51 protein-coding genes (1 of these 51 only partly in view) are annotated in these 57,153 nt (G+C 72.0%); 16 read left to right on the forward strand and 35 right to left on the reverse strand.

Features of this window, described 5'->3' with window-relative positions; translation table 11 throughout:
* Positions 1–360: 360 nt before the first annotated feature.
* The 3 genes from ACWEN6_RS37270 to ACWEN6_RS37280 form a co-directional block, all read right to left on the reverse strand.
* Positions 361–1,257 carry an alpha/beta fold hydrolase gene (locus tag ACWEN6_RS37270; RefSeq protein WP_452576695.1) on the reverse strand — a complete coding sequence of 299 codons (897 nt, stop codon included), beginning with the start codon at positions 1,255–1,257 and terminating at the stop codon, positions 361–363.
* Between the two features lie 150 nt (positions 1,258–1,407).
* Positions 1,408–2,373 carry an RNA polymerase sigma factor gene (locus tag ACWEN6_RS37275; RefSeq protein WP_452576696.1) on the reverse strand — a complete coding sequence of 322 codons (966 nt, stop codon included), beginning with the start codon at positions 2,371–2,373 and terminating at the stop codon, positions 1,408–1,410.
* 196 nt (positions 2,374–2,569) lie between these two features.
* Complete coding sequence (locus tag ACWEN6_RS37280; RefSeq protein ID WP_452576697.1) at positions 2,570–3,484, reverse strand: SDR family oxidoreductase; 915 nt, start codon at positions 3,482–3,484, stop codon at positions 2,570–2,572.
* A 247-nt stretch (positions 3,485–3,731) separates the two neighbouring features.
* Between ACWEN6_RS37280 and ACWEN6_RS37285 the strand changes: the two genes are divergently transcribed.
* Both ACWEN6_RS37285 and ACWEN6_RS37290 read left to right on the forward strand, forming a co-directional pair.
* On the forward strand, positions 3,732–4,154 hold the full coding sequence (locus ACWEN6_RS37285; protein WP_452576698.1) for a hypothetical protein: 423 nt from the start codon (positions 3,732–3,734) through the stop codon (positions 4,152–4,154).
* A complete protein-coding gene (locus tag ACWEN6_RS37290; RefSeq protein ID WP_452576699.1) occupies positions 4,151–5,125 on the forward strand; it encodes an LLM class flavin-dependent oxidoreductase in 975 nt (324 codons plus the stop codon). Before ACWEN6_RS37285 ends, ACWEN6_RS37290 begins: the two co-directional genes overlap by 4 nt.
* On the opposite strand, the gene ACWEN6_RS37295 is transcribed toward ACWEN6_RS37290, so the two are convergent.
* The 4 genes from ACWEN6_RS37295 to ACWEN6_RS37310 form a co-directional block, all read right to left on the reverse strand.
* Positions 5,076–5,564 (reverse strand): hypothetical protein, encoded by a 489-nt coding sequence (locus ACWEN6_RS37295; RefSeq protein WP_452576700.1) that lies wholly within the window; start codon positions 5,562–5,564, stop codon positions 5,076–5,078. The two genes, ACWEN6_RS37290 and ACWEN6_RS37295, sit on opposite strands and share 50 nt — an antisense overlap.
* Before the next feature lie 108 nt (positions 5,565–5,672).
* Positions 5,673–6,923, reverse strand: coding sequence for a hypothetical protein (locus ACWEN6_RS37300; RefSeq protein WP_452576701.1), 1,251 nt, complete (start codon positions 6,921–6,923; stop codon positions 5,673–5,675).
* Between the two features lie 38 nt (positions 6,924–6,961).
* Positions 6,962–7,510, reverse strand: coding sequence for an RNA polymerase sigma factor (locus tag ACWEN6_RS37305; RefSeq protein ID WP_452576702.1), 549 nt, complete (start codon positions 7,508–7,510; stop codon positions 6,962–6,964).
* A 78-nt stretch (positions 7,511–7,588) separates the two neighbouring features.
* Positions 7,589–8,074 carry a MarR family winged helix-turn-helix transcriptional regulator gene (locus ACWEN6_RS37310; RefSeq protein WP_452576703.1) on the reverse strand — a complete coding sequence of 162 codons (486 nt, stop codon included), beginning with the start codon at positions 8,072–8,074 and terminating at the stop codon, positions 7,589–7,591.
* A gap of 113 nt (positions 8,075–8,187) precedes the next feature.
* Between ACWEN6_RS37310 and ACWEN6_RS37315 the strand changes: the two genes are divergently transcribed.
* The 3 genes from ACWEN6_RS37315 (at position 8,188) to ACWEN6_RS37325 (ending at position 12,734) form a co-directional block, all read left to right on the forward strand.
* Positions 8,188–10,287 carry an MMPL family transporter gene (locus ACWEN6_RS37315; RefSeq protein ID WP_452576704.1) on the forward strand — a complete coding sequence of 700 codons (2,100 nt, stop codon included), beginning with the start codon at positions 8,188–8,190 and terminating at the stop codon, positions 10,285–10,287.
* 594 nt (positions 10,288–10,881) lie between these two features.
* Complete coding sequence (locus ACWEN6_RS37320) at positions 10,882–11,589, forward strand: GAF and ANTAR domain-containing protein (protein WP_354853020.1); 708 nt, start codon at positions 10,882–10,884, stop codon at positions 11,587–11,589.
* Between the two features lie 59 nt (positions 11,590–11,648).
* The gene (locus ACWEN6_RS37325; protein ID WP_452576705.1) at positions 11,649–12,734 is read left to right on the forward strand and encodes a quinone-dependent dihydroorotate dehydrogenase; all 1,086 of its coding nucleotides are present in this window, start codon (positions 11,649–11,651) and stop codon (positions 12,732–12,734) included.
* 24 nt (positions 12,735–12,758) lie between these two features.
* On the opposite strand, the gene ACWEN6_RS37330 is transcribed toward ACWEN6_RS37325, so the two are convergent.
* The 4 genes from ACWEN6_RS37330 to ACWEN6_RS37345 form a co-directional block, all read right to left on the reverse strand.
* Positions 12,759–14,408 carry a beta-N-acetylhexosaminidase gene (locus ACWEN6_RS37330; RefSeq protein WP_452576706.1) on the reverse strand — a complete coding sequence of 550 codons (1,650 nt, stop codon included), beginning with the start codon at positions 14,406–14,408 and terminating at the stop codon, positions 12,759–12,761.
* 74 nt (positions 14,409–14,482) lie between these two features.
* A complete protein-coding gene (locus tag ACWEN6_RS37335; protein ID WP_452576707.1) occupies positions 14,483–15,355 on the reverse strand; it encodes an N-acetylmuramoyl-L-alanine amidase in 873 nt (290 codons plus the stop codon).
* A 107-nt stretch (positions 15,356–15,462) separates the two neighbouring features.
* Positions 15,463–15,711 carry a hypothetical protein gene (locus tag ACWEN6_RS37340; protein ID WP_354853027.1) on the reverse strand — a complete coding sequence of 83 codons (249 nt, stop codon included), beginning with the start codon at positions 15,709–15,711 and terminating at the stop codon, positions 15,463–15,465.
* Positions 15,712–15,845: 134 nt separating this feature from the next.
* Positions 15,846–16,934, reverse strand: a complete 1,089-nt coding sequence (locus tag ACWEN6_RS37345) for a LacI family DNA-binding transcriptional regulator (protein ID WP_354929259.1) — start codon at positions 16,932–16,934, stop codon at positions 15,846–15,848.
* Between the two features lie 235 nt (positions 16,935–17,169).
* On the opposite strand from ACWEN6_RS37345, the gene ACWEN6_RS37350 reads away from it, so the two are divergent.
* Complete coding sequence (locus ACWEN6_RS37350) at positions 17,170–17,796, forward strand: TetR/AcrR family transcriptional regulator (protein ID WP_354853030.1); 627 nt, start codon at positions 17,170–17,172, stop codon at positions 17,794–17,796.
* A gap of 391 nt (positions 17,797–18,187) precedes the next feature.
* On the opposite strand, the gene bldC is transcribed toward ACWEN6_RS37350, so the two are convergent.
* Complete coding sequence (gene bldC / locus ACWEN6_RS37355) at positions 18,188–18,391, reverse strand: developmental transcriptional regulator BldC (RefSeq protein WP_013133571.1); 204 nt, start codon at positions 18,389–18,391, stop codon at positions 18,188–18,190.
* Between the two features lie 320 nt (positions 18,392–18,711).
* Complete coding sequence (locus tag ACWEN6_RS37360) at positions 18,712–19,590, reverse strand: hypothetical protein (protein ID WP_452576708.1); 879 nt, start codon at positions 19,588–19,590, stop codon at positions 18,712–18,714.
* Between the two features lie 194 nt (positions 19,591–19,784).
* On the opposite strand from ACWEN6_RS37360, the gene ACWEN6_RS37365 reads away from it, so the two are divergent.
* Positions 19,785–20,891, forward strand: a complete 1,107-nt coding sequence (locus ACWEN6_RS37365; protein WP_354929265.1) for a Glu/Leu/Phe/Val family dehydrogenase — start codon at positions 19,785–19,787, stop codon at positions 20,889–20,891.
* Between the two features lie 150 nt (positions 20,892–21,041).
* On the forward strand, positions 21,042–21,266 hold the full coding sequence (locus tag ACWEN6_RS37370; RefSeq protein WP_354853039.1) for a DUF3073 domain-containing protein: 225 nt from the start codon (positions 21,042–21,044) through the stop codon (positions 21,264–21,266).
* 233 nt (positions 21,267–21,499) lie between these two features.
* Here ACWEN6_RS37370 and purM read toward each other — a convergent pair whose 3' ends face one another.
* Both purM and purF read right to left on the reverse strand, forming a co-directional pair.
* Positions 21,500–22,528, reverse strand: coding sequence for a phosphoribosylformylglycinamidine cyclo-ligase (gene purM, locus ACWEN6_RS37375; RefSeq protein WP_452576709.1), 1,029 nt, complete (start codon positions 22,526–22,528; stop codon positions 21,500–21,502).
* 79 nt (positions 22,529–22,607) lie between these two features.
* The gene (gene purF, locus ACWEN6_RS37380; RefSeq protein ID WP_452576710.1) at positions 22,608–24,044 is read right to left on the reverse strand and encodes an amidophosphoribosyltransferase; all 1,437 of its coding nucleotides are present in this window, start codon (positions 24,042–24,044) and stop codon (positions 22,608–22,610) included.
* A 198-nt stretch (positions 24,045–24,242) separates the two neighbouring features.
* Here purF and ACWEN6_RS37385 point away from each other — a divergent pair, with 198 nt between their 5' ends.
* Entirely contained in the window at positions 24,243–24,818 is a 576-nt protein-coding gene (locus tag ACWEN6_RS37385; protein ID WP_452576711.1) for a DUF4190 domain-containing protein, read from the forward strand.
* 60 nt (positions 24,819–24,878) lie between these two features.
* Here the strand turns inward: ACWEN6_RS37385 and ACWEN6_RS37390 are convergent, their stop codons facing one another.
* The 4 genes from ACWEN6_RS37390 to ACWEN6_RS37405 all read right to left on the reverse strand — a co-directional run bounded on the left by ACWEN6_RS37390 (position 24,879) and on the right by ACWEN6_RS37405 (position 29,612).
* Positions 24,879–25,319 carry a sterol carrier family protein gene (locus tag ACWEN6_RS37390; protein ID WP_354853047.1) on the reverse strand — a complete coding sequence of 147 codons (441 nt, stop codon included), beginning with the start codon at positions 25,317–25,319 and terminating at the stop codon, positions 24,879–24,881.
* Positions 25,320–25,407: 88 nt separating this feature from the next.
* Entirely contained in the window at positions 25,408–26,712 is a 1,305-nt protein-coding gene (locus ACWEN6_RS37395) for an endo-1,4-beta-xylanase (protein ID WP_452576712.1), read from the reverse strand.
* Positions 26,713–26,858: 146 nt separating this feature from the next.
* A complete protein-coding gene (locus tag ACWEN6_RS37400) occupies positions 26,859–27,935 on the reverse strand; it encodes a L,D-transpeptidase (RefSeq protein ID WP_452576713.1) in 1,077 nt (358 codons plus the stop codon).
* A 219-nt stretch (positions 27,936–28,154) separates the two neighbouring features.
* Positions 28,155–29,612, reverse strand: coding sequence for an MFS transporter (locus ACWEN6_RS37405; protein WP_452576714.1), 1,458 nt, complete (start codon positions 29,610–29,612; stop codon positions 28,155–28,157).
* A 77-nt stretch (positions 29,613–29,689) separates the two neighbouring features.
* Between ACWEN6_RS37405 and ACWEN6_RS37410 the strand changes: the two genes are divergently transcribed.
* Entirely contained in the window at positions 29,690–30,355 is a 666-nt protein-coding gene (locus tag ACWEN6_RS37410; RefSeq protein ID WP_354929283.1) for a TetR family transcriptional regulator, read from the forward strand.
* A gap of 57 nt (positions 30,356–30,412) precedes the next feature.
* Here the strand turns inward: ACWEN6_RS37410 and ACWEN6_RS37415 are convergent, their stop codons facing one another.
* From ACWEN6_RS37415 to purS, 8 genes are all read right to left on the reverse strand, one after another.
* Positions 30,413–31,897: an MFS transporter gene (locus tag ACWEN6_RS37415; protein WP_452576715.1), complete on the reverse strand. Its 1,485-nt coding sequence runs from the start codon at positions 31,895–31,897 to the stop codon at positions 30,413–30,415.
* 272 nt (positions 31,898–32,169) lie between these two features.
* Positions 32,170–32,841 (reverse strand): Crp/Fnr family transcriptional regulator, encoded by a 672-nt coding sequence (locus ACWEN6_RS37420; RefSeq protein ID WP_452576716.1) that lies wholly within the window; start codon positions 32,839–32,841, stop codon positions 32,170–32,172.
* Positions 32,842–32,963: 122 nt separating this feature from the next.
* The gene (locus ACWEN6_RS37425) at positions 32,964–35,753 is read right to left on the reverse strand and encodes an adenylate/guanylate cyclase domain-containing protein (protein ID WP_452576717.1); all 2,790 of its coding nucleotides are present in this window, start codon (positions 35,751–35,753) and stop codon (positions 32,964–32,966) included.
* A gap of 255 nt (positions 35,754–36,008) precedes the next feature.
* Positions 36,009–38,264, reverse strand: a complete 2,256-nt coding sequence (gene purL / locus ACWEN6_RS37430) for a phosphoribosylformylglycinamidine synthase subunit PurL (RefSeq protein ID WP_452576718.1) — start codon at positions 38,262–38,264, stop codon at positions 36,009–36,011.
* A 43-nt stretch (positions 38,265–38,307) separates the two neighbouring features.
* Entirely contained in the window at positions 38,308–38,991 is a 684-nt protein-coding gene (gene purQ, locus ACWEN6_RS37435) for a phosphoribosylformylglycinamidine synthase subunit PurQ (RefSeq protein ID WP_452576719.1), read from the reverse strand.
* A gap of 155 nt (positions 38,992–39,146) precedes the next feature.
* On the reverse strand, positions 39,147–39,491 hold the full coding sequence (locus ACWEN6_RS37440) for a hypothetical protein (protein ID WP_452576720.1): 345 nt from the start codon (positions 39,489–39,491) through the stop codon (positions 39,147–39,149).
* 159 nt (positions 39,492–39,650) lie between these two features.
* Positions 39,651–40,091, reverse strand: coding sequence for an ATP-binding protein (locus tag ACWEN6_RS37445; RefSeq protein WP_452576721.1), 441 nt, complete (start codon positions 40,089–40,091; stop codon positions 39,651–39,653).
* Positions 40,092–40,260: 169 nt separating this feature from the next.
* Positions 40,261–40,509 (reverse strand): phosphoribosylformylglycinamidine synthase subunit PurS, encoded by a 249-nt coding sequence (gene purS / locus ACWEN6_RS37450; protein WP_354853070.1) that lies wholly within the window; start codon positions 40,507–40,509, stop codon positions 40,261–40,263.
* A 339-nt stretch (positions 40,510–40,848) separates the two neighbouring features.
* Here purS and pdhA point away from each other — a divergent pair, with 339 nt between their 5' ends.
* The 4 genes from pdhA (at position 40,849) to ACWEN6_RS37470 (ending at position 44,907) form a co-directional block, all read left to right on the forward strand.
* Positions 40,849–41,949: a pyruvate dehydrogenase (acetyl-transferring) E1 component subunit alpha gene (gene pdhA / locus ACWEN6_RS37455; RefSeq protein WP_452576722.1), complete on the forward strand. Its 1,101-nt coding sequence runs from the start codon at positions 40,849–40,851 to the stop codon at positions 41,947–41,949.
* Complete coding sequence (locus tag ACWEN6_RS37460) at positions 41,946–42,920, forward strand: alpha-ketoacid dehydrogenase subunit beta (RefSeq protein WP_452576723.1); 975 nt, start codon at positions 41,946–41,948, stop codon at positions 42,918–42,920. Before pdhA ends, ACWEN6_RS37460 begins: the two co-directional genes overlap by 4 nt.
* 8 nt (positions 42,921–42,928) lie before the next feature.
* Positions 42,929–44,446 carry a dihydrolipoamide acetyltransferase family protein gene (locus ACWEN6_RS37465; protein ID WP_452576724.1) on the forward strand — a complete coding sequence of 506 codons (1,518 nt, stop codon included), beginning with the start codon at positions 42,929–42,931 and terminating at the stop codon, positions 44,444–44,446.
* A 167-nt stretch (positions 44,447–44,613) separates the two neighbouring features.
* Complete coding sequence (locus ACWEN6_RS37470; RefSeq protein WP_354929316.1) at positions 44,614–44,907, forward strand: Dabb family protein; 294 nt, start codon at positions 44,614–44,616, stop codon at positions 44,905–44,907.
* 88 nt (positions 44,908–44,995) lie between these two features.
* Here ACWEN6_RS37470 and ACWEN6_RS37475 read toward each other — a convergent pair whose 3' ends face one another.
* The 6 genes from ACWEN6_RS37475 to ACWEN6_RS37500 all read right to left on the reverse strand — a co-directional run bounded on the left by ACWEN6_RS37475 (position 44,996) and on the right by ACWEN6_RS37500 (position 51,023).
* Positions 44,996–45,220, reverse strand: a complete 225-nt coding sequence (locus tag ACWEN6_RS37475; protein WP_452576725.1) for a hypothetical protein — start codon at positions 45,218–45,220, stop codon at positions 44,996–44,998.
* A gap of 175 nt (positions 45,221–45,395) precedes the next feature.
* On the reverse strand, positions 45,396–47,219 hold the full coding sequence (locus ACWEN6_RS37480; RefSeq protein ID WP_452576726.1) for an acyl-CoA dehydrogenase: 1,824 nt from the start codon (positions 47,217–47,219) through the stop codon (positions 45,396–45,398).
* Between the two features lie 66 nt (positions 47,220–47,285).
* A complete protein-coding gene (locus tag ACWEN6_RS37485) occupies positions 47,286–48,713 on the reverse strand; it encodes a hypothetical protein (protein WP_452576727.1) in 1,428 nt (475 codons plus the stop codon).
* Positions 48,714–48,916: 203 nt separating this feature from the next.
* The gene (locus ACWEN6_RS37490) at positions 48,917–49,597 is read right to left on the reverse strand and encodes a hypothetical protein (protein WP_452576728.1); all 681 of its coding nucleotides are present in this window, start codon (positions 49,595–49,597) and stop codon (positions 48,917–48,919) included.
* A gap of 247 nt (positions 49,598–49,844) precedes the next feature.
* Positions 49,845–50,324, reverse strand: a complete 480-nt coding sequence (locus tag ACWEN6_RS37495) for an RNA polymerase sigma factor (RefSeq protein WP_452576729.1) — start codon at positions 50,322–50,324, stop codon at positions 49,845–49,847.
* Between the two features lie 246 nt (positions 50,325–50,570).
* Complete coding sequence (locus tag ACWEN6_RS37500; protein ID WP_452576730.1) at positions 50,571–51,023, reverse strand: hypothetical protein; 453 nt, start codon at positions 51,021–51,023, stop codon at positions 50,571–50,573.
* 114 nt (positions 51,024–51,137) lie between these two features.
* Between ACWEN6_RS37500 and ACWEN6_RS37505 the strand changes: the two genes are divergently transcribed.
* Complete coding sequence (locus tag ACWEN6_RS37505) at positions 51,138–51,587, forward strand: GNAT family N-acetyltransferase (RefSeq protein WP_354929327.1); 450 nt, start codon at positions 51,138–51,140, stop codon at positions 51,585–51,587.
* A 23-nt stretch (positions 51,588–51,610) separates the two neighbouring features.
* Here the strand turns inward: ACWEN6_RS37505 and ACWEN6_RS37510 are convergent, their stop codons facing one another.
* A complete protein-coding gene (locus ACWEN6_RS37510; RefSeq protein ID WP_452576731.1) occupies positions 51,611–53,626 on the reverse strand; it encodes a molybdopterin-containing oxidoreductase family protein in 2,016 nt (671 codons plus the stop codon).
* 341 nt (positions 53,627–53,967) lie between these two features.
* Between ACWEN6_RS37510 and ACWEN6_RS37515 the strand changes: the two genes are divergently transcribed.
* Entirely contained in the window at positions 53,968–56,550 is a 2,583-nt protein-coding gene (locus tag ACWEN6_RS37515) for a flippase-like domain-containing protein (RefSeq protein ID WP_452576732.1), read from the forward strand.
* Between the two features lie 57 nt (positions 56,551–56,607).
* On the opposite strand, the gene mgrA is transcribed toward ACWEN6_RS37515, so the two are convergent.
* Positions 56,608–57,153, reverse strand: the 3' portion of a protein-coding gene (gene mgrA / locus ACWEN6_RS37520) for an L-glyceraldehyde 3-phosphate reductase (protein ID WP_452576733.1). 462 nt of this gene lie beyond the right edge of the window; 546 of the gene's 1,008 nt are visible here — the last part of the coding sequence; the start codon falls outside the window, past its right edge — the gene reads right to left on this strand; the stop codon is at positions 56,608–56,610.

Raw genomic sequence — 57,153 nt, forward strand, 5'->3', positions numbered from 1 at the left:
AGTTCCGCAAGGGAAGCTTCGACGACTTCCGCATCCGCGTCGGCGAGGGCTACCGCGGCCACTACGACTGGGGCCAGTACCGCAACTTCTTCTAAGCCACTTCCTCCCGACCACCCACCGCGGCTCTTCCGAGACCGGCGGCCGCCGTCCCGCGGCAGGCCAGAGCCGGTGAGCGCGGCCGGACACTCCGGATCGGGTGATCCCACCGTGGACCCCCGGCGCCCCACGCGCCGGGGGTCCACCCGCATGCCGGAGCGCCGCCGTCCTGAACGCCACGCCGCTGCCACATGCGCGGCGTCCAGGACGGGCCGGTCTCGCGGGCGCCCGCCGCCTGGCGATCGGCCCGCCGCCGGTGGACGGTCAGCGTTCGGCCTGTGCCGATTCCCGGACGAAGCCGGCGACCGCGCGGATGAACGCCTCGGGTTCTTCCAGGTGTCCCATATGGCCGCTGTCGGGCAGGACGGTGAGGCGCGAGCCGGGGATGCCGTCGTGCAGCATCCTGGCCCAGCGGGTGCCGCAGATGAAGTCGTGGGCTCCGGCGACGACCAGCGTGGGGATCGCGATCGAGCCGAGCGCGTCCCGCACGTCGAACGGCGCCGGCTCCTCCCCGCGCATCGGGTCGATCCATGCGCGCAGACCGTCCCGCATCGGCGCGAGCGCCTCCGCGTGGGCCCAGTAGTCGGCGAAGTAGAGCGGCAGGATCCGGCGGAGCGAGGTCGTGTAGTCCTCGTCGGTGGCGGCGGCCAGCGCCTCCTGGAAGGCGCCGGGAACGCCGGACGCCTCCGGCCGGCCGGGGTGGAGTTCGGGGAACCGGCCGACCTCCGCCATCGCGGCGCCCCAGAACTCCTCCCCGGTGACCGGCGACGTGCCGAACAGGATCAGGCCGGCGACCCGGTCGGGGTGGTCCAGCGCGTACCGCTGCGCGACGAACCCACCGTGCGAGTGCCCGAGCACGAAGACCCGCGGCGCGCCGAGGTACTCGATCACCCCGTGCAGGAACCGCGCGTAGACCTCCAGCCGATAGTCGCGCGGATCGGCGAGGCGGCCGGAGTCCCCGGTTCCGACCGGTTCCAGGTAGACCATGGTCAGATGCCGTTCCAGGGCCGGCACGCGCAGGTACTCCCAGGCGATGCCCGGCCCGCCCGAGTGCGCCACGCACACGGGCCCGGAGCCGGCGACGTGGAACACCTGCCGCACCCCGTCGACGACGATCTCATGCGTTCCCCGCGCGAGCGCGCCGGTGGCGGTGGAAACCATCCTTCTTCTCCCCACGATCATGGCCCGGCGGAACCGGGCCTCAGCGAGATCACGGACCCGGCCTCCCGGCCGGCCCGTGCCAACACCGACCGGATGCGCCGGCCGGGGGAGAAGTTCGGTCTCCCGCCGGCTTTTTTCACAGAGCCTGGTTCAGGCGGCCGAAGGGCCGGAGCCAGGGGTGGGGTCGGCGGGGCGGGGGTGGAACAGGCGCAGGCGCCGGACCCGGCCGCCGCGCAGGACGTGCAGCCACACCACGCCGGGCGGGCAGTGGGCGGGGTCGTCCGGCGGGCTGATCAGGTCGGCCTCCCAGATCGTCAGGTCCCGGCCGGCCACCACGTTGGCGATGCGCTGGCGAACGCCGTGCGCGAGGTCGGTCTCCATGCCGCGCAGCGCGAACGCGCGATCGTCCCTCGCGCGTTCGCCGTTGGGGCCGATGAACTCGACGTCGGGCCGCCAGTGCTCCCTGATGACCCCGGCGAAGCCGCCCCGCTGCGCCGCCGCCAGCATCTCCTCGGCCTCCCGCCGGCGCGCCCTGGTGAAAGCGGCGGAGTCGTCGTGCGCCAGGTCGGCCGTGCGCCGCAGCGCCTCGGCCAGTTTGGCCCTGGCCTGGCTGAGCCGGCTGCGGACGGTGCCGACGGGCACGCCGCACAGCGCGGCGATCTGCTCGTAGGACGACACGTCGCTGAAGTGGCGCAACAGTGCCACCAGGCGCACCGGTTCGGACAGCTCGTCCAGCGCGTGCCAGATCCAGTCGCGCAGCGCGCGGTCCTGCAGAAGATCCTCCGGCGTCGGCTCGGCCGACGGCAGGCCCAGGGTCTCCATGTCGTCCACCGGCACGGCGCGGGTCTCCCGCAGGCGCATGCGACAGCCGTTGCGGACGATCGCCCGCAGCCACGGGCCGACGGCCGCCGGGTCGCGCAACTCGCCGATGCGGCGCATCGCCACCAGCGCGGCGTCCTGGACGACGTCCTCGGCGTCCGGACCGTAGCCGAGCACGCTCAGCGCGACCGCCTTCATGCCGGCCTGGTGCCGGGAGACCAGCAGGCCGAGCGCCGCCGCGTCCCCCGACCGTGCGGCGAGCACGAGTTCGACATCTGACTCCGCCTCGGGCAGCACACCGCTCTCCTTTCCGTGGCCCCGGACGCCCCGCCCACCGGATGCGGCGCCCCACCGGAAAGTTCGATGTCCGCCGGATTCTCCCCCGATCTCGACCCCGCCATCGAACCGGCGTGCGGTGTCCCCCGGCCCACGCGGCGACCAGAAAGACACCCTACCTGCGCAAAGCGCTGAGGGGTCTGACGGCCGCCAGGGGTCAGCGGTAGCCGGTGGGGTCGGCTGCTCGGCCCTGGTCCTGGACCTCCACGAGGTAGCGCCAGGCGTCGGGACGGCTGCCGTCCAGGTCGGTGAAGCCGTAGACCTGGGCCAGCCCGCCGCTGGACAGCGAGGCGCCGTTCCAGCGCGCGACGCCGGGGTCGGCGGCCAGCGCCACGACCGCCCGGCCGGTGTAGGCGGGCGTCTCGGAGATGGCGAAGTGCGGCTCGACCGACAGCGCGTCCCGCCAGTTCGCCTCGGTGACGCCGAAGTTGTCCAGCATGATCTCGGAACGCATCCACCCCGGGCTGAGCGCCACGGCGGTCGAGCCGTAGGGGGCCAGCTCTTTGGCCTGCGCGAACGCCATGCGGATCACCGAGGTCTTGGCGAGGTCGTAGAAGAAGGAGACGCGGTAGTTCTCGGCGTTGTACTCGGCGGTGCCGTCGGTGATCTCGACGACCAGGCCGCCGGGGTTCCTGATCATCAGGGGCAGGGCGTGGTGGCTGGTGACGATGTGGGTGTCGATCGCCAGCCGCAGGATGTGCAGGCCGGTGTCCAGCGAGTGCTCCCACAGCCTCTGATCCCAGCTGAACAGCTTTTCGCCGCCCCAGATGTTGTTGACCAGCACATCGAGCCGGCCCCGCTCGCGGTCGATGCGCTCGACCAAAGCCTTCACCTGGTCGGACTCCAGGTGGTCGACCTGAACCGGGATCGCCTCGCCGCCGGCGGCCGCGACCAGCTCGGCGGTCTCTTCGATGGTCTCGGACCGGTCGATCTCGGACCGCCGGCCGCGCGTGCTGCGGCCGGTCGCGTACACCGTGGCGCCGGCGGCGCCGAGTTCGACCGCGATGGCCCGCCCCGCTCCGCGCGTCGCCCCCGCGACCAGGGCCACCTTCCCGCTCAAGCTCTTACTCATGCCCTCGATCGTGGCAGTCCCCACCGACATTTCCCGGCGGCCCCCCGGCGCGTCCTGGGCGGCGCCGCCGGCCGCCCGGTCATTCCCCGGACGGAATTGCCGGGCCCCGGCCCGCTCTCCGACGATTCCCGGGTACCGCGAACGCCCTGGGCCTCCCGGGTACCGCCGAACGGCCCGCGGGCTTCCCGGGTGCCGCGAGTTCCCGGGCTTCCCGGGTGCCGTGAACAGCATTGGACAAGGAGCAGAAGTGATCGACATCGATGTGCGCGACCTGGCCGGACGATACGTCGCCATGTGGAACGAGCCGGATCCGGAGGCGCGCCGCAAGGCCGTGCGAGAGCTGTGGGCCGAAGGCGGCGCCCACCTCCTCCAGCCGCCCCAGGAGATGCGCGAGGCCGCCGCCGGCCTGGGCTTCGCCTCCAGCGCCCTGGAGGCCCACGGGCACGACGCGATCGAATGGCGGGTGGCGCGGGCCTACGAGGAGTTCGTCGCGCCGGGGGAGTACACCTTCCGCGCGAGGGACGCGGCCGTCCGCCTGCGGGACGTCGTCACCTTCTCCTGGGAGATGGTGACGGTCGGCGGTGGCGAGGCGGTGGGCGGTGGCCTTGAGTTCCTCCGGCTCGACGAGGAGGGCCGCATCGCCGCCGACTACCAGTTCCCGGGCGCATGACCGGGCTCGCCGGCACGCGCATCGGCGTACTGCTGCCCACCAATGCGAGCCAGTGGGCCGACGCCCGGCGGCTGGTGGAGGTCGGCGTCCACGCCGAACGGCTCGGCTTCGACTCGGTGTGGGTCAACGACACCCTCCTCGGCGCGCGGATCGAGCCGCTGGCCATGCTGGCCGCCCTTGCCCCGATGACGGAGCGGGTGACGCTCGGCACGGCGGCGCTGCTGCCCGCCTTCCGCCGTCCGGTCACCGCCGCGCAGGAGCTGGCCTCGGTCGACCACCTGTCGGCCGGCCGGCTGGTCGTGGCCGTCGGCGCGGGCTTCCCCGGCCGCTCCGAGCCGGAGTACGCCGTGTCGGAGGTGCCCTGGCAGCGCCGCTTCGCCCGCCTGGACGACACGGTGGCCCTCTGGCGGGCCCTGTGGTCGGGCGGGCGGAGCTTCCACGGCCGGGTGCTGCGCCTGGCGGAGCTGCCGGAGTCCACGCCGCCGTACCGGCCGGGCGGGCCGCCGATCTGGCTGGCCGGCGCGAGCCCGTCGGCGCTGGAGCGCACCGGCGGGCTCTACGACGGCTGGCTGCCCTACCCGCCCGACGTCGGCGGCTACCGGACGGGCCTGGCGGCGGTCCGGCGGGCCGCCGAGGCGGCGGGCCGCGACCCCGGCGCCCTCACCCCGGCGCTGTTCGTCACCGTGCTGGTCACCGACGATCCCGAGCGGGGTGAGCGGGAGCTCTCCGCCTACTGCCAGGCGACCTACGGCCGGCCGTACGAGCTGGTGCGGACCATCCAGCTCATGGTCGCCGGACCGGTCGAGCGGGTGGCCGCGACGCTGGCGCGTTACGCGGAGGCGGGCGCGCGGCACGTGGTGTGCCGCGTCGCCGCCTCCTCGGTGGACGAGCAGCTCCGCCAGATGGAGTCGCTCGCCGCGCTCACTTCGACAGGTACAGCGTCTTCCACGTCCCCGCGTACAGGCAGTTGAGCGAGGGCTTGGCGGCCTTGGGCTCCGAGCAGACCTTCAGCTCGACCTGGTAGACGTTCCGGTAGCGCAGGGAGAAGGGCTTGGGGGAGCCGTAGGAGCAGTCGCGGACGCTCTGCTCCTTGAAGGGCAGGTTCCCCGTGCTGTTGCGGTAGGTGATACGGAAGACCGCCCAGCCGCACGCCGCCTTGCGGGTGAGGTCGGAGACCTTGCCGGAGATCTTCACGGTCGCGGCGACCGGGATGTCCGCGTGGTCCTCACCCGTGGCGGTGAGGGAGCCGAGGGCCTTGGCGGCGTGCGACGGAGCGTAGTAGGAGCCCCAGGTCCTGGTGTGGGCGGCGACCGCGTCCGACGAGCCGGCCTCGGCGTCGGCGGCGAGGGGAGCGAGCGCGACGAAAGCGGAGGCGATGGCCAGGCCGGTCAGGGTGCGGGTGATCCTCATCGGAGGCGGTCCTTTCTGTTCGTGATGACCGCAGTGTGCTCGGGTTCGCTTGCACCTCCCTTGATCCCGCGCTGCAATCGGATAGCACCCCTGGACGTGCCGGTGTTCTCAGCGGCGCGGACGCTCGCCGAGGCGGTCCACCCAGGCCATGTCCTCGTAGGCGACGCGCAGGAGCGGCGTGCCGCTCCCCTTCTCGGTGACCTCGTACTGCAGAACCCGCGACGTCGTGGCGTCGAGGACCAGCCGGTAGCCGATCGCGTCCTTCTCGCCGTCGTCCCCCGGCCCGCTCGCCGAGAGCGCGACACCGGCGCGCCCCAGGGCGTCGGTGACCTGGCCCTCGGACACCAGGCCCTGCTCCCCGGCGAGCACGCGGAACAGGGCCGACCGCGTCCCCGGGGTGATCGGCGCCGTCAGCAGGTCCAGGCCGGTCTGCCACAGGTAGAGGGAGTACGTGGTGTCCTCGGGCCGGTCGGCGGCGTTCCGCCGGTACAGCTCGCGCAGCCGGCCGGCGAGCGCGTCGGCGTCGGCCGGCAGCCGTGACACGTTGCGGATGGTCAGCTGCGGGTTGCCGATGGACAGCACCAGATCCAGGTCGTCGTCCTGGCTCCGCGGCCTGTCCTGCGTGAGCCTGGGCGATCCCATCCGCTTCCACTTCTCCTCGTCGGCCGGGGAGGCGAAGACGACCCTGCCCTGCTTGTCACGCATGGTGCGGTTGTGGTCGCCTTTCTCGCGGGCCCGCCAGGACTCCTGCGTCTCCTCGGTGAGGGCGGCGAACGGCACGGCCGCGGACGACGCGGCGGTCCGCTTCAGTTCGGTGACCCTGCGTTCGAAGTCCTCGGTGTAGGCCTTCAGCCGTCCGGGGTCCCCGGCCAGTTCGCGCCGCTTGGCCTGCAGCTCGGCCGCCAGCGCCTTCATCGCGGTCTCGTACCGGCCGGGGATCTCCCGGACCTTCTGGGCGACGCGCTCGCGGGTGTACCAGTAGCGGCCCGACGCGGCCGGCGCGCGCTCCGCGGTCGCGGCGGCGGCCAGCAGGACCGAGCGGGCGCCCAGGAGGGGCGAGGCGGTGGCGCCGGCCGTCGCGGACGCGGACGGCGGGCCCGGGCGGGCGGGCGGCGCGGCCAAGCGCGGGACGACGATCGTCGCGGCGGCGAGCCCGGCGGCGGTGGCGCCGGCGACCAGCAGGAGCGGGCGGCCGGGCGCCGGGACGCGGCGGAACGGCCGCCGGGCGGGCGGGGCGCCGGCCGTGCGGGGGGCGCCGAGCGCGCGGGCCAGGTCGGCGGCGCGGCGGCGGTGGTAGGTCTCCTCGGTCAGTTCGTCGATCACGGCGGGCTTGAGCCGGGCGAACATGCGGTCGGTCACGTCGTGCTCCTTGTGCGGGCGTGCTGAGGGGTGCGGCATCAGGCCTCTTCCAGGAACCGACCATGGGCGGCGCGCGGGTGCGGACGCGCGGGCGGCTCGGCGCGCAGTGCCTTGCGCAGGCGCTTGCGCGCGCGGTGGAGCCGGACGTTGTAGGTGCGGGTCGAGCAGCCCATGACGGCCGCGGCCTGGTCGGGCGGCAGCCCGTGCCAGGTGGCGAGCGCCAGCGCCTCCACGTCCTGCTCGGGCAGCGAGGCCAGCACGGCGAGCGCGGCCTCCCTGTCCACGACGTGCTCGGCGACGTCCCAGCTCTGGTGCTCCTGCGCGGTCGTGAGGGCCGCGACGCGCTCGACCAGCGCCCGGCGCCGGTGGCCGGAGTCGCGCTGCTTGGCGAGCAGGTTGCGTGCGACGCCGAGCAGCCAGGGCAGCGGCGGCTCGGGCAGCTCCTCCAACCGTCTCCACGCGATCAGGAAAGTCTCGCTGGAGACGTCCTCCGCGACGGCGTGCTCGGCGCGCAGCAGGGCGTAGCCCAGGACGCTCCGGTAGTGCCGGTCGTAGAGGTCGGTGAATCGTTCTTCGGGATCGTCCACGACCAGTAGTCCCTCCAGACGGCCCCCGATTACCGTCCCTGCGCGAGAACCTGTGCGACGCGGCCGCGTGGAGGGACCTCAGTCGACGGCGGACGCGCCGCGGGCGGCGACGGAGGCCCGGATGCTGCAGGTGAGGAAGCGGTGGATCACCTGGCGCTCCGCGTCGCTGAACTCCTCCAGCGAGGCCGACAGGTGCCGGGCGAGTGGAGTGAAGAAGTCCTTGGCCAGGGCGACGGCCTGGGCCTGCAGGGTCAGCTCGACCTTGCGGCGGTCGGTCTCGCTGCGTGTGCGCTGGACGTGGCCGGCCTGCTCCAGCCGGTTCAGCAGCGCGGTGGTCGCGGGGGCGCTGAGGTTGAGCGCGGCGCCGAGGGCGCCGGGGGTGAGGGGCCGTCCGTCGCGGGCCGCGTCCATGATGACCACGACGGCGTTCAGGTCGGTGCGGTGCAGGCCGTGGTCCACGGCGAACCGTTCGACGAACCGGTCCAGCTCCACGTTGAGCCGCCGCATCATGGTGATCAGCTCAAGAGGGCTCGCGGCGTCGCCGCCGGGCTGGTCTGCCCTCACGATGGCCTCCTTGTCGTCGCGTGCGCGGGCGGTTGCCGGGGAGCTCCTCGCGACCTAATCTTTCCATCGTAGAAATATTCCACCACATAAACGACTGCGATGGGACGACCGCGATGAGACGACCAGAGCATATGGGCTGGACGGCGCTGTGGGGTGCCCGTGGCAAGTGGGCGACGCTGGCGGTGACCCTGCTGCTGTCGGGGCTGGCGCTCGCGTTCGGCGGCGCGGCCGAGGTCGACACCGACCCGGCCGCCGCCCTGCCCAAGGGGGCCGAGTCGGCGACCGTGGTCCGCCTGCGGCAGGAGCTGCCCAGCGGCCAGGTGCTGCCCGCCCTCGTCGTCTACAGCCGCGATGGCGCGCTGACCGGCCAGGACCGGGCCGCCGTCGGCTCCGACGCCCGCGAGCTGGCGGCGTTGGCCGTCGGCGGGCGGACGCCGCCGCCCGTCTACTCCGGCAAGGGCGACGTCGCTCTGCTCACCGTGCCGCTGGCCGGGGACCTGTCGAACGCCCGGCTGGCCGAGGTGGTCGGCAAGATCCGGGCCGTGGGCCGGGACGGGCTGCCCCCGGGGGCGCGCGTCGAGGTGACCGGAGGGGCGGGCTTCCAGGTCGACCTGGCCGCGGTCTTCCAGGGCGCCGACATCACCCTGCTCGCCGTCACGGCGGCGGTGGTCGCGCTGCTGCTCCTGCTGACCTACCGCAGCCCCTGGCTGTGGCTGGTGCCGCTGAGCGTGATCGGCGTGGCCGACCAGGTCGCGGCCAAGGTCGTCGCCGTCCTGACCCGCACCACCGGGCTGACCGTGGACGACTCCACCCTCGGCATCACCTCGGTGCTGGTGTTCGGCGCGGGCACCAACTACGCCCTGCTGCTCATCGCCCGCTACCGCGAGCAGCTCCGCCTGCACGGTGACCGGCACGCGGCCATGACCGGCGCCGTCCGCTCGGCCGCGCCCGCCATCCTGGCCAGCTCCGCCACCGTGACCCTCGCCCTCGGCACGCTCGCCTTCGCGCTCTCGCCGTTCAACAGGGGCATCGGCGCGGCGGGGGCGATCGGCATCGTCACCGCCGTGGCCTACGCCCTGCTGGTGCTGCCCGCCGCCATGGTGTGCTTCGGCCGCGGGCTGTTCTGGCCGTTCGCGCCGAAGGCCGGGCAGGACGACCCGGCGCGTACCGGGCCGTGGGCGCGCGTCGGCGGCGCGGTCGCACGGCGCCCGGCCCTGATGGCCGCCGTCAGCCTGGGCCTGCTCGCCGTGCTCGCCGCCGGGACGTTCGGCGTGCGCAGCGGCCTGGCGCAGACCGAGCGCTTCCGCGACCGGGTGGAGGCCATCGCCGGCCAGGAGACCCTGGCCCGCGGCTTCCCCGCGGGCAGCGCGCAGCCCGTGGTGATCATCTCCCGGACGGCCGCCGCCGAGCAGGTGCGGGCCGCGGCCGCCGGCATCCCGGGGAGCCCCCGGGTCACGATCGTGGAGAGAACGCCTCAGTACACGCGGGCTGAGGCGGTGCTCGCGGCCGAGCCGGGCACCGAGCGGAGCTTCGCGGCGATCAGGGCCATGCGCGCGGCCGTCCACGCCGTGCCCGGAGCGCAGGCGGTGGTCGGCGGCCCCGAGGCCTCCGATCTCGACGACCGCGACGCCGCCGCCCGTGACCAGCGGCTGGTCATCCCGCTGGTGCTGGCCGTGGTGCTGCTGGTGCTGCTGGCCCTGCTGCGGTCGGTGGTGGCGGCGGTGACCTTGGTGCTGACGGTCGTCGCCAGCTTCGCCGCGGCCTTCGGCGCGGGATGGTTCGCCTTCACCCACTTCTTCGGCTTCCCCGCCCTCGACCTCAGCGTGCCGCTGCTGAGCTTCCTGTTCCTCGTGGCGCTCGGCGTCGACTACAACATCTTCCTGACCACGCGGGCCAGGGAGGAGACGCCGGAGCTCGGCACCAGGGGCGGCATCGTCGCGGCGCTCGCGGTCACCGGCGGCGTGATCACCAGCGCCGGGATCCTGCTCGCCTCGGTGTTCGCCGTGCTGGGCGTGCTCCCGTTGATCACCCTCACCCAGATCGGGGTCATCGTCGGCTTCGGTGTCCTGCTGGACACGCTGCTGGTGCGCAGCGTGCTCGTCCCGGCCCTGGTGACCCTGCTGGGCGAGCGGTTCTGGTGGCCCGGCACGCCGGGGCGGACGGCGCCCGAGGCCGGCCGCGAGGGCCACGTCCACGAGGCGTCCGTCCGGTGACGGTCCACCGGCCGCCCCGGTGAGATCCGCGGCCCCTGACGGTTCATGGGCCGGCCGGCGAGCCCGGCCGCCCCAATACAGGGCACCACCTCCCCCCCGACGTGGACGAGGTGGTGCCCTGTCTTGCGTAGGCTGAACAGGAGCCCCGCGTCGCGGTACGCGGGCGGCGCGAGCCGCACGAGCCGCGACGGGCGCATCGGCCACGATGATTCTTTCCACCAGGTGTGCGAACCACTTGGCTCTAGTCATCGCGCCGCACTACGCTTTGCCGCAGATCATTCCGCCCTGTGTCCGCGGAGCTTCCTCATATGGAGGTGGCACCGCCATTGGCACCGGCGTTGACCATGTCAAGCGCGCTGAGGCTCCGCATGCCGTCGGCCGCGCTCGTCGATCATTCCCGTCCGTCAGACGGTGTGTTCGGCGTACCTGATTCCCGCTCCGGACCGCCACGCCGTCCGGGAATTTCGGGTTGTCGCTCTTCGGCGTCCGCGAAAGCTGGACTGTTGTGCCCGATTTCGGGCAGAAGCAATGCGAAAACGCATGCCTCTCCATGACCGCGCCGGCGCAGGGGCGAAGGTAACAAGAGGATGGGAAATGACACGTATAGATCCGGAGGCTCTGGTCGCAAGCCTCAGAGGGGTGCAGAAGGCCTCGGAGGCGACCGGGGTCGTGCACCACTTGGAACGCATCGTGCGCGTGGTGGACCGGCTGTTCGGCTACGCCGGCGCGGGTCTGATGTTCGCCGACGAGGGCAAGGCGTTGCGTTACCTGGTGACCACGGACGAGGCCGGCAAAAGCCTGGAGCATGCCCAGGCCGCCGTGGGCCACGGGCCGTGTGTGTCGGCGTTCTTCACCAACGCCGCGGTGACCACCTATGACGTCCAGAAGGACGAGCGATGGCCCGACCTCGCCGAGTTGTTGCATCCCAGCGTGCGCGCGGTCGCGGGCGTGCCCGTGCGGCTCGGGGACGGCCCGGTGGGCACGCTCAACGTGTACCAGGCCGAACCGCACGACTGGGAGGAGTCCGACACCCAGGCCTTGCTCGCCTACGCCCACGTCATAGAAGAGGTGCTGGCCGCCGCGGTCAAGGCCGAGGAGAAGAGCGCGCTGGCCGATCAGCTCCAATACGCGCTGGACTACCGCATCGTCATCGAACGGGCGATCGGCTACCTCATGGGCAAGCACGACCTGACGGCGGCCCAGGCGTTCACCGGCCTGCGCAAGCGTGCCCGTGACAGCCGCCGCCGCGTCGCCGACCTGGCCGCCGAGATCCTGGGCGAGCAGACGCCTCCGGGAGGCTGAGCGTCCGGCCGGCCCCGGCCGGACGCCGGCCGGGCCGAACCCGGATACCCTGGGCGGTGATGTATCGACTGCTCTTCGCGCTGGTGCTCCGCAGGCTCGACGCCGAGAAGGCGCACCACCTGACCATCCGCGCGCTCCGGGTCCTCTCGCTCGCCCCCGTCGTGAAGCGCCGGCTCCACCGAAGGCTGGCGCCGCGCGACGAGGCGCTGCGCGTTCAGGCGTTCGGCGTGCACTTCCCCAGCCCCTTCGGGCTCGCGGCCGGGTTCGACAAGGACGCCGCGTGCGTCGAGGGGCTGGCCGCCTTCGGCTTCGGCCACGTCGAGGTCGGCACGATCACCGCCCACGCCCAGCCGGGCAACCCGCGCCCGCGGCTGTTCCGGCTGGTCTCCGACCGGGCCGTCGTCAACCGCATGGGGTTCAACAACCGCGGCGCCGAGCACGCCGCGCGCCGGCTGGGCCGCCCGCGGAGCCTGCCGGTCGTGGTGGGGGTCAACATCGGCAAGACCAAGGTCATCCCCCCCGAGCTCGCCGTGCGCGACTACGTCGCGAGCGCCCGCAGGCTCGCCCCCCTCGCCGACTACCTGGTGGTGAACGTCAGCTCGCCCAACACCCCCGGCCTTCGCGACCTGCAGGCCGTCGAGGTGCTGCGCCCGCTGCTGACGCAGGTGCGGCGGGCCGCGGGGCGCACGCCGCTCCTGGTCAAGATCGCGCCCGACCTGGCCGACGACGACATCGACGCCGTCGCCGACCTCGCCGTCGAGCTGGGGCTCGCGGGCATCATCGCCACCAACACCACCATCGGCCGCGAAGGGCTGTCCGACGCCGAGGCGGCCGGCGCGGCGCAGGCGGGCGGCCTGTCCGGGCGTCCGCTCAAGGCGCGCTCGCTGGAGGTGCTGCGCAGGCTGTACGCCCGCGTCGGCGACCGGCTGGCGCTGGTGTCGGTGGGCGGCGTGGAGAGCGTCGACGACGTGTGGGAGCGGCTGCTGGCCGGCGCCACCCTCGTCCAGGGCTACACCGCGATGATCTACGAGGGGCCGTTGTGGGCCTGGCGGATCAACCGGGGGCTCGCCCGCCGGATGCGCCGCCACGGCTATTCCACCGTCGGTGAGCTGGTCGGCCGCGTCGGCCGCGAGCGGGCCGCCTGACACCCTGACGGTGAGGGGCGGCGGTCAGCCCAGGCTGGGGCGGGTGGAGTCGGCCTCGTGGGTCATCTCCGCAAGGCGCCGCATGACCTCCGCCACCGGCACCGCCCCGGGACGGTGCCGCCGGTCGCCCGTGCCGCCGCGCTGCCACGGCCTCGGACCATCCACGGGCCGGTACTCCACGCCGTAGGCGTCCAGCCGGGAAAGATGCGCGGGCAGCGCCGCCGCGAAGCCGGCGGCCTGGCCCGACCAGGTGATCTGGGCCAGCGCGCAGCCGCGCGGCCAGGCCCGGTAGTCCAGCGTGCGGCCGTCGGGGATGCGCTCGGTCCACAGCTGGAACTGCGCGCCCAGCACCCGGCCGGCCTCCTGCGGCGTCCACGACGGCGGCACCGGCTCGAACGCCGCGACGTCGGCCACGGTGACCGTGTCGCCGATGGCCACGGGCTCCTCCGGCGAGGCCGCCTCGGCGTAGTCGAAGTACAGCGGGAACACCGGGGTCGCCACGATGTCGTGACCGGCCGCCGCGGCGCGCCGCCCGACGCCCATGCCGCGCCAGGGCATGACGATCGTGTCCGCCCGCAGCTCGCCGCTGACGAACGCCTCGTCCCACACCACCGCGCGGCAGCCGAGGCCGGCCAGCACGTCGGCCAGCTCGCGCAGGAAACGGGCGTGCAGCTCGGCGGGGGTGTCCAGCCCCAGGGACTCGCGGTACGCCGTGATCTCGGCGGAGGACGCCCAGTCGTCCAGAACGCACTCGTCGCCGCCGATGTGGAAGTACGGCACCTCGCCGAGGGCTTGGACGATCTCGGCGAAGACCGCCGCCAGGAACTCCACGGTGCCGGGCAGCGGCGACAGGATCGCCGGGGAGATGCCCCAGCGGTCGAGCACCTCGTGGGAGGCGGCGGGGTCGGCGCCGAGGTGCGGGTAGGCCGCGAGAATGGCCGAGGCGTGGCCGGGCACGTCGATCTCGGGGACGACGGTGACGCCCCTGGCCCGCGCGTAGGCGCCGATCTCGGCCAGGTCGGCCAGGGTGTGGTACCCGCCGTGCGGGGTGCCGTCGAACCGCTGCTCGCCGTGGAAGTGCGCCGTGGTCGTGCGCGCGCGGTGCGAGCCGATCTCGTGCAGCAGCGGGTAGGCCCGGCTCTCGACGCGCCAGCCCTGGTCGTCCGCCAGGTGCAGGTGCAGGCGGTTCAGTTTGTGGACGGCCAGCAGGTCGATCATGCGGAGCACTTCGCGCTTGGGCAGGAAGTGCCGGGACACGTCCAGATGCGCGCCCCGCCAGGAGAACCGCGGCGCGTCCTCGATGTGCACGCAGGGCGCCGTCCACGCCGTGCCCGGCACGGCCGCCGACCGGAACGCCGCCGCGGGGAGCAGTTGGCGCAGCGTCTGCCCGGCGTACAGCGCGCCCGTGGCGTCCCCGGCGATGATGCGGACGGCCTCAGGCGTCACTGTGACGGCGTACGCCTCGGCGGTGAGGTGTTCGTCCCGCTCTACGGTGATAGCGGCCCCAGACGCCGTCTCAGCGCCTCCGGCCGCCCCGGCGAGGTCGAGCACGGCCAGCGCCCGCCGTACGGCGCCGGTGAGCTCCGCGGGGCCTGTCACCAGGTCGCCGGGCGTGAACGCGAACGAGCCGGGAGCGGGGCGCACCAGACGAGGGCCAGGAATCAGATCGACCACTCTCAGATCATGCCATTCCGCTCATGATCGCGCCGAGCTGGGCGGGCGCCGGTCGCCGCGGCGCCGGAAGGACCTCAGCCGAGGTAGCGCTCGAGGCCGTCGACCAGGGAGGCGGCGACGCGCTGACGGAAGCGCGGGTCCCTGAACTTGGCGGCGTCGCCCGCGTTGCGCATGTTGCCGGTCTCGATGAAGACCTTCGGCACGGTGGACAGGTTGAGCCCGCCGAGGTCGCTGCGGAAGTCGAGCGCGCTCTTGCCGATGTAGGTGGAGTACGGCATGCCGGTGCCCTCGTGGTAGGCCGCCCGGAGCGCGAGACCGAGCTTCCTGGACCGGGCCACGACCGGGTCGACCGGCCCGTTGATCTTCTTCGGCATGATGACGTGGAAGCCGTGGCCGGACGCGGGGGCGCCGTCGGCGTGCACCGAGATGGCGGCGCTCGCGTGGGCCTTGTTGCCGATGGCCGCGCGCTGGGTGATGCACGGCCCGACGCCGGAGTTGCCGTCGCGGGTCAGCCGGACGGTGGCGCCCTTGGCCTTCAGTAGTTTGACCATGCGGCTCGCGACGTCCCAGGTGAAGGCGGCCTCGGAGTAGCCGTCGTTGGTGGCGGTGCCCGTGGTGTCGCAGGGCTTCCACTGGGTGAGGACGTTGACCTTCTTGTTGATGACCTCGGGGTGGCGGTAGTTGCCGCCGTTGTGCCCGGGGTCGATGACGATGACCTTGCCCGCGAGGGGACGGGCGGGCGTCGCGGTGTCGGTCGCGGCCCGCGCCGAGGACGCGCCCGGCTCGGCCGACACGCTCTTCAACCGCGCGGTCGCGGGCGCCCCGGAGCTCTGCGCGCCGGAGCTTCGCGCGTCGGCCCCGGTGGCCGCGGCGCCGGTGGCGCCGCACGCCGTGACGCCCAGCCCGCACAGGGCCAGGAGCGATATGGCCATTGCTCGACCGGTCACGTTGATCCCCTTCGCCGACGACCGTCCGCCTCCAACTTACGCGCAACGCCGCGATGGACCGGCCTGTATGCGGCAACCGGCGCGATCGCCCGGGGATCGCCGGAGGATCACCAGGCAGGCTCGCCCAGATTCTGCCTCTGCAGCAGCGCGGCCAGCTCTCTCGCGTCCTCGGCGTCCAGGCCGAGGACGACGCGAGGCCGGCCCCACGGGTGGTCGATGGAATGGGCGACGTAACTGGCGACCGACTCGGTGGCGCCCTCCTGGTCCTTGCCGCGGGCGGCCCGCCAGTGGGCCCACGCACGTTCGAGTTCGGCCGCCGCCCGCTGGGCGCAGGAGACCAGTTCAGGATCACGCATGTCTACCCCCGCTCGGACGCCGGCCGCCCGCTGCCCCCGTGACAGCCGCGGGCCGATGGACCGGTCCGGCGCGCCGGGGCCGGCGCCATGCTACGAGTCAACACGGGGACGGTGCCGATCCCTCGGATGTTGACCTAGCCTTGGGGATCACTTGGAGCCGGGCCGGTGCTGTGCCGCACCACCAGGCGCGGCGTCACCTGGCGCAGCCGCGCGGTCTTGCCCGGGTCGGTGATGCGGTCGCTCAGCAGCGCGGCGGCCGACCTGCCCATCGCCCGTCTCGGCTGGTCGAGCGAGGTGAGCGAGATGTGGTGCACCGCGGCCAGGTGGGTGTTGTCGTACCCGACCACCGACAGGTCCTCCGGGACGCGCAGGCCGAGTTCGCTCGCCGCGACCAGCACCCCGAGGGCGACGATGTCGTTGGCCGCGAAGATCGCCGTGGGCCGGGGGGTACGTTCCAGAAGAGCGCGAGCCGCGCGACGGCCGCCCTCCTCGGTGAAGTCGCCGTGCTCCACCATGATGTGCGGCGCGAGCCCGTGCCTGCGCATCGCGACCAGGTAGCCCTCGCAGCGGAAGCGGGCCGAGGAGGAAGGGGTGCCCTCGATGTGCGCGATGCGCCGGTGGCCCAGCTCGACCAGGTGGTCGACGGCGAGCCGCGCGCCGAGCTGGTCGTCGTCCACGACGATGTCCACGCCGTCGAGGTCCACGTCGCGCTCGCCGACGACGACCGTCGGGGTGTAGGCGGCCGCCTCGGCCAGGGTCTCGCTGGACGGCGCGACGCCGAGCAGCACCAGGCCGTCCACGCGCAGCTCGAGGAACGCCTCGACGGCCTCCTCCTCGAAGGCCGGGTCCCAGCGGCCGCTGCCGATCAGCAGCCGGAGCCCGTCGCCGTGCAGGCTCTCCTGCAACCCGTCGAGGAACTCCGCGTAGAACGGGTTGTGCAGATCGGCGACGAGCGCGCCGACCAGGTGGGTGCGTCCTTCGACGAGGCTGCGCGCGACCGCGTTGGGCCGGTAGCCGAGCTCCCGCGCCGCTTGCAGCACCGCCTCGCGCCGGTGCTCGCTGACATGAGGCGAGCCCCGCAGCACCAGGGAGACCAGCGACTTCGAGACGCCCGCGCGTTCTGCAACGTTCCGGATCGTCGGCCGGGGACGGGGCCCTTGGGCGTCGCCCAGCCCTCCTTCGGCCGTGCCGAGATCGGGACGGTACCGATCGGTCGCCTGCATGGACGGTCCTGACATGGTTCTCCCCACGCTGAGTGGATGTGCACCTGTCAGACCAAACGATCGAGTCGCGTTGAGGGTACGGGTGTGTTGCGCGGCTCGGCAGATGGTCATTTGGGCCGCGTTATCCGGCACCGCCTTCGATAGTGTGCGCATTGTGGGTGCGACATCAAGGGCCCCAGGTGAGCGAGACAGCGCCGATCCTGGTGACGGACGCCCGGTCCGGCGACGACTGAGCGTGGACCGCCGCCGCGAGGAGCTCATGGCCGCCGCGCTGGAGCTGTTCAGCAAGCGTGATGCCGAAGATGTCTCGATCGACGACGTGGCCAGCGCCGCCGGAGCCTCCCGGGCGCTGGTCTACCACTACTTCGGAGGCAAGCAGGAGCTGTACGTCGCCGCGTTGCGCAGTGCGGCGCTGGAGCTGGAGGAGCGGCTGCGGCCCGTGCACGGCGGCACCGCCTTCGAGGAGCTGGCCGCGGGGCTCACCCGCTACTTCGATTTCGTGGAGGACCACGCGGCCGGGTTCGCGGCGTTGCTGCGCGGCGGGCCGGCCAACCGGGCGGGCGAGGTGGGCGAGATCGTCGAGGGGGTCCGCCAGCGCCTGTTCAAGATGATCACCAACCAGTTACGGGTGAGCGAGCCGAGCCCGGCGTTGCGCGCGACGCTGCGGGCGTGGATCGCCTCGGTCGAGACGGCGGGGCTCGACTGGCTGGAGAACCGCGACATCGAACGGCCCGAACTGGAGCGCCTGCTCGTCGAGCAGATGGTGGCGCTGCTGGAGGTCGCCGCCCGTCACGACGGCCGGACCGGCGTGTCGCTCGCGGACTTCCCGGGTGAGGACGGGGGCCGGGAGGCGGAAGAGTAGAGAAATGGGCCGGCGGTTGGCCGGCGGGCCCGGCGTCCGCGCAGGCCTGGGCGGGAAGCCCTGGCGGCATTGTCCGGGCGCGGGGTGCGGGGCCGTTCGAGGGCGGAGCGCGTGCGGGGAACGGTGATAGGGCTTCCGTGCGGTGGAGGCCCTAAATCCGTTTCCCACCGGGACGCACCCGCATGACCGGGTGAGGTGGCGCCGGGCGGGCGGCGCCGCTCACACCGGATCCATGGCCGCGATCGTGGTCGCCCGGACGCGCAGTCGGGGGCATCTCCTCCCCCGGTGGCCCGGGCCGCCTGACGCGATCATGGGTTCTGTGGACGCGCTCACTCACATGTATGACGCGAGCGCGCCGGTTCTCCCCCCTAGGACCTTGGCGGCTTCCGCCTCACTCCGACCGCTGCTGCGGGATGCCCGCGAGCAGCGCACGGACCTCGGTCTCCCGGTAGCGCCGGTGACCGCCAAGGGTGCGGATGGACGTCAACTTGCCCGCCTTCGCCCACCGAGTAACGGTCTTGGGGTCGACGCGGAACATGGTGGCGACCTCCGCCGGGGTGAGCAGTGGCTCGGCCTCGGGTGTACGAGCTGACATTTGTGCGGCCTCTCCTCCGTGGACCGGCGACAGCGATCCTGCGACTTGTGTTGGCGCTTGTCACGGATGTCCCTCAATGATCCATTAGTACGGATTTTTCTGGACCATATGTGGTATCACCCGATGTGACCATACAGCCACGTAGAGCGATTGGCGAGCCCTGTAAGCACAACGCCTTGTCCACGGGTTGATGTCACGCTCGGTGATTCTAGCGACACGTTTCGTGGTATCGCAGTGAAAACGGCAAACTACTCAGTTCGCAGAAGCGAGCTGGTGACTCCCGTTACCTACTTTTGCAGGTCACGTGCATGATTTGCGGTTCAGTTCGCCGATTCGAGGGCTTGTATTGACTTCCAGCGCACGATCACGCGCTGATACATGGCGAAGGCCAGTTCTTCTTGACCCGTGTCCAATCCGGTGAGCGCGGCCGCCAGCTCGGCGGCGGACTGGTCGGACTGCAGCGTGGCGTCGTCCATGAGGTGTACCAGGCCGCCGTAGTCGAGCTCCACCAGCGAGTGCGGGTGGAACTCCTCCAGCCAGCGCCCGACCTCCTCCACCTCGGTGAGCGTGCTCACCTCGCCCACGTGCCGCCGGATGACCACCAGCGCCCGCGCGACCCTGCGCCGGGCCTGGGCCATGGAGGTGACGTAGAGCAGGTTGCGCGCCGGGGCGGTCGTGGTCGGCGCCGCCGGCTCGGTGGCCGGCTCCTCCTGGCGGCCGAGGACGAGCCAGCGCTCGGCCGAGTCGAACGGCACGAACCACGGGGCGGGGATGTGCCAGGTGCTGGTGCGGATGTGCGTCCTCAGTGAGGAGGAGCCGCCCTGCTGCTTGTAGCGGTCGAAGTCGTCGGCCGTCTGCTCGGCGATGGCGCGGGGGACGAAGCGGTCGGCCAGCTTGACCGGGGTGGCGCCGCGGAAGCGGGCGAAGGCCAGCCAGGAGCGCAGCCTGCTCTGCCACGGGCAGACGTACAGCGTCTCCTCGATGCGGCGCAGGTAGGCGTTCAGGCTCTCGCCGCCGGGCGCCGGCAGCGCCGAGACGCCCAGCAGCCGCCGGACGGCCTCCGCGTGCTCGGCCTCCAGGGCGAACGCGCGGCGCGGCCGATCCTTGGAGTCGGCGTAGGCCGCCCAGAAGGCGCGCTCGCGTTCGGCGAACGCGGACAACGGCTCGTAGACGCGGAGATAGGCGGCGTAGGGCAGCACATCTCGAATGGTGCCACGTAGCGGCGAGCGGACGCGAGTGAGAACCCCGCCACGGCGGGAGTGGCGTGCGCTCCGCGGCTCTGACGTGTCGCGATGTGGACGATCATGGTGAGCCTCGAGGCGGGCTGGATAGGGTGGTTTCCTCAGATCCGCCGCGATGAGGCGGCGGACGGAAATGACCGGGAGTCACCAAAGTGACCGACGTCTTCGGGCTGTCCCACAAGGACCCGAGCCCAGCCAGCGGACAGGCGCCGCGACACGAGCAGGTCGTCTTCTGCTCCGACGACCGCAGCGGCCTGCACGCCATCATCGCCATCTACAGCACCGCGCTGGGCCCCGGGCTCGGGGGCACGCGGTTCTACCCCTACGAGAGCGAGCAGGCGGCCCTCGCCGACGTGCTCAACCTCTCGCGGGCGATGGCGTACAAGAACGCCCTGGCGGGGCTCGACCTCGGCGGGGCCAAGGCCGTGATCATCGGCGATCCGGCCCGGGACAAGAGCGAGCAGTTGCTGCGGGCCTACGGGCGCTTCATCCAGTCGCTCGGCGGGCGCTACTACACCGCCTGCGACGTGGGCACTTACAGCGAGGACATGGACATCGTCGCCAGGGAGTCCGGCTTCGTCACCGGGCGCACCGTCGCCCACGGCGGCGCGGGCGACTCCTCGATCCTGACGGCGTACGGCGTCTTCCAGGGCATGCGCGCCGCCGCCCAGTACGTCTACGGAGCCTCCACCCTGCGCGGCAGGCGTGTGGGCGTCGAGGGGGTCGGCAAGGTGGGCCACCGGCTGGTGGAGCACCTGCTGGAGGACGGCGCCGAGGTCGTGGTCTGCGACGTCAGCGAGCACGCCGTCGAGCGGGTCCTCGCCCGTCACCCCCAGGTCGAGGTGGTGGCCGACGCCGCCGCGATGAGGCTCGCCGACATCGACGTGTACTCCCCGTGCGCGCTCGGCGGGGCCCTGGACGACGACACCGTCGCCGGGCTGCGCGCCAAGATCGTGTGCGGCGGGGCCAACAACCAGCTCGCGCATCCCGGCGTGGAGAAGCAGCTCGCGGAGCGGGGAGTCCTTTACGCTCCGGACTACGTCGTGAACTCCGGCGGCGTGATCCAGGTGGCCGACGAGATCGAGGGGTTCAACATGGACCGCGCCCGGGTAAAGGCGACGCAGATCTTCGATACGACGTTGAAGATCTTTTCGATCGCTGAGGAGGAAGGGGTACCCCCGGCGGCCGCGGCCGATAGGCTGGCCGAGCGCAGAATGTCGGAAGTCGGTCGGCTTAGGGGTATTTGGCTGGGCCGCTGACCGCGGACGCCCATACGGCGTACCGAGCAGCGCGCAAAACAGGTACGGTTGTAGTCGAACGAGAGCTGGGGCCGGAAGTCAGGCGGCGTCAGCGCGTGGAGCGTTAGCGACGAGGGGTCGGGCACGACCCCGCATGAGGGGGTCGAGCCGATGGGGCGCGGCCGAGCCAAGGCCAAGCAGGTGAAGGTTGCACGCCAGCTCAAGTACAACAGCGGCGGCACCGATCTTGACCGTCTTCGCGAGGAGCTCGGAGTCAATCACGACTCCAACCGACACGATGATGACGTCGTCGATGATGAGCTGGCCGATCGGTACGCCGATTACGCCGGTGACGTCGACGACGATGACGAGGACGACAGGTCCCGTCGCCGTTAGGCGATTTTCGGGTTGACGCCGGCAGGGCACCCGGCGAGCAGTGGCTCGCCGAGTGCCTCATTCGCGCACCGAAATGAGCTCCTTGCCGCCGCAAGCGGCAAGGAGCTCTTCGTCGTGTTCGAGCCTTTCGCTTCTATGTGACCCCAGGCCCATGATCGCCTTGGCGACCTCACGTCACGCGATGCCGCCCGGCGGCCGCCGGCGGTGGCCCGGCGGCCGCGGAGCCCCGCGCCTCAGGCGGTGAAGCGGGCAGAGCCGGTGCCCTGGACGATCTCGCCGAGCACCCAGGCGTCCTGGCCGGCGTCGCGCAGTGTGGTCAGTGCGAGGTCGGCCGCGTCGGCGGGCATGATCGCGCACATGCCGACGCCCAGGTTGAAGGTGCGGTCCATCTCCTCGCGGGGCACCCCGCCGTACCCGGCGATCACCTCGAAGATCGGCTGTGGCGTCCACGACGAGCGGTCGAGCACGGCGTCGACCCCGGCGGGCAGCGAGCGGGCCAGGTTCGCCGCCAGCCCGCCCCCGGTGATGTGGGCGAAGGCGTGGACCTCAACGGCCCGGGTGAGCGCGAGGCAGTTCAGCGAGTAGATGCGGGTGGGCTCCAGCAGCTCCTCGCCCAGCGTGCGGCCGAGTTCCGGCGGCGAGGAGGCGAGATCAAGGCCGGAGGTGCGCAGGACGTGCCGCACCAACGAGTAGCCGTTGGAGTGGACACCCGAGGAGGCCAGGCCCAGCACCACGTCGCCGGCCCGCACGCGGTCGGGGCCGAGGAGCCTGTCGGCGTCCACGACGCCGGTGCCCGCCCCGGCCAGGTCGTACTCGTCCGGGCCCATCGCGCCGGGGTGCTCGGCGGTCTCGCCGCCCACCAGCGCGCACCCCGCCAGCCGGCAGCCCTCGGCCACCCCGCCGACGATGTCGGCGATGCGCTCGGGGACCACCTTGCCGCAGGCGATGTAGTCGGTCATGAACAGCGGCTCGGCGCCGCAGACCACCAGGTCGTCCACGACCATGCCGACCAGGTCGATGCCGATCGTGTCGTGCTTGCCGAGCGCCTGGGCGATCATCACCTTGGTGCCCACGCCGTCGGTCGAGGTCGCCAGCAGCGGACGCTTGAACCGCAGCAGCGCCGAGACGTCGAACAGCCCGGCGAAGCCGCTGGCGTCGTCCACGACCTCCGGCCGCCGCGACCGGGCGACCCGGGACTTCATCAGCTCGACGGCGCGGTCGCCCGCCTCGATGTCGACGCCCGCCGCGGCGTAGCTGGTCACCGGACCTCCTCACCGGTCGGCAGGACCGGGGACACGCGGAACACTGGGAACACTCGGGGCATGGTGGCGCGTCGCGCGCTCACGCCTTGGCCTCGAGAACGAACTTGCCGACGTTGTCGCGGTCGATCGGGATCGGGTAGTTGCCGTCGAAGCACGCCCGGCACAGCCGCTCGGTCGGCAGCGTCGTGGCCTCGGTGAGGCCCTCCAGGGAGATGTACCCCAGCGAGTCGGCGCCCAGGGACGCGCGGATCTCCTCCACGGACTTGGATCCGGCGATCAGCTCGGCCTTGGTGGCGAAGTCGATGCCGTAGAAGCACGGCCAGGACACCGGCGGCGAGGAGATGCGCACGTGGACCTCGGTGGCGCCGGCCTCGCGCAGCATCTTGACGATCGCCCGCTGGGTGTTGCCGCGCACGATCGAGTCGTCCACGACCACCAGGCGCTTGCCGGCGATGACCTCGCGCAGCGGGTTCAGCTTGAGCCGGATGCCGAGCTGGCGGATGGTCTGCGACGGCTGGATGAAGGTGCGGCCGACGTAGGAGTTCTTGACCAGGCCCTGGCCGTAGGGGATGCCGCTCTGTTCGGCGTACCCGATGGCGGCCGGGGTGCCCGACTCGGGGGTCGGAATGACCAGGTCGGCCTCGACCGGGTGCTCCCTGGCGAGCCGGCGGCCCACCTCGACCCGGGTGGCCTGCACGCCGCGCCCGGCGATGGTCGTGTCGGGACGGGCCAGGTAGACGTACTCGAACAGGCAGCCCTTGGGCTCGGCCAGCGCGAACCGGCGCGAGCGCACGCCCTGCTCGTCGATGGTGAGCAGCTCGCCCGGCTCGATCTCGCGGACCAGGCTCGCGCCCACGATGTCGAGCGCGGCGGTCTCGGAGGCCACCACCCAGCCGCGCTCGAGGCGGCCGAGCACCATCGGGCGGATCCCCTGCGGGTCGCGGGCGGCGTACAGGGTCTTCTCGTCCATGAAGACCAGGGAGTAGGCGCCCTTGACCTGCGGGAGCAGCTCGGCCGCGGCGTCCTCGATGGACTTTGAGCGGTCGTGCGCGAGCAGCGTGGTCAGCACCTCGGTGTCGGTGGTGGCCCTGATCGCCCCGGTCGGCAGCCGCAGGGCCAGATCGGGAGTGTTGATCAGGTTGCCGTTGTGGGCGAGCGCGAGACCGCCGCCTTCGGTGGAGCTGAGCGTCGGCTGGGCGTTCTCCCACACGCTGGAACCGGTCGTGGAGTAGCGGCAGTGCCCGATCGCCAGGTGTCCGCGCAGGGTGCCGAGGACCGACTCGTCGAAGACCTGGGCCACTAGGCCCATGTCCTTGTAGACGAGGATCCTGCTGCCCTCGCTCACCGCGATGCCCGCGGACTCCTGCCCGCGGTGCTGCAACGCGTACAAGCCGTAGTAGGTGAGTTTGGAGACGTCCTCCCCGGGAGCCCATACGCCGAAGACACCACAGGCGTCTTGCGGCGCGCGGTCACGGGGGTCAAGGTCATGGCCGAGCCGGCCGTCGCCTTTTAGCACGTGCTTCAGTCTAAGTTGGGCCTGTCCGCTGCCGGTAATCCGGGTCCGGGGAAGGCGCGGCGTCCCTGCGGAGTGGGCCTTCGCGTGGCGCTTTGGGGAAAGATCTCCGGCATTTTGCCGTGTCGGCCGGGCCGGGCCCACCGCGCCGGGGGAGAGTGGTGGCACCCGGCATGCCCATACAGGTCGAAAGAGCGCACTGTGACGACACCTGGCGACCCGAACACCTCCCAGCCCTGGGGCGATCCGCGGGGCGGCACACCATCCGGGGGCGCACAGCCCCCGTACGGCGGTGAGCCCGGCGGGGCGTACCCGGGTGGACCCCCCACCGGCGGTGGGCCTCCTTACGGCGGTCAGCCTCCTTACGGCGGGCCGCCTCCGGGGACGCCGCCCGGAGGGACGCCGCCGTACGGGACGCCGCCCTACCAGGGCCCCTACGGAGAGCGCCCGCCCGGAGGCGGCGGGCTCGGCACGGCGGCGCTCGTTCTCGGCATCATCAGCCTGTTCCTGCTGCTCATCTGCGGCCTGGGCGTGCTCACGGCGATCGCCGGCCTGATCGTCGGGATCGTCGCGGTGGCGAAGAACCGCAACCGGGGCCGCGCGATCGCCGGGATCGTGCTGAGCGCGCTCGCGATCGTGCTGGCGATCATCGGCTTTCTGTGGTTCCTCGGCAACTTCAGCGAGTGCTTCAACCTGCCGACGCAGACGGAGGTGCAGCAGTGCGTGGAGCGCAAGCTGGGCGTGAACGTGGAACCCGTCCGAGTGATCCCCCGGTGACCCGTTGAGCCCTGGTGACCCGCGTGAGCCCTGGGGGCCTCGGCGGGAGCCCCGCGGGGCTCAGGGCAGGGGCAGGTGCTCTGACAGGTCGGCCCGGGCGCCGCTGGCGCTGATCCTGCCCGCGTCCATGGCCTCGTGCCAGGCGACCCGGCCGGTGGCCAGTTCGAGCCAGGTGAGCGGGTCGGTCTCGACGACGTTGGGCGGGGTGCCCCGGGTGTGCCGGGGGCCCGCCACGCACTGCACCGCCGCGTACGGCGGCACGCGCACCTCGACGGTCCGGCCCGGGGCCCGCTCGGCCAGGCGCTCCAGCAGGTGCCGGACGGCCAGGCGCGCGACGTCGCGCTCGGGCCGCAGGCCCTGGTCGTAGACCCGCAGCACGACCTGCACGGCGGCGTCCGGCGCGCCCTGCGCCGGCCCGTCGTAGGGATGCTCCCCGAGCTCGGCGAGCTGCGCGTCGAGCGCGGCCCGCACCTTCTCCACGTCTACCTTGCGAGCGGCCACGCCTTCCATCATGGCGGCTCCGGGCGCCGGATCGTCCCGCACGGACGGCCTGCCCGTGCGGGACGCGCGTGCGTCCTCAAGGCGGCCGTCACAGGGCGACGGCGGCCGCCGCCTCGCCGGGCGCGTCGAGGCGGAAGGCCGCCGTCCGGCCGGCCGCGGTCACCTCGTACTCGCCGAGGAAGCCGTTGAACCGCACCCGGCCCTGGTCGTCGGTGGCCATCGTGGTGGGCGGGAGCCACCACTCGCCCTTGACCAGCGAGTGCAGCGCGTCGTAGGAGGGCTTGCGGGTGCCGTCGAGTCGGACGAAGCCGCCCGGCGCGCCCAGCCAGCCGCCGTCCGACATGCCCCAGTACGTCATCGCCTCGACCGACGGGTGGGACAGGAGGGTCTTGTAGTGGCGCACGATCTCGTCGGCCTGGCGGGCCTCGCCCTCGGGCGTGGAGGGCCACTCGGGGATCTGGTAGTCGTTCAGGTCCTCGATGTCGGCGGGCATGATGTGGCCCGACACCAGCGTCGTCTCGGTGAAGTGGATCGGCAGGCCGTACCGGGCGAAGCGGTCGATGGTGGCGAGGGTCCTCTCCTCGCCCCAGTAGCCCTGGTGCATGTGGCTCTGCAGGCCCAGCGCGTCGATCTTGATGCCGGCCTCCAGCACGCCCTCGATCAGGCACTCGTAGGCGGCGGACATGTCGAAGTCGTTGAGCAGCAGCGTGGCGTTCGGGTTGGCCTCGCGCGCCGCGTCGAAGACCATGCGCACCATGGGGATGCGGCCGATCTCGCGGCAGACGCGGGTGATGCCGTTGTCGTACTTGTCGAAGATCGGCATGATGACGACCTCGTTGATGACGTCCCACATGTCCACCAGGCCGGCGAACCCGCCCACCTCCCGCCGGATGCGCGCCGCCTGTTCGCGGGCGATCTCGGCGTTCGGCAGGTCCATCAGCCAGTCGGCCGTCACGGTGTGCCAGGCCAGCGGGTGGCCCTTGACCGGGACGCCGCGGTCGGCGAACCACTGCGCCGTCTTGCGCAGCCGCTCGGTGTCGGGACGGCCCCGGACGGTCTCGAAGCGCCCCCAGTAGAACGGGAGCGTGGCGAAGTTGAACACGTCGAACCACAGCTCGGCCAGGTGTTCGGCCTGGGCGGCGGAGGCCTCGCCCAGCGACCCGGTGACGCCGCCGGGGCCGGCCTGCTCCTCGGCGGACAGCTCGCCGTTGGCGAGCGGGATGAAGTCGAACCCGATGCATCCGAACAGGAACTTGTGGCCGCGCTGTGCCACGACCACCTCCTGGCCGGCCAGCGGTGACCCGTCCACGGTGACCGTGAGGGTGGCGTCGGCGGTGCGGTGCTCGGTGATCGAGGGGTCGGCGGGGTGGGCCGGTCCGGCGTGCGAGGGCATGGGGACGTCCTCCAGGGGGTCGGGAGGGATGGTGACCGGGGGGGCGGCAGTGTCCCGCGGCCGTCGCCGCGGGCGCGGTCCCGGCCCGCCCGGGTCCCACTCTAGAAGCACCTCGTCGGCGGCCGCCGCCGCCATGGTCACCCGGATCAGCTCATCTCGTCCTGCGGGGCCGAGGGGGTGGGGGTGGGGGTGGGCACGCCGTTCGGCAGGGCGCTGCCCTTCTTCCACTGGGTCCAGGTGAGCTGCCAGTAGCTCCAGCCGTTGCGCCAGTCGAGCTTGCGCTTGGTGCCGGTGACGGTGACGACGTCGCCGCGCTGGGCGATGCCGTAGAACCACCTGGCGCCCGCGGGGGTGGCCCGCACGCAGCCGTGGCTCTGGTTGGACCTGCCGAGGAACTGGTAGTCGCCCGCGCTCTGGTGGACGTACTCGCCACTGCTGGAGATGCGCACCGCCCAGGGGATCTCCAGCTTGTAGTACAGCGGGTCCTTGGGGTCGGTGACGCCCATCCAGGCCGACGTCATCGTCTCCACGGGCTTCTTGCCCATGGTCAGGTGCACGCCGCTGGTGGTGAGGTAGACGTCCACGCCGTTCCTGACCAGCCCGCCGCGCCCGGCGCTGATCGGGATGGTCTTGGCGAGTTTGCCGTCGCGGCGCACCTTCATCACGTGCTTCTTGGTGTCGACCACCGAGACGTTGGCGGTGCCGACGGCGAAGCGGCGGCTGACGTCCTTGACGCCCTCGTTTCCGGCGATCTGCGAGAGGCGGGCGCTGAAGAGCACCTTCTGGTGCGGCTTCCAGTAGGTCCGGGTGCGGTACACGGCCTGGCGGTCCGAGACCCAGCGCCAGGCGCCCTCGACGGGCTTTTCCGCCTGAACCTGCAGCACCGTCTCGACGGCGGCCTTGTTCTTTATGTTCCTGTCGAAGGTCACGATGATCGGGGAGCCGACGCCGATCTTCTCGGTCTTCTCGCCCATCGGGGTGATGTCGGTGATGCGCAGGGGCGCCCCCAGCCGTCGCAGGGAGGCGCCGGCGGCCCTGGCCTGCCCCGCGCCGCCCGTGGCGGCGGGGGACGGTTCGCTCGTCGCCCGGGGGTGGACGCTGGTCTCGGTCGTGCCCCTGCCCGGCGCGGGTTGTGCGGTGCGCACGTCCGCCGAGCAGGCCGCCGCGGTGACCAGGGCGGCGATGGCCAGCAACGCGGGGGCCGTCCGCTTCAGGGGGTTCACTCTCTACTCCTCATATACGCGCTTCGCTCCGGATGTCATCCAGTGCGTCTCTTATGTGAGACACCCGGAAAGCGCGTTATGTGCGCCAACGACCAATCACGATCACGTAACGATGGGCGGCGGCGGAGTTTGGCCGCCGGTTCCGGCGCCCCGTCCGGCCGCGCGAAACGCCGGGCGGGGCAGGCCGGATCGTCCTCACGACCGGGGCGCCCGGTACCGTCAGGCCACCGGCTCAGGGACGGGCTCGGGGGCCGGTCCGGCGGGCTCGCGGGCGGCGCCGGCGGAGGCCGGAACGGCGTCCGCCCGCCGCGTGCGCAGCGACACCAGGCTGACCGGCACCCCGACCGCCACGATCGCCGCCGCGACGATGAGCGAGAGCCGGTACCCGTCCAGGAACGCCGTCAGCGGTGCGGCGCCACCGGCGGCGCTCGCGCTGGCCCGCGCGCTCAGGACCGCCCCGAGGACCGTGACCCCGAGCAGGCCGAACACCTCCCGGGAGACGTTCAGCACGCCGGATGCCAGGCCGGCGCGCTCGGCGGGCAGCGCGCCGAGGATGGCGTTGGTGAGCGGGACGAGCATCCCCGCCCCGAGCCCGTACAGCATCAGCCAGGGGAACAGGCTCATGTAGGTCCCGTGCCGGCCGATGGTCGACATCGCGGCGATCGCCACGGCCATCGCGCCGAGCCCGGCGGCGACGGTGACGGCCGTCCCGAAGCGCGCGGCGATGCGCGGGGCGACGGTGGCGAGGGCCGCCATGAGCAGGGCCATGGGGACGAAGGCCGCTCCCGCCTCGGTGGGGGAGAAGCCCAGGACGTTCTGCAGCCACAGTGCGGTGAAGAAGTAGATGCCGAAGACGCCGAACGCCCACAGGCCCATGGCCAGCGTGCCGCCGCTGAAGACCCGGTCGCGGAACAGCGACAGGTCCATCATGGGCTCGCGCGAGCGGGACTCCAGCAGCACGAACGTCGCGGCGGCCACCGCGGCGAGCGCGAAGGCGCCCAGGATGGGGGCGGAGGTCCATCCCTCGCCGTCCCCCTCGATCAGCGCGTACGTCAGCGCGAACAGCGCGGCCGACGAGGTCGCGAGGCCCGGCAGGTCCAGCCGGCGCCGCGCCGGCGTGCCGGCCCGGCCGATGGACCAGGCCGCGAGGGCCATGGTGATGACCCCGATGGGCACGTTGATCAGGAAGATCCAGCCCCAGTGCCAGTTCTCGCTGACGAACCCGCCGGTCACCGGGCCGAGCGCGAGGGCCAGGCCGCCGATCGCGCTCCACACGCCCACCGCGATCCCGCGTTCGCGGGCGTCGGGGAAGGTGAGCGAGAGCAGCGCCAGCGCCGACGGGGCCAGCAGCGCCGCTCCGACGCCCTGGGCGGCCCTGCTCAGGATGAGCGCGGTCCCGTCCCCGGACAGGCCGGCCGCCGCCGAGGCCAGCGTGAACAGCGCCACGCCGGCGAGGAACACCCGCCGCCGGCCGAAGACGTCCGCGAGCCGGCCCCCGGCCATGAGCAGCCCGGCGAAGACCAGGATGTATCCGCTGACGATCCACTCCAGCCCGGAGATGGTCAGCCCCAGCTCCCTCTGGATGGTGGGGAGCGCCACGTTCACCACGTTGTTGTCCAGATAAGTCATGAAGGTGGCCAGCGAGACCGCCACCAGCGCCCACCAACGACGTTGCACAGCTTCTCCTCTACGACGTACTTGTACGGCGTACATGTACGTCGTACAGCAGACCTTGTACGTCGTATAGTTGTCAAGTGGCCCAGGAGAAACTGACCCGCGAGACGGTCGTCGAGCAGGCATTGGCGCTCGCCGACCAGGAGGGCGTGGACGCGGTGACGATCCGCCGGCTCGCGAGCCTGCTGGCGGTCACCCCGATGGCCCTCTACTGGCACTTCAAGAACAAGGAAGAGCTGATGGCGGCGCTCGCCGAGCACGTCCTGTCCGGCGTGACCGCCGACGTCTCCCCCGGCGACCCGTGGCAGAGACGCCTGCGCGTGATCGTCGAGGCCGTCGTGCGGGCGATGCGCGACAACCCGTGCGTGCCCGACCTGCTCGGTGCGGTGAAGGACAAGCACGAGCTCGAGAGCTTCAACCGCGCGACCGAGGCGACGCTGGACGTGCTCGCGGAGGCGGGGTTCACCTCGCGCGAGGCGTTCGCCGTCTCCTCCTACCTGCTCAACGGCGTGACGGCCCTGGTGAAGGGGTGCCCGCTGTGGACCGGGGAGCCCAGAGAGGCCGAGGAGCGCCGGCTGCGCCGGCTCAAGCTGGAGTCGATGCCCGGCGACCGCTACCCGCGCATGATCCAGTACGGCGGCACGCTGAGCGAGCCGCCGGACATCGACGGCTACTACGGCTTCGGCGTCGACCTGCTCCTGCGCGGCGTCGAGGCCATGGCCGCGCGGCGCCCCGGCCCGGCCTAGCGAGTCTGGTCCAGCGAACCGCGTCCGGTGGGTCCGGTCCGGCAGGCCGGGCCCCGGCTAGGGCAGTGCCGGGCGCCGGGGGCGGGCGCAGGCGGCGGTGACGACGCCGGCGAGCGCGACGCACGCGAGCACCAGATAGGTCCGCTGGAAGCCGGACATCAGCTGCGCCACCGCCACCGGCGACAGGCGCGAGAGGGTGCCGGCGTAGACCAGGCCGCGCAGCTCGGGCGACAGCGCGCTGCTCAGCACGGTCAGCGTCGTCGCCACGCTGAGCACGATGCCGACGTTCATGATCATCAGGCGGAAGCCGTTCACCACGCCGAGGCTCCCCGGCGGCAGGGCCCTCATGACCTGGGTCGTGTTGCCGGTGAGGAAGGTCCCGTTGCCGCCCCCGGCGAGGAACAGGCCGATGGCGATGATCCAGTACGGGCTCGCGCCGCCGGTCGAGAACATAAGGCACACCAGCCCCGCGAAGTTGAGCACGCAGCCGCCGACCGACAGCAGGTAAGGCGAGATCCGGCGGCCGAGGGCGCCTGCGATGGGCGAGGCGACCGCCATGCCGACCGGCACGGGCAGCACCGCGAGCGCCGCGGTGAAGGCGTCAAGGCCGCGGGCGGCCTGGAAGTACAGCGCGACCAGCAGCACCAGGGCCGAGCGCGACAGGGCGGTGCAGAAGGAGGCCAGGTTGGCGAAGGTCAGCATGCGCTCGCCGAACAGCCGAAGGTCCAGCACCGGGTGCGACGCGCGCCGCTCGACCAGGACCAGCAGCGGCGCCAGCACCAGGAAGACCAGCCCCCCGACCAGCACGACGGGGCTGGACAGTCCGCGCGACCCGGCCTCCGACAGGGCGATCAGGGCGGCCGACAGGGCCGCGAAGACGATGAGGTTGCCGGCCGCGTCCACCGGCGTGCGGGCGCCGGTGGGCACCCTGCGCAGCGTCGTCCACCCCCAGACCAGCGCGATCACCCCGGGCGGGACGTTCGCCCAGAAGACCCACTGCCAGCCGGCGGTGTCGGCGATCAGCCCGCCCAGGGTGGGCCCGGCGAGCTGGGCGACCGACAGGGTCCCGATGTAGACGCCCATGCCCTGGCTGAGCCGGTCGGGCGGGAAGGCGTCGGTGATGATCACCGTGCCGTTGGCGAGGATCATCGCCGCGCCGAGCGCCTGGAGCCCCCGCATGGCGATCAGGAAGCCGACGTTCGGCGACAGCCCGGCCAGCAACGAGCACAGGGTGAACAGCGCGAACCCGACCAGGTAGACCTCGCGCCGCCCGAGCAGGTCGGCCACCCGGCCGAAGAAGACCAGCGTGGCGGTGCTGACCAGCAGGTACGACAGCAGGATCCAGGAGGAGGCGAACGCCCCGGCCTCGAAGTGCCGCACCACCGCGGGCAGGGCCACGTTCAGGGTGCTGGCGTTGACGCCGATGAGGGCCAGCCCGAGGCTGGTCACCGAGCAGACCCGCCACGCGTAACGGAGCCTGCGCGCGTACTCGGGGGTGCCGGGAAGCAGGTCCGCGGTCCGATCAAGCGGGTGGGCGACCATGCCCCCCAGTCTGACGTACGCCGTACGTCCCGATTAACCCTGTTTACTTTGCCTCGCTCCGCTCGGCGGCTCGGGGCGCCCTTGAGGCGGCGCTGTTCGTCGTCGCTCACGAGCGCTCGTTCCTCGCACTCGCTCCCTCCTCCTCACAGCACCGCCGCGCCCCGAGCGGGTCCTTGGGCCGATCCGGGGAAATCACTCGAAGGGCTCGGGCGCTCTTGGGCGGTGCCATCGGGTTCTTGGGCTGATCCGCTGCGAGGCAAAGCAAACACAGGTCAACGGGCGCGCTTGCGGAGGCCTTCGAGGTCGTAGATGACCACGCGGCGCCGGCCCGTCTCGATCAGGCCGCGGTCGCGCAGCGAGCGCAGCGCCTTACTGACGGCCTCGCGGGAGGCGCCGGTCCAGCCGGCCAGCTCGTCCTGCGACAGCGGCAGGGCGACCCGCACGCCGCCGTTGGCGGGCTCGCCGAACCGCTCGGCCAGCTCCACGAGCCGGGTGGCCACCCGGCCGGTGGTGTCGAACGCGCCGTACTCGACCCGCTTGCGGTCGGAGTCGCGAAGCCGGCCCACGACCATCTGCAGCAGCAGCACCGCCACCCGGCCGTGGTCGTTCAGGAAGCCGGAGAAGTCGCGGACGACGACGCCTTCGACGGCCTCCAGCGCGGTCACCGTGCCCGAGCGCGGCTCACCGCTGATGACCGACATGTCGCCCAGCAGCGCTCCAGGGCCGCGGATGGCCAGCACGACCTCGGTGCCCCCCGCGGTGTAGGAGGACACCTTGACCCGCCCGGAGGTCAGCACGAGCGCCCAGTCGGAGGTGTCACCCTCGCTCATGACGGTCGTGCCGCGGTCCCACCGCCTCTTGCGGCCGGCGGCGCACAGGTCGTCTGCCTCCTCCTTGGTGAGCAGGGACAGGAACTCTCCAGGCTCGGTCGGCGTGGACGTCATCGTTCCTCCAGGGTGAGGGGCAACGCTCGAATCATGCCGCGCCCCTCCGGTGCGGTCACGGTCGTTTTCCCGGTGCGGGGCCCGCGGTCGGCGTACTTCTACCGTCTCGCGGCACACGGTGGTCAGTCGAGCGAGGACAGGACGAACGCCTCGACGCTCTGCTCCTTGCCCTTGAGGCTCAGCTCGCCCAACGACCGTACCTCGGCGCCCGCGCCGATCTGCTCACGGGTCGTGGCCCCGATGACCACCGTCCCCGGCTCGGCCATCCCCTCCAGTCGCGCAGCCACGTTCACCGCGTCGCCCATCGCGTTGAACCCGCGCAACTCGGGGCTGCCGATGTTGCCCACCAGCGCCAGGCCGGTGTTGATGCCGATGCGGAACCGCGGATAGCCGGGGTTGCCCGCGGCGATCTCCTCGGCGGCGGCCTGCATCTCAAGAGCCGCGCGGGCGGCGTGCGCTGCGTGGTCGGCCTGCGCCGCCGGGGCGTTGAACAGCGCGAGCAGCGCGTCGCCGACGAACTGCACGATCGTTCCGCCGTGCCGCAGGACGCAGGGCACCGCGGCGGCGTGGTAGCGGTTCAGCATCTCCACGATCTCGCCGGGCGCCACCCGCTCGGAGAAGGAGGTGAAGCCCTTCAGGTCGGCGAACAGCGCGGTCAGCTCCACCAGCGAGCCGCCGAGCGCCGCCTGGTCGGGGTCGGCGAGCAGGGACGCCGCCACGTCCGGCGACATGTACTGCCGGAACAGCGTCTCCAGTTCGCGGTACAGGCGGGCGTTCTCCAGCGCGATCGAGAGCTGGCTGGCCAGGGTGGCGGCGAGCGCCTCGTCCTGGCGCGTGGTGCCCACGGGGACCTCCAGCGCGCCGGCCACCACGCCCTTGACGGTGAGTGGGTGGATGACCCGGCCGTTGCCGCTGATCGTCTCGGTGGCCTTGAACTCGTCCACGCCGTACGCGCGCTCGCCCAGCGTGATCGCGCCGTGCGACACCAGGCCGATGCGCACGTCCCCGTAGGCCTGGCGGACGCGGTCCAGCGCCTCGGCGAGCAAGGTGTCCTCGCCCAGGCCGACGCGCGCCTGCCGTCCCACGTCGACCAGCGCGCCGAGGCGCAGCGACAGCTCGCGCTCGGCCGCCAGCGCCTGTCCGGCGCGGTCGAGCACGGCCGCCTGGCCCTCGTTGAGCCGGAACTTGCCCGCCAGGCGCAGCGCGACGGGCGTCCGGGACGCCGTGCCGCTTTCGCCCATGCGTCGCAGGTGGCCGACGAGCTCCTCCAGCGCCTGGTCGTACTGCCCCTGGATGCGGCGGATCGTCGCCGCGAGCGTCACCGAGTCGAACAGGCCCTGGCTGGAGCCCTCACGGCGGAACTGGATGTAGGAGCTGTAGGCGACGAACGCGAAGGCGCCCACCAGCAGCAGGTGCCACTCCCACCACGACAGCAGCCAGTTGGGCCGGAAGAACCCGGCGACCATCGCCTCACTGAGCAGCGCGTACGCGGTCATCAGGCTCACGAGCATCGCCGAGGGCCTGCGGCGGTGGATGCGGAACATCTGCACCGCCGACAGGGCGAACAGCGCGGCGCCGATCCAGGAGAACGCCCCGATGGTGGCCCCGCCGGGCGGCGGCGGCGCGCTGAGCGGGGTCAGGCCCTCGATGAGCGAGGCCGCGCCCCACACCACCAGGACCACCACCAGGGCGGCCCGCAGCAGGTCGCCGCTCTTCAGCACGGCGGCGGCGGCGCGTTCGCCGAGCGGCAGGGAGGAGGCGAACGCCAGCATCGACGCCACCATCAGCCCGACCGGCTGCCCGATGTCGAAGCCGTAGCTGCCGGTCTCCAAGATGATCCGCGGCGTCGACAGGCCGTGGAGCAGGAAGAAGCCGGCGCTGCTCAGAAAGACCAGCGACACCAGCAGCAGCCGGGCGTCCTTGTGCCGGGTGGCGGCCTGGCTGATCATCGCGCCGAGCACGACGTTGACGCCGGCCACCAGCACGATCAGCCAGAAGTGGCTCGGCGGATGCTCCCAGCGCGCGTTGAGCCGGGCGGGAAAGGCGAGCAGCAGCCACAGGCCGAGCAGCGGCACGGCCAGGTGCATGGCCCACACGATGCCGCGCACCGGGTGCGTGGCGGGCGGCAGATAGGGCGAGAAGGCGAGCCCGTCCTCCCCGCCGGCGGCCTGGCTCCCGGCGATGGCCGTGCGGTCCTCCACACCGGCAGGGCCGTCGTCCGCGCGGGCGCCCTCGTGTTCGGCACCGGCTACCCGGACGTCCCCCCGGGCGCCTTCGGCCCCTGCATCAGCGGTCCCGGCCATCACGCCGGAGATCGCGCTCTCCGGGACGGAGGTCGCGCTCCCCGTGACGGAGGTCGCGCTCTCCGGGACGGAGGTCGCGCTCCCCGTGACGGGGGTCGCGCTTTCCGGGACGGAGGTTGCGCTCCCCGTGACGGGGGTCGCGCTTTCCGGGACGGAGGTCGCGCTCCCCGTGACAGGGGCCGCGTCCTTCTCGGGCGTGCTCGTGCCGGAGGCGCCGGCGGGCGTCCGGGACGGCCGGCTCACCGTGGAGGGGCGAGGCATCGGGGTCTTCGCCGGGACGACCCTCTCGAACTGCACCGTCTTCGCCGCGTCACCCGTGCCCGGGTCGTCCGTCCCCGTCCCGGCCGCCGGAGCCGCAGCGCCGCCGGCCTCGCCGGCACCCTCGCCGGAGGATTTCCCCGCGGTCTTTCCCGCGGCGAGCCGCCCGCCGGGCCGCGCCTCGGCCCGCCCGTCGGCCTGCACCTCGGCCTGCCCCTCCGGCTGCACCTCCGCCTGCCCTTCGGCCTGCTCCGAGGCCGCACCCCCGGTCGGCGTCACGTCGTGGCGGGGCACGGTGTCCGCCTCCGCCTCGGAGTCGGTGGTCGCGCGTGTGTGATCATTCGACGGCACGGTTGCCTCCGCATCAGCCAGTCGAGTCCCCCCGAACGTGCCGATTATCCCGTCAGTCCACGTTGTGGGCGAACGAAGAGTTCAGTCGGAGGTATATCGAGACGGAACTGAGCTGCGGCTTTGGGGGGTATGACCGAAACATCGGTTACTTTGGCGATGCCTGGTGCCATTAGTCCCGTTAATGGGTGACCGGTTCAGCTCACCAAGGCGGTGGATCTTCTGTGGGGGATCCACCGCCTTGCCGTGACCGGCTCGTCAGGAGGAGAACACGGCCGGGAGCGTCGCCTCGTGGACCGCGCGCAGCTCCGCCACCGGGATCGACAGGACGCCCTCGACGGTGAGCGCCGAGCCGCCGGTCGTGCCCAGGCAGTACGCGGGCACCTCGCGCCGGGCGCACAGGTCGGCGAGCTCGTCGTAGGACTCGGGTCGCACGGCGAGCAGGACCCGTGCCGTGGACTCGCTGAACAGGTCGGTGAACGCGTCGCCGCCGGGGAGCTGCACGGCGGCTCCCACACCGCGGGCCATGCACGCCTCGGCCAGCGCGATGGCCAGGCCGCCGTCCGACACGTCGTGCGAGCCGTCGACCAGCCCGCGTTCCGCGGCCTCGACCAGGACGCCGGCCAGGGCGCGCTCGGCCTCCAGGTGGACCGCCGGGGGCAGTCCGCCCAGGTGACCGTGCGCGACGTGCGCCCACTCGGAGCCGCCGAACTCGTCCCGGGTGTCGCCGAGCAGCACGATCTTCAGGTCGGGGGCGGTGAACCCGTGACGGACGCGGGCGCGGACGTCGTCCAGCACGCCGAGCACCCCCACGACCGGGGTCGGGTGGATCGGCGTGGAACCGGTCTGGTTGTAGAAGGAGACGTTGCCGCCGGTCACCGGCACACCCAGGGTCTTGCAGGCGTCGGCGAGGCCGCGCACGGCCTCGGCGAACTGCCACATCACCTCGGGGTCCTCCGGCGAGCCGAAGTTCAGGCAGTTGGTGACCGCGAGCGGGCGCGCCCCGGTGACCGCCACGTTGCGGTACGCCTCGGCCAGCGCGAGCTGGGCGCCGGCGTAGGGGTCGAGCTTGGCGTAGCGGCCGTTGCCGTCGGTGGCCAGGGCGATGCCGCGGTCGGTCTCCTCGGCGCCGGGCATGACCTCGCCGATGCGCAGCACGCCCGCGTCGGCCGGCATGGCCAGCACGGTGTTGCCCCGCACGTAGCGGTCGTACTGGGAGGTCACCCACTCTTTGGAGGCGAGGTTGGAGGAGCCGAGCAGCGTCAGCAGGGTCGCCCGCAGGTCGCCGGGACGCTCCAGCCGCGCCGGGTCGTCGGCGTTGAGCGCCGCCTGGCCCGCCGGCTCGTGGAACGGGCGCTCGTACACCGGGCCGTCGTCGGCGGCGGTGCCCGGCGGGATGTCGACGATGACCTCGTCCTTCCAGGTCATCACCAGCCGGCCGGTGTCGGTCACCTCGCCGATCACCGTGGCCGGGACGTCCCACCTGGCGCAGATCGCCATGAACGCGTCGATGTCCTCGGGGGTCACCACGGCCATCATGCGCTCCTGCGACTCGCTCATCAGGATCTCCTCGGGGAGGAGCGAGGGGTCGCGCAGCGGCACCAGGCCGAGGTCCACCGACATGCCGCCGGTGCCCTTGGCGGCCAGCTCGGTCGTGGCGCACGACACCCCGGCGGCGCCGAGGTCCTGGATGCCGACGACGACGTCGGCCTCGAACAGCTCCAGGCAGCACTCGATGAGGAGCTTCTCCATGAACGGGTCGCCGACCTGGACGGCGGGCCGCTTGGCGTGCGACTCGTCCTCGAAGGTGGCCGAGGCGAGCACCGACGCGCCGCCGATGCCGTCGGGGCCGGTGCGCGCGCCGAACAGCACGACCTGGTTGCCCGGACCGGGCGCCGTGGCGAGCTTGATCTGGTCCTTGCGCAGCAGGCCGACGCACAGGGCGTTGACCAGCGGGTTGCCGATGTAGCACGGGTCGAAGGCCAGCTCGCCGCCGATGTTGGGCAGGCCGAGGCAGTTGCCGTAGGAGCCGACGCCCTCGACGACGCCCGGCAGCACCCGCCGGGTGTCGGGGGCGTCCAGGGCGCCGAAGCGCAGAGCGTCCATGACCGCGACCGGCCGCGCGCCCATCGACATGATGTCGCGGACGATGCCGCCGACGCCGGTGGCCGCGCCCTGGTGCGGCTCGACGTACGACGGGTGGTTGTGCGACTCGATCTTGAAGGTGGCCGCCCAGCCGTCGCCGATGTCCACCACGCCGGCGTTCTCGCCCATGCCGACCAGCAGGGCCTCGGACTCGGGGGCCTTGGTGCCGAACTGGCGCAGGTGCACCTTGGAGGACTTGTAGGAGCAGTGCTCGCTCCACATGACCGAGTAGATGGCCAGCTCGGAGGAGGTCGGCCGGCGCCCGAGGATGGCGCGCACGCGCTCGTACTCCTCGGCCTTCATGCCGAGCTCGGCGTAGGGCTGCGGCTCGTCGGGGGTCTCGGTGGCCCGCTTGACAGAGTCGATCATGTGTTCTCCTCGCGCGTCACCCGCGCACGCCGTGGTCGTCGCCTCACAGGTTCACGAACTTCTTCAGGATCGAGGTGAAGAAGCCGCGTCCGTCGACGCTGGGAGCGCCGGTCAAGTCCTCGACGGCGTGCTCCGGGTGGGGCATGAGGCCGACGATGTTGCCCGCCTCGTTGCTGATGCCGGCGATGTCGTTCATCGAGCCGTTCGGATTGCCGCCGAGATAGCGGAACACGACCTGGCCGCCGGACTCCAGGGCGCCGATCGTCGCGGCGTCGGCGACGTAGCGGCCCTCGCCGTGCTTGACCGGCAGCAGGATCTCCTGGCCGGAGGCGTAGTCGCCGGTCCAGGCCGTGGCGGCGTTCTCCACGCGGACGCGCTGGTCGCGGCAGATGTAGTGCAGGCCCTCGTTGCGGGTGAGCGCGCCGGGCAGCAGGTGCGCCTCGCACAGGATCTGGAAGCCGTTGCAGGTGCCGAGGACCGGCAGTCCCGCCCGCGCCGCGGGGATCAGCTCCTCCATCAGCGGCGCGAAGCGGGAGATGGCCCCGCAGCGTAGGTAGTCACCGTAGGAGAACCCGCCGGGCAGGAAGACGGCGTCCACGCCCTTGAGGTCCCGGTCGGCGTGCCACAGCGGCACCGCCTCCCCGCCCGCGTGCCTGACGGCGCGCGCAGCGTCCTGGTCGTCCAGAGTTCCGGGAAAAGTGACCACGCCCACACGGGCAGCACCCATGGTCTCGTACCCCTCCACATGAGAGCGCCGCGCCGGCGTCTCACTCAGCGACGGCGGCCTGCGGCGGTACACCACAGGCTACCTGTTGCCCCCGAGCGACCGACGCAGGGCACCATCAGGTCGTCGGCGAGGCCGGGCGGAGCGCCGGCTCGCCATCAGCGATGGGCTGCGATCGGCTCCAACGGGCCGTTGAGCGCCCATCCTCGCTCGGCGTGACGCATCGCGGCGAGAAGGTCCTGAGCGGTGCGGGCCTCCACCACCAGCGGCTCCGGGGTCGGGTACAGCGCCAGCGCGTAGAAGCGGCGGCTCCACGGCCCGTACATGACCGTCCAGTACCGCTCCATCCGGTTCAGCAGGACGGCGGCGGCACGGTCGGCGAGGTCGGGATCACCATGATCGGCGCGCTCGATCTCGACGTACGGCCGCCCGAGGGCGTGCCGGCCGGTTCGCTCGCCACGGCCGCGCCCGAACAGGCGCCGCAGACCTCTACGCTTCACCACAGACCAGGACCTTCTTCTTGATCGGACGATCGCCGTTCACGCGTGTCCGCTCTAGGTAATCACATGGTGACTTTCCGCCATGCCGGTTTCTCCGCATGATTCACCGCCGGCGCTCGATGCCGCCGGTGAAGCCGAGGTCGACAGGAGGAACGAAGGAGGTCAGACGGAGGCGAGGGCCCGGTCGTGGGTGGCCAGCCACTCCTCGTCCCAGTCGAGTTCCTTGCGCAGGCACACGGTGGTGCCGTTGCCGGGGGTGATGTCGAAGGAGATCTCGTCGACGACCGACTGCATGATGAGGATGCCGCGCCCGTGCTCGGCGTCTCCGGCCGGATACTGGCGGGGGATGGCGCCGAGTCCGAGCCCGTTGTCGACGACGCGCAGCTCGCAGCGGCCCTGGCCGATGGCGGCCATCACCGCGTAGCGCTTGGAGGGCCCGCCGTGGCGTACGGCGTTGGCGCAGGCCTCGGAGGTGGCCAGCAGCACGTCCGACACGCAGTCTTCGGTGACGCCGATGCAGCGAAGGGTGTCGCCCAGTACTCGCCGGACCATCGGGATGCCCACGGCGTCCCTCGGCAAGGCCAACGAGAACTCAATATCCACCGGACTCCTCCACGACGCCGAAAGTCACGTTGGGGAGGTTCCCCGGAGAATCAGGGCTAACCGCAGAATCACGCTGTTGTTATTTAGTGTTGGTCAGACGCTTGCTTTCTGATCTGACCAAATTTCCGTTTCGCGTGCTTTGCGGCCCCTTGGCGCGGCGGAGAGGCTCCTATTCGGCCTCGACCCGCACAGAGTAGTCCTCGATGACGGTGTTCGCGAGGAGGGTTTCGGCCATCTTGCGGACCTCGGCCAGCGCCGCCTCGTCCGCCGGGCCGTCGATCTCGACCTCGAACCTCTTGCCCTGCCGCACTTCGCTGACCCCGGAGAAGCCGAGCCGCGGGAGCGCCCGGGCGATCGCCTGCCCCTGCGGATCGAGGATCTCCGGCTTGAGCATGACGTCGACGATGACGCGTGCCACGTGTCCCTCCAGTTCGTGCCGCCGGCCCCCTGGTCGGGTCCGGCCTGGTCCGGCGCACCAGCCTAACGGTGGCGGCCCCGTCTCACAGCCCCCGCCCCGGCGGCGCGCCAGGGGTGCCCCTCCCTGCACACTGGGGTCCGGACGAGTGTGCGCCAGGGTTCACCGGGAACGGGAGAAGTGTGGAAGACGGGGTGGCTGGTCTTGCGCAAGGGCCTGTGGTGTCTGCCACCATGTCCCCAAACGCGGACGTACCGCCACCAGTAGGTATGGACGCGTGTCAACTGGTCGAACGGCGATGGTGATCCCATCAGCACGGCCCTGAGCGCACAGGAGCGGCACGTGACTTTCGACGCCTCTGGTGGTGCTGACGCACCCCCTGAGCTCGTCCAGCTTCTCACCCCGGAAGGTGAGCGCGTCGAGCATCCCCTCTATGACATCGACCTGACGCCCGAGGAGGTGCGCGGCCTCTACCGCGACCTGGTGCTGGTGCGACGCGTCGACATGGAGGCCGTCGCCCTCCAGCGGCAGGGCGAGCTGGGCATCTGGGCCTCACTGCTCGGCCAGGAAGCCGCACAGATCGGATCAGGGCGCGCGCTGACCGACACCGACATGGCCTTCCCGACCTACCGCGAGCACGGTGTGGCCTGGTGCCGCGGGGTCGACCCGGTGAACCTGCTCGGGCTCTTCCGCGGCGTCAACCACGGAGGCTGGGACCCCGCCGAGCACAACTTCCACCTCTACACGATCGTCATCGGCAGCCAGACCCTGCACGCCGTCGGCTACGCCATGGGCGTCCAGCGCGACGGCGCCGACGCCGCCACGATCGTCTACTTCGGCGACGGCGCCACCTCTCAGGGCGACGTCAACGAGTCGTTCATCTGGGCTTCGGTCTTCAACGCCCCCGTCGTGTTCTTCTGCCAGAACAACCAGTGGGCCATCTCCGAGCCGCTGGAGAAGCAGTCGCGCATCCCCTTGTACCGCCGCGCCAGCGGGTTCGGCTTCCCCGGCATCCGCGTGGACGGCAACGACGTCTTCGCCTGCCTGGCCGTCACCCGGCAGGCCCTGAAGAACGCCCGCGAGGGCCAGGGCCCGATGTTGATCGAGGCGTTCACCTACCGCATGGGCGCCCACACCACCTCCGACGACCCGACGCGCTACCGCGTGGCGGGGGAGCTCGAGGCGTGGAAGCTCAAGGACCCGATCGAGCGCGTCAAGGCGTACCTGTTCAAGAACCAGCTCGCCGACCAGGACTTCTTCGACTCCATCGACGCGGAGGCCGCCGACCTCGGCCGGGACGTGCGCAAGCGCTGCCTGGAGATGCCCGACCCCCACCCGCTGGAGATCTTCGAGCACGTGTACAGAGAGCCGCACGCACTGCTGGCCGAGGAGCGCGAGCAGTACGCCGCGTACCTGGCGAGCTTCGAGGGAGGCGAGCGATGACCACGCTGACGCTCGCCAAGGCGATCAACGAGGGCCTGCGCACCGCCATGGAGGACGACCCCAAGGTCCTCATCATGGGCGAGGACGTCGGCAAGCTCGGCGGGGTGTTCCGGGTCACCGACGGGCTGCAGAAGGACTTCGGCGAGAGCCGGGTCATCGACACCCCGCTCGCCGAGTCCGGCATCATCGGCACCGCCATCGGCCTCGCGCTGCGCGGCTACCGTCCGGTGTGCGAGATCCAGTTCGACGGGTTCGTGTTCCCGGCCGCCGACCAGATCATCACCCAGCTGGCCAAGATGCCGCTGCGCTCGCTCGGCAAGATCAAGCTGCCGGTCGTCGTGCGCATCCCCTGCGGCGGCGGCATCGGCGCCGTGGAGCACCACAGCGAGTCGCCCGAGGCGTACTTCACCCACACCGGCGGCCTGCGCGTGGTGGCGTGCTCCAACCCCGTGGACGGCTACCACATGATCCAGCAGGCGATCCGGTGCGACGACCCGGTCATCTTCTTCGAGCCCAAGCGGCGCTACTGGGACAAGGCCGAGGTCGACCGGGGCGCCGACCCCATGCCCTTCGACCGCGCCCAGATCGTGCGTCCGGGCACCGACGTGACCGTGCTGGCCTACGGCCCGATGCTCAAGACCTGCCTGGAGGCCGCCGCGGCCGTCGAGGAGGAGGGCCGTTCGCTGGAGGTCATCGACCTGCGCTCCCTCAACCCCCTGGACACCGGCATGATCTTCGAGTCGGTACGGCGCACCGGCCGGTGCGTGGTCGCCCACGAGGCGCCCGTCTTCTCCGGCCTCGGCGCCGAACTGGCCGCACGGGTGACCGAGGCGTGCTTCTACAACCTGGAGGCGCCCGTGCTGCGCGTCGGCGGCTTCTCCACGCCCTACCCGCCTTCCCGGCTCGAGGACGACTACCTGCCCGACCTGGACCGGGTGCTGGACGCCGTCGACCGTACCTTCGCCTTCTAGGAGGGGCTGTGCTTCGCGAGTTCAAGCTCCCCGACGTCGGTGAAGGGCTGACCGAGGCCGAGATCGTCAAGTGGCACGTCGCCGCCGGCGACAAGGTCGAGATCAACCAGACGATCGTGGAGATCGAGACGGCCAAGGCCGTCGTCGAACTGCCCTGTCCCTTCGAGGGCGTGGTCAGCGCGCTCATGGCCGCCGAGGGCGAGACCGTCGACGTCGGCGTCCCGATCATCGCCGTGGACGACGGTGAGGGCGGCCCCACGCCGTCGGGCGGCGCCTCCACCGGCGCCGCGGCGGTCGCGGGCGCCGGCACGCCGCAGGCCCCGGCCGGAGGCGGCCCGGTGCCGCGTGCGGCCGCGCTCGCCGACGACATGGTCCCCTCGCCGCCCGCCGGCGGGACCGAGGGCACGCCGGCGCGGACGCCGGTGCTCGTCGGGTACGGCGTCAAGCCCGGCGCCACGACCCGCCGTCCCCGCAAGTCCCCGGCCCACCCGTCCCCCGCCACGGGCGCGGCGGCCCCGCCCGTCCGGCCGCCCGCTCCCGCCCAGGCCGCCGCGCCGGTCCGTCCGGCCTCGCAGGCGCGGGCGGTCACGCCGGTGCCGGTCACGCCGGTCACGCCGGTCACGCCGGAACCGGGCGCGGTGGCGGTGCTGGCCAAGCCTCCCGTGCGCAAGCTGGCCCGGGACCTCGGCGTGGACCTCGCCGCCCTCATCGGCACCGGTCCGAACGGGTCGATCACCCGTGACGACGTGCACGCCGCCGCCGAGGGCGCCACCGCCGCCTCCGCCGTCCCCGCCGTCGCGCCCTCCGGGCGCGCCGTCCTGCCCGAGGGCGAACGGGAGGAGCGCATCCTGGTCAAGGGCGTGCGCAAGGCCACGGCCGCCGCCATGGTCGCCTCGGCCTTCACCGCCCCGCACGTCACCGAGTGGCTGCAGGTGGACGTGACCGCGACGATGGACGCCGTCCGGCGGCTGCGCGCGATGCCGGACTTCGCCGAGGTCAAGGTCTCGCCGCTGCTGCTGGTCGCCAAGGCGCTGCTCACGGCCGTCCGCCGGTACCCGATGATCAACTCGTCCTGGACGGGCGAGGAGATCGTGGTCAAGCGTTACGTGAACCTCGGCATCGCCGCGGCCACGCAGCGCGGGCTCATCGTGCCGAACCTCAAGGAGGCGCAGGCGCTGTCGCTGCCCGAGCTGGCCGGGGCGCTGGGCGAGCTGACCGACAAGGCCAGGGCGGGGCGGTGCACCCCGGCCGACCTGTCCGGCGGCACCATCACGATCACCAACGTCGGCGTGTTCGGCGTGGACGCCGGCACCCCCATCCTCAACCCCGGGGAGGCGGCGATCCTCGCCGTCGGCCAGATCCGCGACCTGCCCTGGGTGGTGGACGGCCAGATCGTCCCCCGCAAGGTCACCACGCTGTCACTGTCGTTCGACCACCGCCTCGTGGACGGCGAACTCGGCTCCTACGTCCTGCGCGACGTCGGCGCGATGCTCCACGACCCCCTCCACATGCTCGCCTGGAGCTGACCCCGCACCCCGCGAGCGCCCGCCCCCGGAAGTTCCCCACCTCCGGGGGTGGCCGCGGGGATCGGCCGGGATGGCCGCGGGGATCGGCCGGGATGGCCGCGGGCCGACGGCGTGCCGCGCCGCGCCGGGCCGTACGCTGGCGGTCTGCCATCGCTGAAGGAGAGATCATGTTCCGCCACGTCGTGATGTTCACCTGGGTCGCGGGCGCCACCGAGGAGCAGAAGGCCGAGGTGGAGACCGGGCTGAAGAAGCTGCCCGACGCGATCCCGGAGATCCGTCGCTACGAGATCGGCCAGGACGCGGGCATCAACCCGGGCAACTACGAGTTCGCCGTCGTCGCGGACTTCGACTCCGAGGAGGACTACCTGGTGTACCGCGACCACCCGGTGCACCGGGCGTTCATCGCCGACGTGATCAGGCCGATCCTCGCCGGCCGGGCCGCGGTGCAGTACAGCCTCTGACGGACGGCCGGACGGCTCCTGGGCCGACGGACGGCTCCTGGGCCGACGGACGGCCGGACGGCTTCCGGCGGCGTCCCGCGGCCAGGGATCAGACGGTGGGCGGGTGGTTCTCGCGATGCGGGAGCTCGGTCTCGACGACCGCGCCCCGGCGGGAGATGAGGAAGAAGCTGAGCAGCAGCCCCACAGCGCCGACGATCATGAAGATCACGCCGATGACGTCGATGTGGACCGAACTGCCCAGCACGTCGGGCTCGATCGCGAACTTCAGAATCGCCCCGATGGTCAGAAAGAAGATACTGACCCCGATGCCCATCCAGACCTCCGGGACTCGTGTTCGGTAAAGAACGCTAAGCGGCAGGGTAATACCCAGCCGCGCGCGGTAACACTACCGATCTCAGCACCCTTCCGGCACGGAAGCCTCGCGCCCGCCGGGCGATCGCCGCCCCGCGGGCGCGGGCATGCCGTCGGCGCGGTGCCGATTCCCTGGGTCAGAAGGCCTCTTCCGGCAGCTCCATGAGGCTCTGGTCGGTCGCGGCGAGCGTGCGGCGCTCGGCGGCCAGGCGCGGAAGGACGGTCTGGGCGAAGAACGACGCGGCGGCCACCTTGCCGGTGTAGAAGGCCTTGTCGTGGTCCGCGGAGTCGAGGGCCCTGAGCGCCACCTCGGCCTGCCGGAGCAGGAGCCAGCCGATCACCAGGTCGCCGAGGCCCAGCAGGAAGCGGGTGGTGTTGAGGCCGACCTTGTAGACCTCCGCCGGGTTCTCCAGCGAGCCGATCGCCCATCCGGCCATGGTGTCGGCCATCGCCCTCACCTCGCCGGCCGCCTCGTCGAGCAGCTTGCGCTCCTGCTTGAGCCTGCCGTTGCCGGCCTCGGAGGCGGCGAAGCCGGTGATCTCGGCCAGCAGCGAGCCGAGCGCGGCGCCCTGGTTGCGCAGGACCTTGCGGAAGAACAGGTCCTGGCCCTGGATGGCCGTGGTGCCCTCGTACAGCGAGTCGATCTTGGCGTCCCTGATGTACTGCTCGATCGGGTAGTCCTGCAGGTACCCCGAGCCGCCGAGGGTCTGCAGCGAGCGGGCCAGCATCTCGTAGGAGCGCTCGGAGCCGACGCCCTTGACCAGGGGGAGCAGCAGGTCGTTCATCGCCTCGGCGTCGGCGTTCCTGGTGCCCTCGAACTCGGCGATCTGGACGGCGTCCTGGAAGGTCGCGGTGTAGAGCACCAGCGCGCGCAGGCCCTCGGCGTAGGACTTCTGCAGCATGAGCTCGCGGCGGACGTCCGGGTGGTGGGTGATGGTGACCCGCGGGGCGGTCTTGTCGGTCATCTTGGTCATGTCGGCGCCCTGCACCCGCTGCTTGGCGTACTCCAGCGCGTTCAGGTAACCGGTGGAAAGGGTGGCGATGGCCTTGGTGCCGACCATCATGCGCGCGTGCTCGATGATCATGAACATCTGGCGGATGCCCTCGTGCACGTCGCCGATCAGCGTGCCGACGGCGGGGTGCTTCTCGCCGAAGGTCAGCTCGCAGGTCGTCGAGGCCTTCAGGCCCATCTTGTGCTCGACGTTGGTGACGTACACGCCGTTGCGCTCGCCGAGCTCGCCGGTCTCCACGTCCACGTGGAACTTGGGCACCAGGAACATGGACAGGCCCTTGGTGCCGGGACCGGCGCCCTCAGGGCGGGCGAGCACCAGGTGGAAGATGTTGTCGGCCATGTCGTGCTCGGCGCTGGTGATGAAGCGCTTGACGCCCTCGATGTGCCAGGTGCCGTCGGGCTGCCGGACGGCCCTGGTGCGGCCCGCGCCGACGTCGGAACCGGCGTCCGGCTCGGTCAGCACCATCGTGGCGCCCCACTGCCGCTCGATGGCCAGCATGGCGAACCTCTTCTGCTCCTCGGTGCCGATGGTGTGCAGCACGTGGGCGAAGGCAGGTCCGCTGGAGTACATCCAGATGGCGGGGTTGGAGCCGAGGATCATGTCGGCCACCGCCCAGCTCACGCTGCGCGGCAGGCCGGGCCCGCCGAGCGCCTCCGGCAGGTCCAGATTGGTCCACCCGGCGTCCCGGAAGGTCTCGAAGGACTTCCTGAAACGCGGAGGCATCGTCACCGTGCCGGTCGCGGGGTCGAACGCCGGCGGCGTCCGGTCGCCCTCCTCGAAGGAGTCGGCGAGCACGCCGGCGGCCAGGCGCCGGACCTCTTCGATCACGCTGCGCACGGTGTCCTCGTCCACCTCGGCGAAGCGCCCGGTGCCGAGGATCTCGCGACGGCCGAGCACCTCGAACAGGTTGAACTCAAGGTCACGGACGTTGCTCTTGTAATGACCCATGGCTGCGCGTCCCCTCGTCCAGGCATGCGGGCGGTGTCCTACTGGTGAGTAACCTTACCGCATATGCTACCCGCGAGTAACCCCTAGAAAACCGGACGAACGTGACGGCCACCCGCCGCTCCACCTGCTACTCAGGTCGCCCACGCCGAGAGCGGCCGCCAGGCAGGCGACCGGGATCACCGGCAGCACGTAGCGGTGATCGAAGTCCAGCACCGCCACCGGCCCGGCCAGCAGGAACACCGCGGTGGCCCACGGGAGCGCCGCCCGCCGCCGCCCGACGGCCGCGCCCAGCCCGCCCGCCAGCAGGAGCAGCGCGATCATCGGCCCGCGCGTGTACGCGGGGTACTGGTAGGCGATCAGGAAGCCCGCCCACGGCTCGGCCGAGCGCAGCCCGCGGATGGCCGGGTCGTACTCCTGGCGCACCTTGGCCACCAGCGGGTAGGCGGGCAGGGACCACTCGCCGCGCGCGAACCCGAAGGCCGGGGTGACCCGCTCCGGGTGCCGTACCGGGGTCCAGGCGAAGGCGAGCGCGGTGTCGCGGGCCACGTCGGCGAGGTAGTCCAGCGGCTGCGCCATGATGGCGCGCAGGGCGAACGATCGGGCGAGGTCGTTGTTGCCGTCCCGCCCGCCGGGCAGCCGGTTCAGCGAGGCGGCGGGGTCCCACACGTACTCCGAGGCCGCGTCCTGGTGGGCGCCGTTGGGGCACAGCCCGCGCTCGGCCGCCGGCGGCCTGATCACCGCGCAGTCCGCGAAGGTCATGGTCCGTGCCCACAGCACCACCCCCTCCCCACCGGTCAGGGTGAACCTCCCGTTGACTTGCGCGTTCCAGCCCGCGTACGCGACCAGCGGCAGCGCTCCCGCCAGCATCCCGGCCACCAGGCCGCGCGCCCCCACCCGCCGCACGGCCGACCAGAGCAGGACGAGCACGAGCAGGGGCAACGCGATCGTCCGCGTCAGCGTGGCCAGGGCGAGCAGCGTCCCCGCGGCGGCGCAGGCGCGCGCCGTCGGCCTCGGCGACCATGTGAGGACCGTCAGCGCGGCGACGATCAGCAGGATGAACATCGTGTCCGACAGCACGCCGTGCTCCAGGCGCAGGAACGAGGCGTCGAAGAGCCCCGGCAGGGCCGCGAGCGACGCGCCCCAGGCCGGCAGCCCGCGCCGGCGCAGCACCGCGTAGATCATGACCCCGATGCCGAGCCCCATCGCGTGCTGCACGCCGACCACCACCGTCACGCTGTGGAACGGCCGCAGCAGCCACAACAGCAGCGGATACCCGCTCGGGTGGAACCCCAGCGACGGCCGCGGATGCGACGCCACATCCAGATAACTGAACGAGTCGTACCAATAGAGCTGCCCCGGCCGATACCCCAGCATCGTGACCGATCGCACGGCCGTCGCGAGGCAGAGGACCACGGCGAAGAGCCGATGCCCGAGCACCGCTCGCTTCACCCGGCCGGCCCGGGCTGTGGACTGGTGGAGGGTTTCGGTGAGCATGGCGGCTCCGGAGTTCTCAGTAGATGGCTTCGCGTCATGAACCGTGCGCGTCCGGTGACAGCCGATGGGCGCGTGAAATCGCTGCCATCCAGGGGTGAAGTGAGCGAGGTGCGGGGCGGCCCGGACGTGCCGTCACCGCCTGACGCGCACGCTCACGCCGAGCCCCGTCGACATCGGCGTCCGGAGCTCGGCGACGTGCGGATCTACCGGCGGCAGGCTTCCTTGACGTTCATGGGCCTGGGATGGGGAGCGGGGTCGGCAAGGATCAGGGCGTGCCCCTCGGCGCTCATCACGCCGTCGTGGACGTACCACGAGTCGGGCACGAAGGACCGCGGGCCGTGATACGTGGTGACGTCGACCTTGTCGACGCCGTGCTCCTTCAGCAGTCGCAGCACCTGCGGGACTCTGTCGTTGATGAAGTCGACGCAGTGCAACGGCTGGCCACGTGATACGAGCGACGGCGGTGCCTGGTAAAGCTCCCCGGGCCGGGCCCTGCGGCCGAGCAAGATGGTTCCCGGCCCCTTGTAGCCGACCCGGATCTTCACGCCGATCGTGCATTCGAACCGACGGTCGCAGGAAGTGTCGTCATCCAGCGCGAATATGTCGTCGCTCTCTTCGATGACGTGCGTGCCCTGGTCCTTTGGCGCATTGTCGTCCGTGGCGGTGACGAAGAGCAGACTGCCGGCCCTCAGATCGTCGGTCGCTATCAGCTTGATGGTGACCTTCAGGCCGCGAGACGCCAGTTCGTGCTGGTAGCGCTTCGGGTCGGCGTACAGGTCCTTGACGGTGACGACGTAGAAGTCTCCCGTCTGCCTGATGTCGAGTGTGGCCGAAGCCGGTCGCGCGCCGATGCCGAGCGTGTCCGGCACGATCCAGCTCAGCATGACGGCCAGAGCCGCCAGGGGCATGGCCAGGGACCAGCGTGAACGCGGCCTGCGCCCCCGTGCGCCGTGCCGGTGCCACCAGAGCGGTACCGCCCTGTCCCGGCGGCGCCGTGGTGCTTCCGCACCGTCCGCTGTAGCGGTCCTGATCTCCTCGAGCAGCTCACGGGCGCCGGGGGTCACGCCAGGCCCCGGATCGGGAGCGATGGACGCGAGCAGGCGGTCGAGGTCCGCGTTCATGATTGTCCTTTCAGGAGCGCGACCGCGCGGGGGCCGTAGGCGACCAGGTCCAGGTCGGCGGCGTCCAGCTCGCGTGCGAGCCGTTTGCGGGCGCGGTGCAGGCGCAGGCGCACGGCGCCAACAACAGCTCACGGTCGTCCGGGCTGAGCCGCCGGAACGCCTCGCGGATCGCCTGGGAGTCCTGGTGAGGCCGCTGCCCCTGGTCCCAGGTGGCCAGTTCCTCGCGCAGGCGGGCGGCGAGGGCGCCGCGCCGGGCCTGACCCCGGCGCTGGTTGGCCAGGACGAGCCGGGCAACGCCGTACAGCCACAGCCGCGCCTGCTCCCCCTCAGGGATGTCGCGCACGCGCCGCCAGGCGGTGGTGAAGGTCTCCGAGAGGGCGTCGGCGGCGTCGTCGGCGGACTCGGTGCGCCGGCGGACGTACCCGAGCAGATCCGCGTAGTGCGCCATGTAGATCTGCTCGAAGCGCTGCCTGGGGTCGGGTGGTCCCACGCGGCCGTCCTTCCGATGGGGGACTTCTCAGCCTGGCCAGAAAAGCCGTTCGTCACCACACATGTCCGGCTGTGGAGGAACGTTTCCCCCAATGTGGGTGAAGGCCGAGATTTCGGAGGAGAAGGCGGCGAGGAGGGGACGCCCGCGCGAGCCGCACCTGCTGTTCGAACGCAGAACGGGCCGCCACTGGGTGACGGCCCGGGGGTGCGAGGCCGGGCCGTCACGGCCCGGGCTCGCAGGAAAGGGTCAGCGGGCCGACTGGGCCCGTCCCTTGAGCGACAGGGTGCCGATCGCCGCGATCAGGTAGACCAGCGCGCCGCCCCACGCCGCGTCCAAGGCGGCGCCGAACACGCCCGCGTGGTCGAAGACGAGCTGCACCGGGTACATCAGCACGGCCGCCGCGATGCCGGGGTAGAGCGCGAACCGCCATGGGTGCCCCAGCGACCACAGCCGGGCCTGGCGCGTCACGCGGTCGCCCACGTTCGGCTTGCTCACCGCGCCGATGGCCGCCACGACGCTGAACAGGCTGACGCCCAGGCACAGGGCCCAGGTCAGATCGGCGGGACCTGGGAGGATGACCCCCATGAGATAGCTGATCGCCGCGCCCGCACCACCGGTGATCGCCGCGGCCTTCCACGGCGCGCCCCGCAGGGCCGCGCCGGCGAGCGACATCTCGTCGCGTCGAGTCAGTTCGTTCATGTCTCACAGATTGCCCGGTGTGACGGCCTAGGCACATCGGGGAGCAACCCTGATCCGCCCCTGACCCCGTGGCCGGACGGAGGACGCCCCGCGCGGGCTCGGTACCCTGTGCGAATGTCTGTGACCTTTCGTGCCGCACGCCAGGAAGATGTCCCGTCGATCGTGGCCATGCTCGCCGACGACCCGATCGCGGCGGCGCGGGAGGGCGATCCGTCCGACCAGGTCTACCTGGACGCCTTCGCGGCCATCGACGCCGATCCGCGGCAGGAGCTGATCGTCGCCGAGTCCGGCGGCCAGGTCGCCGGCACGATGCAGATCACCTACATCCCGGGGCTGTCCCGTAGGGGCGGGGAGCGGGCCCTGATCGAGGCCGTCAGGGTGAGCGCCGCCATGCGGGGCCAGGGCCTCGGCGGTACGATGATCCGGTGGGCGGTCGACCGGGCCCGCGCCCGCGGCTGCCGGATGGTCCAGCTCACCAGCGACAAGGCCCGCGCCGACGCCCACCGCTTCTACACCTCGCTCGGCTTCGTCGACTCCCACGTGGGCTTCAAGCTCGCCCTCTGACACGCGGGGCCGCCACCAGGGCCTCAGGGGAGCGGCGCGATCTCCACGAGGTTGTCGTGGTAGACGGCGCCCCTGCCCATGTCCGCGTCCCGCTCGTCGACCAGGACGTTGACGTTGACTCCGCCGGGGCTGAGCTTGGGCCAGTTGCCCTTCGTGGTCGCCACCACCCCTTGGGCCACGCGGTCGCTGATGCGCAGCTCGAGGGTCATCTCGCCGTTGCCGTTGAACACCCGGACGCGTTGTCCGTCGCCCAGCCCGCGCTCGGCGGCGTCCTTCTCGCTGACCAGGATCTGCGGGGTGCCGGCGCGGCGGGCCAGCTCGGGGTTGTTGCCGAACACCGTGTTGAGGAAGGTGTGCGCCGCCGGGGTGACCAACGCCAGCGGGTACGGCCCGCCGGGCGTCGCGGAGAAGGGCGGCACGTACCCCTCGCCCTCGGCCGGGAACGCAAGCCTCCCCGAGGCGGTCGGGAAGCCGTCGGCGAAGGGCAGGAACGGGTCGGGGTAGTTCATGCGGGCCCAGCCTTCCTCGCGGAGCCGCTCGACGGTGATCCCCTCCAGCGCCGGGTGGCCGCCGGACAGCAGCTGCTCGGCGATCTCCAGGTCGGAATCGTAGAGCGAGGGGTCGGTCAGCCCGAGGCGGCGGGCCACCCGGCGGAAGGTCTCGGTGGTGGACAGGCACTCGCCCGGCGGCGCCACCGCGGGCTCGTTCCACATCAGGTACATGTGCCCGTACCCGGCGTGCAGGTCGGCGTGCTCGGTCTGCATGGTGGCGGGCAGGACGATGTCGGCGTAGTCGACGGTGTCGGTCGGGAACTGCTCCATCACCACGGTGAACAGGTCCTCGCGCATCAGACCCGCGCGAACGCGGTTCTGGTCGGACGTGCTGCCCATCGGGTTGGCGGCGTAGACCCACAGGCACTTCACCGGATGGGCCGTGTCCGCCAGCCCCTCGGCGAGCCGGGTCATCGTCAGCGTCCTGACCGGATGGGGGAGCAGGTCGGGGCGGACGTCGGCCTGGATGGGCACGTGCCCGCTGGTGGAGTAGGCGACACCGCCGCCCTGGTGCCGCCAGTCGCCGGTCACGGCGGGGATGCAGGCGATCGTCCGCATGGCCGTGCCGCCGCCCTGGTGGCGCTGGATGCCCATCGTGGCCCGGATGCCGGTCGGGCGGGTGTGCGCCAGCCGGACGCCGAGGGCGCGGATGTCCTTCTCCGGGATCCCGGTGATCTCGGCCGCCACGCTTGGCGGATATTTCCGGATTTCTCGTTCGAAATCCGGCCAGCCGTCCGTGTGGCTCTCCAGGAACTCCCGGTCCTCGGCGCCCTCGTCGAGCACCACGTGCATCAGCGACAGCGCCAGCGCGGCGTCCGTGCCCGGCCGGATCGCCAGATGCTCGTCGGCCTGGTCCGCGGTGCGCGTCCTGATCGGGTCGATGGTCACCACGTGCGCGCCGGCCGCCCGCGCCTGCTGGATGAACTTCCACAGATGGTGCCCGCTGGTCAGCGTGTTCGTCCCCCACAGCAGGACCAGCCGGGAATGGGCGAACGCCTCGGGGTCCATGCCGCCCGGGGTGCCGTTCGTCAGCGTGAGCCCGCGGTTGCCGGCCCGCGCGCAGATGTTCAGGTCGTGGTAGGACGCCCCCAGCGCGTTCCACAGCCGCCGGCCGGCCTGGCCGCTCTCGCCCTGGATGTAGCCGAGCGTCCCGGTGCCCTGGTACGGCCAGATCGCCTCGCCGCCGTGCTCGCCGATGATGGCGGTCAGCCGCCGGGCGATCTCGTCCAGCGCCTCGTCCCAGGTGATGCGCTCGAACCGCCCCGACCCCTTCGGCCCGACCCGGCGCATCGGGTACAGGATCCGGTCGGGCGCCTTGGTGTGCTCCAGATAGCGGTTGACCTTCACGCACAACGCGCCCCGCGTGTAGGGCTGGTCGTGGTTGCCCCGCAGGCGCACCGCCTCGCCGTCCTTCACGGTCACGACCCACGAGCAGGTGTCCGGGCAGTCGAGGGGGCAGGCGCCAAGAACATTCAGCTCACGACTCATGAACAGAACGGTACATAAGCGTCATAGGGCGGCCTAGGGCGCCCGTGGTGTCACCCACCGAGCAATCCCGGCATCCACCCCAGGTAGTGCGATCAGCCCATACTTACGGGCGATGCGCCAAGGGTCGGTACAGCGTCACCATTAAGGACGACCCGTCTGACTGATCCCTCACGGTCGAGCGCGCCGTAGAGTGTCAGCGAATGGCCGGGGTGCACCAGTTCGCCGACGACCGCCGAGGCGTGAGCCGACGGGGCCGTCCGAACGCCGGTGGGCTCCCGCCACACCGGTGAACAGACCCTAGGGAAAGATCATATGCCCCGAGACGTGCGCAGACGCCAGCGGTGACCGACATCAGGGAGCGCGACGAGGCAGAGGAGGCGGCGGAGGACGGCATCTCCGTGGCCGGCTCCTCCACGGCCACGCACGCCCCGGGCGCCTCTGATCTCCCCTCAGACGTCTCCACCGCTCCGGCCGGCCCGTCGCCGGCCTCCGCTTCCGATACCCGGGTGGACGAAGGGCGCTCAGCCGCCGGCCGGGGGAAGGCCCCCCGTTCCGTCCCCGGCGAACCGGTCGTGCCCGTCGTCGAGCCGCTGCTGCCCCAGCGCATCCGCAGGCCGTCCGACGCCCTGCGCTTCTTCGTCACCCTCCTCGCGCTCACCGCGGCCGTCCTGCTGGCCCTGGTCGCCAAGCAGACGCTCAACGGCCTGGAGGCCGACGTCACCGACGGCACCAGCCGGGCCCCCGAGCTGCTCATCGGCATCGCCAGCTTCCTGGCCGGCACCGCGGTCCTCGCCGTGCCCGCCGCCTTCGCCGTCGAGCGGGTCTTCCACCGCGACGGGCTGCGCGTGGCCGAGGGCCTGATCGCGGCGATCATCGGCATGCTCGTCTCCTTCGTCCTCGGCGAGTGGCTGGCGGTGGCCGGCCCCGGCGACCTGCGCATCCTGCTCACCGCGCGCCGCGACGTGGAACCGCTGAACACCCTGCTCACCTCCGTCGTCGCCTACGTCACCGCCGTGCGCATCTCCCGACGCCCCACCTGGCGGGCGCTGATGTGGATGGCGATCGCCCTCGACGTGTTCGCCCTGTTCACCAGCGCCGAAGCCACCGCGCTCGGCGTCTTCGTCACCTACCTGGTCGGCCTGGCCGTCGGGTACGCCACCCTCTACGTCGTCGGCAGTCCCAACACCCGGCCGCCCGGCAGCGCCGTCATGGCCGCCCTGCGCCGGCTCGGCTTCGCCCCCGCCAAGGCCAGGCGCATGGCCGACGACTCCCAGGGCAGCCGCCGCTACGCCGTGACCATGGCCGACGGACGCCGCTTCGACGTCACGGTCCTGGACCGCGACCGGCAGGTCGCCGGCGTCCTGTACCGCCTGTGGCGCGGCATCCGGCTCAGTTCCGAGACCCGCCGCAGGGCCATCCGCTCGCTCCGCGCCGAGCTGGAGCGCGAGGCGCTGATGGCCTACGCCGCCCAGGCCGCCGGCGTGAACACCCCCTGCCTGGTCGGCACCAGCGAGATCGGCACCGACGCCGCGCTGCTCGCCTACGAGCACCTGGAGACCCGCCCGCTGGACGACGTCCCCGACGAGGAGCTCGACGACGAGCTGCTCGTCAAGATCTGGAAACAGGTCGAGCTGCTCCAGGCGCAGCGCCTGGCCCACCGGCACCTCACCGGCGAGAGCATCCACGTCGACGTTGACGGCGAGGTGGTGCTCACCGACGCCCGCAGCGGAGAGATCGCGGCCGGCGACCTGCTCCTGCGCCTCGACGTCACCCAGCTGCTCACCTACCTCGCGCTGCGCGTCGGTCCCGAACGCTCGGTCATGTGCGCGGCCGAGGTCATCCCCAAGCGCGCGCTCGCCGGCGCCCTGCCCCTGCTGCAGCGCATCGCGCTGACGCGCGGCACCCGCGCCCAGGTCGGCAGGGACAAGGGGCTGCTGCCGGCGCTGCGCGAGCACATCCTGGCCCTCACCCCCCAGGTGGAGGTCGAGGAGGTGCGTCTGGAGCGCTTCCAGCCCCGCACCCTGGTGACGATCATCGCGAGCGCGCTGGCCGCCTACTTCCTGCTGTCGCAGCTCAGCCGGGTCAACCTGACCGAAGTGGTCACCAAGGCCGAATGGGGGTGGGGCGGGGTCGCGCTCGCCGCGGCCGGCATGAGCTACGTCGCCGCCGCGCTCATGGTGCGCGGCTTCGTGCCCGAGAAGCTGCCCCTCGGACAGACCGTGCTGGCGCAGTTCGCGGCCTCCTTCGTCAAGCTCGTCGCGCCCGCCGCCGTCGGCGCGGTGGCCATCAACTCGCGATTCCTGCAGAAGCGCGGCATCTCACCCGGCCTGGCCGTGGCCAGCGTGGGCGCCTCGCAACTCGTGGGGCTCGGCTCCCACATCACGCTGCTCCTGCTGTTCGGCTACCTCACCGGCATCAAGGCCGCCCCGTCGGTCAGCCCGTCGCGCGGCCTGGTCATCGCCCTGCTGTCCGGCGCCGTGCTGGTGCTGATCGTCCTGGCCGTGCCGCCACTGCGGCGCCTGATCACCGGGCGCATCCGGTCGCTGTTCTCCGGGGTGATGCCGCGCCTGCTGGACGTCCTGCAGTCGCCGCGCAAGATCGTGGAAGGGCTCAGCGGCACACTGCTGCTCACGCTGACCTTCATCGTGTGCCTCGCCGCCTGCGTCAAGGCCTTCGGCGGCTCGCTGAGCTTCGCGGCGGTGGCCATCGTCGTGCTGGCCGGCACGGCCATCGGCTCGGCCGCGCCCACCCCGGGCGGGCTGGGGGCGGTCGAGGGCGCCCTGTACGTCGGCCTGACCCTGTCCGGCCTGCCGCCGACCATCGCGACGTCCGCGGTGCTGCTGTACCGGCTGCTGACCTTCTGGCTGCCGGTGCTCCCCGGATGGGCGTCCTTCGCCTGGCTCCAGCGCCACGACGCGCTGTGACGCACGAAGGCCCGGCCCCGGGTGTCCCCGGGCCGGGCCTCGCCGATGTCCTGCCGGTCAGACGATGCGCTCTCCCGGCTGCGGGATCTCCTTCTCGATCGCCGCGAGCTCGTCGGCGGAGAAGTCGAGGCGGTCGACGGCGGCGATGTTGTCCTCAAGCTGGCGGACGCTGCTCGCGCCGATCAGCACCGAGGTGATCCGCCGGTCGCGCAGCGCCCACGCCAGCGCCATCTGGGCGAGCGACTGGCCCCGGGCCGCGGCGACGTCGTTCAGCGCCCGTACCCGCTGGAGCAGCTCGTCGGTGAGCTGGCTCGGCCGCAGGAACCGCTCCTGCGAGGCGCGCGACCCCGCAGGGACGCCGCCCAGGTAGCGGTCGGTCAGCACGCCCTGCGCCAGCGGCGAGAACGGGATGCACCCGACGCCCTCGGCCTCCAGCGTGTCGAGCAGGCCGTCCTCGACCCAGCGGTCGAGCATCGAGTAGCGCGGCTGGTGGATCAGCAGCGGGGTGCCCATCTCGCGCAGGATGCGGGCCGCCTCCCTGGTCTGCTCGGGCGTGTAGTTGGAGATGCCCGCGTACAGGGCCCGGCCGGAGCGCACGGCTGT

Source organism: Sphaerisporangium sp. NPDC004334, assembly GCF_053602655.1.

What these genes read in the sequence shown, in the direction of transcription:
- bldC (WP_013133571.1), bottom strand. Translation starts at nt 18,391, where the DNA reads ATGTCAGCTCGTACACCCGAGGCCGAGCCACTGCTCACCCCGGCGGAG.
- purL (WP_452576718.1), bottom strand. Translation starts at nt 38,264, where the DNA reads ATGATCGACTCTGTCAAGCGGGCCACCGAGACCCCCGACGAGCCGCAG.
- ACWEN6_RS37490 (WP_452576728.1), bottom strand. Translation starts at nt 49,597, where the DNA reads ATGCTGAGCTGGATCGTGCCGGACACGCTCGGCATCGGCGCGCGACCG.
- ACWEN6_RS37370 (WP_354853039.1), top strand. Translation starts at nt 21,042, where the DNA reads ATGGGGCGCGGCCGAGCCAAGGCCAAGCAGGTGAAGGTTGCACGCCAG.
- ACWEN6_RS37505 (WP_354929327.1), top strand. Translation starts at nt 51,138, where the DNA reads ATGTCTGTGACCTTTCGTGCCGCACGCCAGGAAGATGTCCCGTCGATC.
- ACWEN6_RS37460 (WP_452576723.1), top strand. Translation starts at nt 41,946, where the DNA reads ATGACCACGCTGACGCTCGCCAAGGCGATCAACGAGGGCCTGCGCACC.
- ACWEN6_RS37340 (WP_354853027.1), bottom strand. Translation starts at nt 15,711, where the DNA reads ATGCGTGATCCTGAACTGGTCTCCTGCGCCCAGCGGGCGGCGGCCGAA.
- ACWEN6_RS37420 (WP_452576716.1), bottom strand. Translation starts at nt 32,841, where the DNA reads ATGACGTCCACGCCGACCGAGCCTGGAGAGTTCCTGTCCCTGCTCACC.
- ACWEN6_RS37345 (WP_354929259.1), bottom strand. Translation starts at nt 16,934, where the DNA reads ATGCAGGCGACCGATCGGTACCGTCCCGATCTCGGCACGGCCGAAGGA.
- ACWEN6_RS37280 (WP_452576697.1), bottom strand. Translation starts at nt 3,484, where the DNA reads ATGAGTAAGAGCTTGAGCGGGAAGGTGGCCCTGGTCGCGGGGGCGACG.
- ACWEN6_RS37510 (WP_452576731.1), bottom strand. Translation starts at nt 53,626, where the DNA reads ATGAGTCGTGAGCTGAATGTTCTTGGCGCCTGCCCCCTCGACTGCCCG.
- ACWEN6_RS37270 (WP_452576695.1), bottom strand. Translation starts at nt 1,257, where the DNA reads ATGGTTTCCACCGCCACCGGCGCGCTCGCGCGGGGAACGCATGAGATC.
- ACWEN6_RS37315 (WP_452576704.1), top strand. Translation starts at nt 8,188, where the DNA reads ATGAGACGACCAGAGCATATGGGCTGGACGGCGCTGTGGGGTGCCCGT.
- ACWEN6_RS37325 (WP_452576705.1), top strand. Translation starts at nt 11,649, where the DNA reads ATGTATCGACTGCTCTTCGCGCTGGTGCTCCGCAGGCTCGACGCCGAG.
- ACWEN6_RS37480 (WP_452576726.1), bottom strand. Translation starts at nt 47,219, where the DNA reads ATGGGTCATTACAAGAGCAACGTCCGTGACCTTGAGTTCAACCTGTTC.
- ACWEN6_RS37320 (WP_354853020.1), top strand. Translation starts at nt 10,882, where the DNA reads ATGACACGTATAGATCCGGAGGCTCTGGTCGCAAGCCTCAGAGGGGTG.
- ACWEN6_RS37290 (WP_452576699.1), top strand. Translation starts at nt 4,151, where the DNA reads ATGACCGGGCTCGCCGGCACGCGCATCGGCGTACTGCTGCCCACCAAT.
- ACWEN6_RS37295 (WP_452576700.1), bottom strand. Translation starts at nt 5,564, where the DNA reads ATGAGGATCACCCGCACCCTGACCGGCCTGGCCATCGCCTCCGCTTTC.
- ACWEN6_RS37500 (WP_452576730.1), bottom strand. Translation starts at nt 51,023, where the DNA reads ATGAACGAACTGACTCGACGCGACGAGATGTCGCTCGCCGGCGCGGCC.
- ACWEN6_RS37395 (WP_452576712.1), bottom strand. Translation starts at nt 26,712, where the DNA reads ATGCCCTCGCACGCCGGACCGGCCCACCCCGCCGACCCCTCGATCACC.
- purQ (WP_452576719.1), bottom strand. Translation starts at nt 38,991, where the DNA reads ATGGGTGCTGCCCGTGTGGGCGTGGTCACTTTTCCCGGAACTCTGGAC.
- ACWEN6_RS37470 (WP_354929316.1), top strand. Translation starts at nt 44,614, where the DNA reads ATGTTCCGCCACGTCGTGATGTTCACCTGGGTCGCGGGCGCCACCGAG.
- ACWEN6_RS37415 (WP_452576715.1), bottom strand. Translation starts at nt 31,897, where the DNA reads ATGGTCGCCCACCCGCTTGATCGGACCGCGGACCTGCTTCCCGGCACC.
- ACWEN6_RS37485 (WP_452576727.1), bottom strand. Translation starts at nt 48,713, where the DNA reads ATGCTCACCGAAACCCTCCACCAGTCCACAGCCCGGGCCGGCCGGGTG.
- ACWEN6_RS37475 (WP_452576725.1), bottom strand. Translation starts at nt 45,220, where the DNA reads ATGGGCATCGGGGTCAGTATCTTCTTTCTGACCATCGGGGCGATTCTG.